This window comes from Mesobacillus sp. (assembly GCF_057785455.1).
Genome location: NZ_JBYNSB010000056.1, coordinates 1 through 57,012 on the forward strand (window position 1 = coordinate 1; position 57,012 = coordinate 57,012).

A 57,012-nucleotide genomic window follows, 5' to 3' on the forward strand; every position below is an offset into this window, starting at 1 on the left:
CTGTTTTAGAAACAGTTATGATGGGCCATAAACGTTTGTATGAGGTAATGAACGAAAAGAACGCCATTTATATGAAAGAAGATTTCTCTGATGAAGACGGCATGCGTGCAGCTGAACTCGAAGGTGAATTTGCTGATATGAATGGATGGGAAGCGGAATCTGAAGCGGCTATTCTCCTTCAAGGTTTGGGAATTGGCGAAGAATTTCACACGAAAAAAATGGCTGATTTAACTGGTTCTGAAAAAGTGAAAGTGCTTTTGGCACAAGCTCTATTCGGCAAACCAGACGTTCTTTTACTCGATGAGCCTACTAACCATCTGGACTTAAAAGCAATTCAATGGTTAGAAGAATTCCTGATTAACTTTGAAAACACAGTTATCGTTGTTTCCCATGACCGTCACTTCCTGAATAAGGTTTGTACACATATAGCTGACCTTGACTTCGGCAAAATCCAGCTGTATGTCGGGAACTATGACTTCTGGTATGAATCCAGCCAACTCGCATTGAAAATGCAACAGGATACCAATCGTAAAAAAGAAGAAAAAATCAAGGAATTGCAAGCGTTCATCGCGAGATTCAGTGCCAATGCTTCTAAATCAAAGCAGGCGACCTCCCGTAAAAAGCTCCTTGATAAAATTTCTTTAGACGATATTAGACCGTCTTCCCGTAAGTATCCATACGTTGGATTCACTCCGGAACGTGAAATCGGGAATGATCTATTAAGAGTAGACGGAATCTCCAAAACCATTGATGGTGTTAAAGTCCTTGATAATATCAGCTTTATCATGAATAAGGATGACAAAATCGCTCTTATTGGCAGGAATGAAATTGCCATCACTACCTTGTTCAAGATTCTCATGGGAGAAATCGAGCCGGACAGCGGTACATTCAAATGGGGTGTGACAACATCCCAGGCGTACTTCCCTAAGGATAACTCAGAGTTCTTTGAAGGCTCAGACCTTACTCTGGTTGATTGGCTACGCCAATTCTCCCCTAAGGATGACAGCGAGAGCTTCTTGCGCGGTTTCCTGGGCAGAATGCTGTTCTCAGGCGAAGAAGTTCTTAAGAAAGCGAGTGTACTTTCAGGAGGAGAAAAAGTCCGCTGCATGCTTTCGAAGATGATGCTTTCTGGAGCAAATGTCCTGTTGCTCGATGAACCTACGAACCACCTTGATCTCGAATCCATTACTGCCTTGAACAATGGAATGATCAATTTTAAAGGCTCAATGATCTTCTCTTCTCATGACCATCAATTCGTCCAGACTGTGGCAAACAGAATTCTTGAGATTACTCCAGCTGGCCTTGTTGACAAACAGATGACTTATGATGAGTATCTTGAAAACGAAGAGCTTCAAAAGCAAGTTGCACAAATGTACGCTTAAAAAAATTGTGACACAGCGGCCACGTAGACCACTGTGTCATTAATCAAAGCAATGTATTTTCTTGTATACGTAAAAAGACTGAAACCCCTTCTCTATATCATTGAAGGGGTTTTTCTTTATCCAATATCCTAATTAATTCGATTTCCAGCAGACAGCTAATCCTTTTTTTGCTTTTTGCGTGATGAGGATGCTGTCCTGCTTCCAGTTTCACTAACTGTCGTTCCCTGTCCTTCGACCTGGGATGAATTCAAGCCGATCGTTGACGGGTCCTTTTTGCGTTTTGACATAGTCTCCCCTCCATTCGGTTATTTGGTTCTTTCATATTGTCTTGCTTAGGGAATATTTTATTCTTTTTGCGGAAAACTTAAACTGGTAAGGAGGTGTGATGAATGGCTCGAATTGGTGTAGAACAGTCATTAACAAATGTTTCTGAAGCGCTGCGTGAAAGAGGCCACGAAGTAATTGAACTGCGACAGGAAGCGGATGCTCAAGGCTGCGATTATTGCATAGTAAGCGGTGTAGATTCCAATGTCATGGGAATGCAGGATGCAGCGATACAAGGATCTGTAATTGAGGCAAGCGGACTGTCTGCTGACGAGGTATGCAGACAAATCGATCAGAAGACAGGAAATATGCAATAATCTATCAAAACTGCCCTCCGGCAGTTTTTTTTTGTAATGATAATTCAGTCGTGAACAAAAAATCATTCCCAACCTTCCCACAGGCGATCCTCCTAGCAGTGAAGTCAAAAAGGCAGAGTAACATCACCTACATAGGTTTTACAATCAAATTCTTTCAATCCCTTAGAAGTACTATCCTCGAAAAAATTTTATTTTCACGAACTTGTGATATTTTATATGTGCCCAGCAATGCCAATTTCGCTATAATCAATTGTATACACCATTTTTCCAACATATTTAACTTGTATGCTCTCTGTTTGTGGGTAAATATGGACCACAACGAAAGGATGTCGCGTTTTTGAGGAATGTATCGTTAATTTTTTTCATCATAGTTGCTATTTTCCTTGCTGGCTGCGGGAGGCCTGGGCATGGCGATAGTAAAGAAATTACCGTTTCAGCCGCCGCAAGCCTCCAGGAAGCACTGGAAGAAGCGGGGAAAATATATATGAAGGATCATCCCGATGTAAGGCTTGTCTTTAACTTTGGCGGTTCTGGCTCACTGCAGCAGCAAATTGCCCAGGGTGCTCCTGTTGATGTGTTTATTTCAGCCTCTGAGGAACAATACCAGCAGTTGTTGGAGGAAAAAAAGATTGATATTGAACAGTCTGTACAGCTGTTGACCAATGAACTTGTCCTTATCGTACCAAAGAACAAGGAACCAATAAAGGGTCTGGAAGAATTGCGAAACGGAGCAATTAAAAGGATAGCCCTTGGTACGCCCGAAACTGTTCCAGCCGGCAAGTACGCAAAGCAGGCTTTACAATCCACAGGCATATGGGACAATATTGAAGCTAAACTTATTTACACAAAAGATGTGAGGCAAGTCCTCACCTATGCTGAAACGGGGAATGTTGATGCAGGCATTGTCTATAAAACAGATGCCTTGATTTCAGATAAGATTAAGGTCACTACACTTACTGAAGAAGCATCACACGACCCAATCATTTATCCTGCAGGAGTAATTGCTGCCTCTAAAAACCACGAGGCAGCAGTCAGCTTCTTTAAGTTCCTGACAGAGAGAGAAACAATGGAAATTTTTAAAAAATATGGCTTTGATGCAGCATTGGATTGATTGTTTATGAGTATGGATTTTTGGTCTCCGATAAAACTATCACTTGAAATAGCCTCAATATCAGTGATCGTGGTATTTTTTTTCGGAATTGCAGCAGCGAGAATCTTATCCAGACGAAATTTCTATGGAAAAACCGCGATAGAAACACTCTTGACCCTGCCGCTGGTTCTCCCTCCTACTGTAGTCGGCTTTTTGCTGGTTATTATTTTCGGGATAAACAGCCCTATTGGAAGAATGATTGAAGCTGTGTTTGGAGGCCCGATTATGTTTACCTGGTGGGCGGCAGTGATCGCTTCCTCTGTAGTCGCTTTTCCTTTAATGTATCAATCTGCAAAGACAGGCTTCCTTTCCATTGATCCGGGAGCTGAAGAAGCAGCTAGAGTGGACGGGGCAAACGAATGGAAAGTGTTTTTATTTGTAACTCTGCCGCTATCAGCTAGGACATTGGTGACCGGGTTCATCCTTAGCTTCGCAAGAGCTCTAGGGGAGTTTGGAGCAACGCTGATGTTTGCGGGAAATTTGCCCGGCAAGACACAGACTGCCCCGACTGCAATCTATGTTGCCATTGAATCGGGAAATATGGAAGCAGCGTGGCTCTGGGTGATTACACTTGCAGGGATTTCTTTCTTAATGCTATATTCCACAACCAGAATAAAACATTAAAAGCCCCGTGATTAACGGGGCTTTGTCCGGTTTAAAGCTTAACCATATTTGGCTGAACATAAGTGCCCCGCCATTTCCTAACCTTATTCAAACGGAATAGTCAATTTCACCGGAGCAGCTAATTTCTTCTTGTCCTTCCCTATCAAATCTCCAGAAATCATTTCTACTTTATTGATTGTATTCAGGTCCTCGACTATAAAACCGATATTTCCCTTTTTGGTTTGGCCTGGTGAGATTTCCCCATTCAAATCCTCCAGGTAGAAATCATCCTCCCATGTTTTCATGGTAGTATCATTGATCTTCATCATTGCTACAGGAGCAAAATGGTATTTTTCTTTTGTGTCATTTTTCACTTCAACTGATAATTTCACAAAATTAAACTCCTCATCATGGGTATATGGATGATAAAAATCAATTAGGCTATAGTCGGGCACATAGTGAAGGAATTTAATATTCTTGATTGTGTATTGCAATCCACCGACTGTCAATGTCTGGTTAACTTCTTTCATAGCTTTTAATGTGAGTTCACCTTTACGGTCGGCAACCGATTCTCCAACACCAGTTAAAGAGCTGTCGTCGGCAACCTGGGGGTTGGGGACATAAACATCAGGTTTATTTTGACTTCCGGCCTGCTCTTTTTGGTTGGCAGCTTTCAAATTTCCTTTAGGCTGGTCACCAAAGGAACACCCCGTTACCAATGACATGGCTAGAATGATTCCAAGATACTTTTTCATTTTGAAAACCCCTTTCCAAAAAAATTCCCACAGGCCAAGGATCCTGCGGGAGATTCAGTTTTTTACTTTTTCTTGCTTGTTTTTAAAATATCAAAGATGTTTTTTGCATTATCTGTATTGTCGATCTGTCCATAGAAGCGTTCTTTACCTGGTCCAAAAGCATATACCGGAACGTCTTCACCCGTATGTCCGCCAGTTGTCCAGCCAGTGTTTGAACGTGTATCGAAAATCTTTTCGATGGCTTTATCAATGTCGGATGCTTTTTTGCTCACACCCGCATCCTTTACTGATTGGATTTCTTCAGCTGTCAATTCAGGCTGGCCTTCAGATTTGAAGTCAATATACTTCTTTAAGGTCGCCTCAGTATCTGCTCCCCCTGCAATTTCTTCAGCCATGAAGTCAGGTGTACGTTTAGCAGCCCTGATCGGTGCACCAAACCAGTTATAGATGCCATTTGCTCCGATTGAATATCCACCCGTTGAATGGTCAGCAGTTGCGACAACTAAGGTGTGCTTGTCTTTCTTGGCAAATTCGATAGCAGCCTTGTAAGCTTTTTCGAAATCTTCCATTTCACTCATTGCCCCAACGATATCGTTGTCATGACCAGCCCAGTCTACCTGGCTGCCCTCTACCATCAAGAAGAAACCATCTTTGTCTTTATTCAGGCGCTTAATTGCTGAATCTGTCATCTCAGCAAGAGAAGGTGTGCTTTCCTCACGGTCAATCATCTTTGGTAAGCCGCCCTCTGCGAAAAGGCCAAGGACTTTATCGTTCTGATCCTTCAGCATTTGCTTCTTATCAGTGACATAACTGTAGCCAGCATCCTTGAATTCTTTAGTGAGATTTCGGTCAGGGCGGACAAAATTGCTTAATCCGCCGCCAAGCATGACATCCACTTTATGTTCACCGTTTATCATTTCATCAAAATAGTCATCTGCGATTGAATTCATATTCTTCCTTGATATATCATGAGCTCCAAAAGAAGCAGGAGTAGCATGCGTTACTTCAGATGTTGCTACGAGTCCAGTCGCCTTGCCGTTTTCCTTTGCCGCTTCAAGAACTGTTTTCACTTCAGTTTTATCATTATCTACTGCGATCGCAGCATTGTAAGTCTTGATGCCTGCTGACATAGCTGTTGCTGCTGCTGCTGAATCAGTAACGTTCTGTTCAGGATCTTCCGGATACGTCATTTGGTTACCAACAAGGTATTTATCAAACTCCGTTTTCTCCATTCCAGCTGTTTCAGGATTGTCTTGCAAGTAACGGTATGCTGATGTGTAAGAAACACCCATGCCGTCACCAATGAGAAAAATCACGTTTTTAATTTCTGGTTCATTCTGTCTTTTGTCACTTTTAGCTTCTGCGTTGAAAGTTCCTGCAAGGGTGCCGAACGCTACAGTAGAAAGTACAGCGATCGGGAGTATCTTCTTTTTAAAGTTTTTCTTAATCATTCCAAGACCTCCAGATAATTTATTTTAGCCACTTCCTACTTTAATCGAAAACTATTAATCTCTTATTAATAGAATGTAAAAGAGTTTTAAGAGAATGTTAAGTGATGTTTTGCAATGGGACAAAAAAAGAAGCAGGCTAATCACCTGCTCCTGAATTTCCTATTTCTCTTTTGTTTCTTGCCTAAAACCCATCCCGCCGCAGCCAGGAGAAATATCCCCCCTCCTAGTACTGAATTGGAGAGTAAACCGTTTTTCTCGGATTTTTGGGGAGTTTTTTTCACTTTTGGCTGCTCGGTTTTAATTTCTTCCAGCTCAACCCGCTGGATGGTAACGCCTTTTTCATTTTGGATTTTAAGAACTCCATTGGAACTGATAGTCCTTCCGCCTCCACTCACCGGTTCTGTTAAATATGAATCCTCATCCGCCTGGAACCTGTGATTAATGTTTGTGAATACCTCTCCTTTTTTTAATACAGAGGACTTAAAATGTGTAAATCCATAGTCAAATAGCTTTATAGTGTCATCGTATATTTTTCTTTTATATTCGGATTTCAACAGGATTGCTGTCAGCTTCATTTGTCCATTGTCAGCTGTGGTTGCAAGCGTTTGCTTGGATTGATCTACAAAGCCGGTTTTTCCTCCAGTAACACCCTGATAGGGGATTTCCCCTTTTAGCATTCGATGATGAGAAAGAATGGTTGTGTCCCATGATTCACCATCCCATTTCATTTGCCTGGTACCAAAAATCTCACGGAAAGCCTGATTTCTCATCGCATAATTTAATATACTGCCAAGATCCCTGGCAGTGGTGTAATGATTTTCATCAAATAATCCATGAGGATTTACAAAATGGGTAGATTTCGCTCCTGCCTGGGAAGCAAGATATTCATTAATATTTTGTGAGAAATCCTCCAAGTTGCCGTTTAAATGAATGGCAATCGCCAATGCAGCATCATTCCCAGAGTTGATCATCATTCCCTGTATCAATTTTTTTAAAGTTACCTGTTCTCCAGGATTTAAATAAACTCTAGTTCCATCTAAAGTCAATACCTCATCAGTGACGGTCACAATATCATCAAGATTTCCTGTTTCAATTGCGTAAATGGCAGTAGCAATTTTGGTGAGGCTCGCAGGATACATTTTAGCCTGTTCATTCTTCCCAAAAAGAATAGCTCCTGACTGTGTATCCATTAACACGGCAGCCTCAGAGGTCAATTCAGGGGAAGCATCCTCAGCTGCTGCTCCTGTAACAGCGGATAATAATAAAAGAAAGGTCAAGGAGAGAAGAAGAAATTTATTCATAATAACACATCCAATAATCTAGTCTACTTGCTTATTTTATCAAAAATAGATAGAAATTTCTGTAGAGTCATTGAATTTTAATTTTTATGGAAAATACTTGTATCACTATAATATGGTTCCTGAGCAGCCTATATTTGGCCATTGAATGATCAACGCTTGGCCAATTAGTCTGAAAGAAGAAAACCCACCATAATTCATATGATGGGTTTTTTGTGATGGAACACGATCGATTCCAGATAGTTAATATACACATCATCTCTTGCCAGCGCAGCTCCAAACTCTCTCTTTACATGTTTTTCGGCAGCTAGATAATCATGAAATGGCCCCAACTTTTCTCCCTTTTCCATCCCGATAAAAAACTCATTGCCATTAGAAAAGATGAAAAAGATATCTCGTTCTCGATTCTCATATAAAGTCCCGCTGCCTGATTCCTTCAAATTATATGTATTCCTCGCAGCATCCTGCCGAATGGGCTCAAGGGGGAAGGCCTCCTCAATATACCGACGGTAAGCCTCTGAATTCATGGAACATCCTGACGCCTTTGCATGTCCCCCGCCGCCAAATTCCCCTGCAATCGCTGAAACATCTACATGGTCATGTATAGTTCTGAAGCTGATTTTTTTACTGCCCAAATTCAGGATGGCGATATAGTCCAGATGGGAGAATTCTTTGCCTAATTCATTGCCCAATTCAGAATGATAGGATTCGGCGTGAACAATTCCTCCATATAAATCCTTTGTTTTGATCTGGATGATTTCACGCTTTTTTCTTCTTATGTATCTTTCGATTTTATCCTCTTCCATCTCCAGCAATTTATCTTCAAACTCGTCATACTCAAAATTCTCGCCAGCAACAAGTCTTGGCAGCATTCTTTCTTCAAATTCCTCTATCGATATCATAAAGAACAAATCATTTAGGTTCTTGGCTTTATAATTCTTAAGGATGTCCCAGTCCCACGTATCATACTGGCGGACAAGCTCGACAAATTCATCAAGGGCACCATTCCGGTTTAAATGGCCCTTCTGAACAAGATGCTCATAAACAAGAGATGCTGCGCACGTGAAGGTTCCTGACTCATCTTCTACTTTCACGTGCCCCCATGAAAAATCATTAAAACGCAGTGCTGTTTTATGGTGGTCAATCAGCTGCGCCTTGCCGCCTTCTATAACAAATTTATTCACTTTATCGGTCATCTCCTCATTAAGTGACAGATCAGTGATATATAAAACTCCCTCCTTTTTCATGCGTTCATTCAGCTTTTCAAGAAAACGGTCTACTTGCAGATTCAAACCAGAAACAGAGTTATACCGAATTTCTGCTTTTTCCCCGTATGCCAGCCTGAATAAAATTCCACAGGCTACACCATCCAGGTCATTATGTGTGAATAAATAATACATCTGATCCTCCTAGACAATTTGATAACCTATAGTTTTGTATTTACCTTTCGAAACTATGCAATCCATGCTCGATGATAAATTCTTTTAAAAAAAAGACAAGTTCCCTATATGGACATGCATAAATATTTACTAATAATAAAGGAGGTATTGATATGCATTTTTTCGTAGTAAAGAAAAGGGTTCTTTATATTCTCGGCCTTGCAGGTTTACTTGCCGTGATTGGCTCTCTATGGCTGTCACTCAAGCCAGATGCTGAACCTGCCATCGGCCAGCCAAGTGAATCAATCAGGGAAATTCATATGGTGACGGGTGAGTTCAAATCAACAACTGAAGACGGAAAGGAAATTGAAGCCTACCGCTGGGACCCTGGAACGATCTTTGTAGAAAAAGGGGAAAAGGTCCGCCAAATAATTCGGGGAATAAACGGTAAAGAGCATCCTTTTATCATTGAAGGTACTGATATTAAAGGAGTTGTAAAAAAAGGGGAAGATACAGTGGTACCTTTACAGTTCGAAAAAGAGGGAACTTACAGGCTGATTTGCTTAACTCATCCTACAGCTGAAAATAACGGACCGATGATTGCCTACATTGTCGTAGATTAATCATTCACTTGAACAGGACACTTAGTCCTGTTTTTTTTTTAATAACGACACAAAAAATACAAAACAACATACTCATCTTGTTAATATCTCCTGCTATCATATTATTTAACTACTTTTTTATATAACAGAATACAATTTTACTATTTTCTATATAATACAGTTTTTTGATATACGAACCAATAGAACGCCATAACCCCCACGTTCAATTATTGTTCAATATTTCACAAATCCGTCACACTCAAACTGTTATAGTCGTAGTATGATGAAAGTGTGATATCTGTTATATAAATTATTAACTTCTGAGGTGACTCGAAATGGAACAATGGAAAGGTTTTAAAACAGGTATATGGACAGAAGACATCAATGTCAGGGACTTTATTTTAAAGAACTACAAGGAATATATTGGTGGTTCAGACTTTCTAGAAGACGCAACTGAGGAAACTCACCTTCTTTGGCAGCAGGTGATGGAATTAACAAAGCAGGAACGCGATAATGGCGGTGTCCTTGATATGGACACTAAAGTAGTTTCTACCATTACTTCTCACGGACCAGGATATTTGGATAAGAATAAAGAAAAAATTGTTGGCTTCCAGACTGATCAGCCATTTAAACGTTCTATGCAGCCTTTTGGCGGAATACGCATGGCAAAAGCGGCCTGTGAAGCATACGGTTATGAATTGGATAAGGAAGTCGAGAAAATTTTCACGGATTTCAGGAAAACCCATAACCAGGGTGTCTTCGATGTTTATACCAAAGAAATGCTGCAGGCCCGCAAGGCAGGTATCATTACAGGTCTGCCTGATGCCTACGGCCGTGGCCGGATCATTGGTGACTACCGTCGAGTAGCCCTTTACGGGGTAGATTTCCTGATGGAGCAAAAGAAGAATGACCATGGTTCGACCAGCAATGTCATGACAGAGGACACAATGAGGTTAAGGGAAGAGATTTCAGAGCAATATCGTTCTCTGAATGAACTCAAAAAGCTTGCAGAGAGCTATGGCTATGATATTTCCAAACCAGCATCAAATGCTGCCGAAGCATTCCAATGGGTATACTTCGCTTATTTGGCTGCAATCAAAGAGCAAAACGGTGCTGCCATGAGCCTCGGACGTGTCGCTACATTCCTTGATATTTATATTGAACGTGACCTTCAGAATGGCTTAATCACCGAACAGGAAGCACAGGAGCTTGTCGATCATTTTGTCATGAAGCTCCGTCTTGTAAAGTTTGCCCGCACACCTGATTACAATGAATTATTCAGCGGCGACCCTACATGGGTAACAGAATCCATCGGAGGCATGGCCCACAGCGGACAATCATTGGTAACAAAGAACTCTTTCCGATTCCTGCACACACTTGATAATCTTGGCCCGGCTCCTGAACCTAACCTGACAGTGTTATGGTCTCCTGCCCTGCCGGAGAATTTCAAGAAGTATTGTGCGGAGATGTCCATCAAGACAAGCTCAATTCAATATGAAAACGATGACCTTATGCGCTGTGAATATGGCGATGATTATGGCATAGCCTGCTGTGTATCTGCGATGGAAATCGGCAAACAGATGCAATTCTTCGGAGCACGTGCAAACCTGGCAAAAGCATTGCTGTATGCAATAAACGGCGGTGTAGATGAAAAGCTAAAAATCCAGGTGGCTCCGGAGTTCAGCCCAATTACAAGTGAGATTCTCGATTACAAGGAAGTCATGGCTAAATTTGACACTGTCATGGAGTGGCTGGCAGGTCTATACATCAATACTTTGAACGTCATACATTATATGCATGATAAATACAGCTATGAAAGAATTGAAATGGCTTTGCATGACACCGAAGTATTGAGGACAATGGCAACTGGTATAGCAGGGCTAAGTGTCGTAGCTGATTCACTGAGCGCCATCAAGTACGCCAAGGTAAAAGTGATTCGTGACGAGAATGGTGTTGCCGTCGATTTTGAAACAGAGGGAGATTTCCCTAAATATGGGAATAATGACGATCGAGTTGACAGCATTGCAGTTGAATTAGTAAAGAGCTTTATGACAAAGCTTCGAAAGCATCCGACATATCGCAACTCTGTGCATACAATGTCGATCCTGACCATCACGTCAAACGTTGTATACGGCAAGAAAACCGGAAACACACCGGACGGAAGACGTGCAGGTGAACCATTCGCTCCCGGAGCAAATCCAATGCACGGACGCGATACTAAAGGAACGCTTGCTTCCCTGTCTTCTGTAGCGAAACTGCCATACAGCTATGCCTTGGACGGAATTTCAAATACCTTCTCCATCGTGCCTAAGGCACTAGGAAAAGATGAAGAAAGCCGCAAGAATAATCTGGTTTCCATTCTTGATGGATATGCAATCAAGGATGGGCATCACTTAAACGTTAACGTGTTCAATAGAGAAACATTATTGAATGCAATGGAACATCCTGAAGAATATCCTCAGCTGACAATCCGTGTGTCAGGTTACGCAGTCAACTTTATCAAACTTACACGGGAACAGCAGCTGGATGTAATCAATCGTACATTCCATGAATCTATGTAACTAATACTTTGCCAAACTTGCCGGAACGGTTTGCCCCTCTCTTTGGGGCTCCGTTACCCGAAAGGAGAACTCACCATGAACGGGAACATTCACTCTATTGAAACCTTTGGAACAGTTGACGGCCCGGGAATCCGCTATGTCGTCTTCACTCAGGGCTGCCTGCTGCGCTGCCAATTTTGCCATAATGCAGATACATGGGAGATCGGTACAGGCAAACAAATGACTGTTTCTGAAATCATGGCTGATTTGACCTCCTATCTTCCATTCATACAGGCTTCAGGGGGCGGGATTACTGTGAGCGGCGGGGAGCCGCTGCTGCAGATCCCTTTCCTTACAGAACTTTTTAAGGAATGCAAAAAGCTTGGGATCCATACAGCTATCGACTCCTCAGGAGGCTGCTACTCCAGCGCCCCGCTTTTTCAACAGCAGCTGTCCGAACTGTTGAAATACACTGACCTTGTATTATTGGATTTAAAGCATATAAACAGGAAGAAGCATATAAAGCTGACAGGGATGGCAAATGACCATATATTAGATTTCGCGCGCTATCTGTCTGATCATCTGGTACCAATTTGGGTCCGCCATGTGCTGGTTCCCGGTGTGACCAATGATCGGGAAGACCTCACCAAGCTGGGGGAATTTATTGGTACTCTTGACAATGTACAAAAAGTAGAGGTCCTGCCATATCATAAGCTTGGCGTCTATAAATGGGAAGCCCTTGGCCTCGAATACCCGCTTAAGGACACAGAGCCACCAGGAGAAAATGAAGTAGAAAATGCATATGAAATTTTGACTAGCCTACTTTAAGCGAAATGGAATGAAGCTTTGCAGCAGATTATTTTCTATCTGCTGCTTTTTGTGCATGGTTTTTTGATATTTTTTTTGTATTATGGGGTTAACCCGATAGCAATGGAGGTATTACATGTATCAATTTTTCAGTGAGATCAGCCAGATTTTAAGCAGCCCATTCTTTACCCTTGTAAATCAGGCAGTACATATGCCCTTATTGGCAAGCTTTCTACTCGGACTTGTCGGAGCCCTTGCTCCATGTCAGCTTTCCGGGAATCTTGGTGCCATAACCTTTTATGGAAATCGCAGTCTTCAAACTAAGAGCCAGTGGACTGATATCAGTTTCTTCATACTCGGAAAAATCACTGTATTCTCCTTGCTTGGATTCGCAGTTTGGAGTGTCGGCCAAAGTTTCCAGGAGGCTTTGCCTTCTTTTTTCTCCTCATTCCGGAAGTTGATGGGCCCTCTCTTCATCTTGATTGGGCTTACTCTTTTTGGAGTGGTAAAACTTAATTGGATCAATAGATTGGCAGCTTTCCTGCCTAAATTTGAAGGGACCGGAAAATGGGGATCATATTTAATGGGTATAAGCTTTTCTATTGCTTTTTGTCCCACTATGTTTTCCTTATACTTCTTTTCCTTAATGCCGATTGTCTTAAGCACTTCGTATGGAGCTATCCTTCCCCCTATATTTGCGATTGGCACCTCCATTCCTGTTTTGGTTTTCGCCGCGATAATTACTTTTGTCGGCCTGGATGGTTCATTGATGAAAAAAAGCCGCAATTTCGGCTTAATCGTCCAAAAAAGTGCAGGAATTATATTAATCCTTCTTGGCACTCTTGATACCCTTACCTATTGGTTAAGTTAGTTCACATGCTGACCAGCTTTGGGCAGCATGTTTTCTATTGACAAAAAACTCAGGAAATATTAAAGTCTGAATGTAAACTAAAATATATTTCAGTTAACAAAAAGGGGAGAAAAAAATGACCAAACAACAGGTCAAATTAAGAATGATGATCATCACAGCACTCTTTGCTGCCATCATTGGCGTTTTGGCTCAGTTAACCATCCCGCTGCCGCTTGTCCCGATTACTGGACAAACTTTGGCAATTGGACTGGCTGCGACCATTCTGGGCTCAAGATATGGCACCATCTCCGTTTTGCTTTATTTATTTATCGGAGCAGTGGGTGTACCAGTTTTCGCTGAATTTTCAGGGGGAATCTCAAAGCTTGTAGGTCCTACAGGAGGATACCTTGTCGGATTTTTACCTGCGGCATTTATCATGGGCTGGCTGCTCGAAAAGACATCCTTTACCTATTTAAATGCGATAATAGCCAACACAATCGGGATGGTCATCACGTTGTTCTTTGGAACAATATGGCTGAAGATTGCAATGGACATGACATGGACGGCAGCTTTTACAGGTGGCTTCCTTCCGTTTATCATAGTGGGAATCATCAAAGCTGCGCTCGCATCCTGGATGGGGATTCTTGTCCGCAAGAGGCTTGAAACCGCAAACCTTCTTGTCTCCTCTCACTCCAATTTATCTAAATCTGCATAAAAGAAGGCCATGGCATCCTATTCCATGGCTTTTCTTATTATGCAATATTCATGTTATCCTTATATCCAGGTTCGCAATTTATGCAGACATTCTCATCATAATCAGTCGTATTTACATCTTCTGCATTATATTCAATGCCGCACAATGAACATTCTACCATTTCATCACCGGCATCTTCGGCAGCTTCTGGAATTGAGTCATTCACTTTTAACTCACTTACCCAGATTCCGCTAATATTGGACATTTCTGTTTCGATATATGCCTTAGCAGCTTCCTCTGTTTCCCAAACACCATGGTCCCAGAGCATTTCATCCGCACTGCCCGAATTGATCATTAGACAATAAACAGTTTTCATCGTTACTACCCCTTTCGGCAGGATTGTCCTATTTAAATAGCCCCTTTTTCCCTATTTGAAACCAGCCTCTCTATTACAATGTTTGGAAGTGAAACTTTTTTCATAGATAAATCGTACAAATAATAAACTTCCATTGATAACTCCATGGAAAAGAAATATACTTAGTTAAGCTGAAAAGTCGAAGTGCTGCTAAAAAGAGGTGATCGCATGCTCCTGGAGATTTACGCACAGTCGCTGGATGGAACGGGAATTTACAGTATATATCTCGCCCTGCTGTTAAGCATGTCGATTTCAGCATACTTATATATAAGCGATGCTTCTTTAAACGACTCGTGCTTATTCGAAGTCAAGTTTAAACCTTCCGCGTCAGAAACGGCTTTTAAAAATAAAGCGGAACTAAATCCTAGCATGCAGCTGCAAATTATTAAACGTATTAAGATAAAAATCGATCCAGGCGATGATAAAACTCCATTTTCTCCTTTACTGATTGCATATTTATAAACAATCTATTGTTACGGAGGAGAAAAATGAAGAAGTTTTACACCGTTTTGATCATATTATTTGTCTCAGTTTTTTTAGGAGGCTGCCAGTCATTGACTAGTGACGGGTCATTATTCCAGTCTACTTTTGTCAACCCGTTCACCTGGCTTATACATGTTTTCGCCGGCCTAACTGGCGGCAGCTTTGGATTAGCAATCATTTTGATCACTGTGTTGATCAGATTAATATTGATGCCGCTAATGCTCAAACAATACAAGAACCAACAGCATATGAAAGAAAAAATGGAACTTCTTAAGCCTGAGATGGATCAGATTCAGAAAAAGCTGAAAGCATCAAAGGATCCTGCTGAACAAAAAAAATTACAGCAGGAAATGATGGGGCTATATCAAAAGCACGGTGTGAACCCTCTTTCTGTAGGCTGCCTGCCGATGCTGATACAAATGCCTATTTTAATGGGCCTCTATTATGCCATTAGAGGTTCAAGTGAAATTGCAGCCCATTCGTTCCTTTGGTTCAATCTTGGACATTCAGATATAATGATTACTGCTGCTGCTGGCCTGATCTATTACCTGCAATTCAAGGTTTCCATGTCCAATATGACAGCAGATCAAAGAAAACAAATGAAATTCATGGGACTCATGTCACCAATCATGATTGTCATGTTCTCCCTGAACGCCCCTTCTGCCCTGCCGCTGTACTGGACAGTCGGTGGATTATTCCTGATCACGCAGACATTGCTTGCCAGGAGGATTTATGGAGTAAAGGAAACTGAAGTTAAGGCTGAACAACAAGTATAATTAGCAGTCCGGGAATTAATTCCCGGACTTTATTATTGTCTTGTCAATGAAGAGATTGCTCCCCATTTGTAGACAGGAATATTTTGGTTGACATATAATTTCATTTACAGATATACTTTTAAGTAATGATTACAGAGGGGAATGGTAAAGAGCCGATGAAATACTAATCTTATTTTCAAGCCCGATTTTCAAATATGAAAAACGTGATGCCCGAAAATAGGATTAGTCTGCCCTTTTACCATTCTCATACGAACGAAACGCTTCAGAGCATACCGCTACATGGCTTTATGCTTCTTTTTGTGAGCTTTCAATCATATTTGAATGGGCTGCAGAACCTCCCGGGTCATCACCTGGGAGGTTTTTTTGATGGATTATAATCTCACCTTTAATTAGAAAAGCAAAAAGAAAGGTGGAGTTTTTATGACATTGATGAAGATAAGAGATATTCAGAAAAGCTTTAATAACCAGCCTATTCTTATTAAAGCCGAGTTTGACATAAAGAATGACAGCCGCATTGGTCTTGTCGGGAAAAATGGTGCAGGGAAAACCACTCTGGCAAATATCCTGTATGGAAAAATCCCCCCTGATGCAGGTTCTATAGAAACCTTCAATGGTTTAATAAATATAGGTTATCTAAAGCAATCGACAGAATATACAGTCTATGAGTCAGAGGATGGCTCCCCTTCCCTCACCGATCGCAGTGTGCTTATACATTCAAGCCAGCTTGGCATTAATAAGCTTCAGGAATGGAATGAAGAACGGCTGGAACATTTAAGCGGAGGGGAAAAACTGAAGCTGTCGCTAGCTAAAATATGGTCCGCTAGACCTGAAATGCTGATTCTTGATGAGCCAACTAACCACCTGGATCATCAGGGAATGGAATGGCTCATTAATGAACTGTCAGCCTACAAAGGGGCGGTCATCATCATCTCACATGACCGATATTTCCTTGATCAGACCGTACAGGAGATTATTGAAATCGAAGACGGGCTAACCCAGTGCTTTTCTGGTAACTATTCTGCGTACCGCAAGGAAAAGCAGAGGCTTCGTGAGGTTCAGAAACATCAATATGAAACACAGCAAAAATACAAACAGAAAATTGAGCAGCAGATGGATAATTTAAAAAACTGGAGCGATAAAGCACACCGGGATTCAACTAAACAGGGAACCAGTTCAGAAAGACGCCAAATAGGCTATAAGGAATATCACCGCGTCAAGGCAAAGAAGATGGATGTCCAGATAAAATCCAAAATGAAGCGCTTGAATCAGGAGCTTGCCAAAAACGAGATCAAACAGCTTAAAGAGGAAGCAAAAATCAGTTTTCAATTCCAAAGCGGCAAAAAAAGAGGCAAAAGGATACTGGAGGCACAAAATCTTGGAAAGTCATTTGGTGATCGAAGCTTATTTCATAACAGCCATTTCTATATGAATCATGGTGAAAGGATGGCCATTTTAGGTGCGAACGGGAGCGGCAAAACTACTCTTCTGAAAATGCTGCTAAGAGAGGAACACGCGTCAGAAGGCATTCTTTGGATAAGCGAATCGTTGAAAATAGGATACTTAAGCCAGGATGTATCCGACCTCCCCAACGGCAAAACTGCGATTGAATACACAGGGCTCACTGACAGAGAATCCCTTGGTAAAGCCAGGACGATTTTTGCAAATATCGGGTTGAATGAGGAAAAGCTGGGTGCTCCTATTGGAACTTTAAGCCTCGGTGAAAGAACACGCCTTAAACTCGTAATGATGCTCCTGTCTGACCTGGATTTGCTAATACTCGATGAGCCGACTAACCATCTTGATTTGGCCAGCAGGGAAAGTCTGGAAAGAACGATTATAGATTTTGAAGGCTCGATCCTGTTTGTCTCTCACGATGTTTACTTCCTGAATAAAGTGAGTGAAAAACTTCTGGTTATAGAGGACGGGGAAATTAGCCGCAAGGAAGCTGGATTTAAGGATTACAAAACTTTTAAGCCACGGCAATCCTCAGAAAATGAAAAGCTCGAGCAGCTGATGGTCATCCAAAATGAAATAACTGCATTGATCGGAAGACTATCCTTTCTGTCAAAGGAAGATTCTGAATATGAAATAATCGATCAGGAATTATCCAAGCTCTTGCAAAAGAAAAAATTCCTGGCTGAATGATAAAAACGAGTTTCAGGTTCAGTGTTGCGTCTGCTTAAACATATTTAAGAAAAATAACAACCTATTAAAAACGAGTTCAGATTCCTGTCAATCTTTATAAAGAATCACGTTATATTTGTTTTACATTTGTTCTGCAAAATGCAGAATATGACAAAACCCAATGGATAATGCATTTTATGGCCGATAAACTGTAAAAAACTGAATTTTATGCATTGTGTTTAAAAAATAACCGGAAAAATTCCGTTTAAATTGGGAAATACCTCTATTTCCTTAAGAATAAGCGGAGTTTTTCCGCTTATAGGATCGAGAACTTTAAATTTTGGATCTTTAGAGCAGTTAACCGGAATTCCTCCGCTTATTTCTGCATCTTAAGCTTCCTTTATATCCATTAGCCGGAATTATTCCGCCTATTAATTCTTATACATACGAAGGATGACAGAGTTACATAGCCAAATTTACAAATAAGAAAACACAGGAGTTTCCAGACAATTGCGAGGTAACAGAAATAACTGTAACCGTGCGTTTTTTATATTCAAATTGGAAGACAATTCTTATAACTAATGCGTTATATCGATAAAAAATGACCATCAAATTCACATATAAATTGATGGTCATCTTAATATACATTTTGGATTTTTGTGACAAGAAACAGAACCGTTACTACCAATGGTATTCTTTCATCTTAAAAATCCTTACCAGCTGCTGTACGTAAAATATTCTTTCAATCTCACTATATAGCTGAAAACAGCTACTCAATAAATGGGCTGACTATTATTCCACCAACTGCTGCGGAGGTTTTATTGGATCCTCAATTAAGACCTATTCATTTTATCCTGTAATAGTAACTTGATTTCAGACCATTCCTCCAAGATGATACTATAGATAACAGTATCCCTAACGTAACCATCTGCGATGATACGGTGCTTGCGAAGGATTCCTTCCTTCGTTGCACCTATTCTCTGTATCGCGTTCTGGGAGCGAATATTCCTGGCATCTGTGCAAAATTGTACACGGTTCATTTTCATTTCTTCGAAGGCATATCGGAGCAGTAAGAATTTTGTTTCTGTATTTACAGCAGATCTCCAATAATCAGGATGATACCATGTCCAGCCAATCTCAAGCGATTTATTCTTTTCAGAGATATCAAGAAAACGAGTACTGCCGATAATCTTGCCAGATTCCTTACAGGAAACAACGAATGGAATTTGATTGCCAAGTTCTCTCTCCATGATAGCTGTTTCGATTGTCAGCTTCATTTCATCCTTACTCCTGATCTTGGAAGAAGTGAACTCCCAAATTTGCTCAGGTTCGGCTGCACGCCATAATTCCTGTTTTTGTTCCAGTTCCATCGGCAGCAGTAAAACCGAATGTCCCTCCAGTTTGACTCTCTTCTCCACTTTCTTCCCCCCTTACCCCTTTTCTCTATATCTTATCATTACAGAAGCGAAATAAGAATTATATTAAAACAGAAGGCCGCCATGTTTAGTTGGCGGCCTTCTGAGCATTATTTAACTTCTTCAAAATATTCCTTGTAATAACCCCCGACTTTGCCGGAGTTATCAATAATGAAATAAAATTCCTCTGTTTCATTTTTAACATCATATTCTTTGCCTGTCGTGAGCTTGTTGTTAACAATATATTTTTTCGCATTGGTATGAACGCATTTAAGTTTTTTTGTTGTCTCGCGTTCGTGCCAGTTCAGATGGATCATTTACGGCCACTTCCTTTAATTCAGTCTCATAAACTATAGTATAAAGAATAGGAAGTCCATTTAGCAATAGTCAGCTTGCATTCGCTTCGCCAGCAATTCCAAATCCTCTTATTTCGGATTGATCAAAGGTTAGTGTTTCTCCCGTAATCACATTCTTTAAAGTTATATAACAAACGTCACAAATGACATCCTTGCGAATATATTGTAAAAATGAAAAGTGCTGATTTTTATAAATCAATTCGTAAAATCCGTTTTTAGTAAATCCATTCATGTTAATCCCTCTTTCCAGGATGTTTTCATCTTGGTGTTGGCTGTGTCATTCTATACCACCATCAACGCTTGGATTAAACATCCTGGAAAAAGAAACCTGCATCAAAGGCTGTTGATTGGCAAAATCAAATCCTTGCCTTCATTCTTTGCGGAATTTATCGCAGTTGATACTTCATATTTTTCCATATACTCAGCTTGATAAGGGATTAAAAGTTTTTTTAATTCTTCTGTATCATCAAATGAACGGTCAAGCCATATGTCAATTCGGTCTTCCGGCAGGATGACCGGCATCCTGTCATGCACATCTCTCGTCAATTCATTTGGTTTAGTTGTGATGATGGTGCATGAGGAAATATTCTTCCCATCCTTGCTCCAATTTTCCCACAGACCCGCAAAGGCAAACGGTTTGTTATTTTTCATGCCAAAACGGTAGGGCTGCTTTACATCAGCTTCTTTTTTCCACTCGTAAAAACCATCAGCAAGTACGACACAGCGCCTTTTTTTAAAAGCGGTCTTGAAGCTTGCCTTTTCATCGATAGTTTCGGCGCGGGCATTAATCATTTTGTAGCCAATTTTTTCATCCTCAGCCCAAAATGGAATCAACCCCCATCTCATTTTAACCCCCTCTTTGTTCTGCCCATTATTGAAAACTGTTAATATATCCTGCCCAGGGGCTATGTTGTAACGTGGTTCAAGGTCGTCAAAATATTCGAATTGAAATTGCTGCTGCAATGCATCTATTGTTTCAAACAATGAAAACCTCCCACACATTAAAACTTCCTCCTATTCATTATTTTTTGTATTATATTTCCCTTTCTGCTAAACGGGTAACATCAATGATGATAGAAAAATAAGCCCGGTTTCTTCCTCCACCGGGCTTATCTATATTTTTTCAGTATTTATATGGCTGCCAGATTGTCTTTTCATGGCGATATTAATGGCTACCAGAATTGGAATAATTGAGCTGACTGTAAATCCAAGTGCATAGCCAGATATACTTTCATTCAGGACTTTATCACTTATATTCATACCCAGGAAGCTAATACCAATACCCTCACCATCGACTTTGCCAATCACTGACCAAAGCTCGATCCCCTTCAGCAGGAATAGCAGCCCTATGACTGACAGCAATATTACGAACAGCCACCGCATTTAAGCATTCCCCCATCAATCCTGCAGCTAACGATTTTTAGCAGGTGTATACACTATATTATAGGGAGTAATAATGTTAAATAATATATAAGTCCAGCAGTTGTAACAAAATGTTCAAAATGATATTTTAATTTTCGTAATTAGTCGCTAATAATTTGCAAACTAAAAAGACAGCGTTTTTTGCTGTCTTCTTAAGCCTTGACTTTTAAGAATTCTTTAGTTCTTCGACTGCTTCCATGGCCTGTTCACGCAGCTTGAATTTTTGGATTTTCCCTGAAGCGGTCATTGGGTAGCTATCGGTAAACTCTATATATCTTGGTATCTTGTGTTTCGAAATTTTCCCTTTGCAATACTCTCTGATTTCAGAGGCATCTGCTTTTTCCCCATCCTTCAATATAATCCAGGCCATTACTTCCTCTCCATATACACTGTCTGGGATTCCAACTACCTGGACATCCAGCACCTTCGGATGTGTATAAAGAAATTCCTCGATCTCACGAGGATATATATTTTCTCCGCCGCGAATGATCATATCCTTCAATCTGCCTGTGATGCGGCAATAGCCATTCTCGTCCATAACCGCTAAATCGCCGGTGTGGAGCCATCCATCCTCATCGATTGCTTCCCGTGTTGCATCAGGATTTTTATAATACCCTTCCATTACATGATAGCCTCTGGTACACAGCTCACCCTGTACTCCTCGAGGCACCTCCTCTGTCGTACCCGGCTTCACAATTTTTGCTTCTGCATGCGGCAGTGCTTTCCCCACCGTTTCTACTCTTAGTTCTAAAGGGTCATTCGTTCTCGTCTGTGTGATAACAGGCGATGATTCAGTCTGGCCATATGCAATCGTAATCTCGGTTGCACCCATTTTTTCATTTACAGCTTTCATGACCTCAATCGGGCAATTTGAACCAGCCATGATCCCCGTTCTTAAGGAAGAAAGATCGTATTTTTCAAAATCCCTGTCATTTAATTCAGCGATAAACATGGTAGGAACGCCATGGAGTGCAGTACAGCGCTCTTTTTCTACTGTCTCCAGTACAGCCTTAGGACTGAATTCCTGGACAGGCACCATTGTCGCTCCTACAGTAACAGAAGCAAGTGTACCCATCACACAGCCAAAGCAATGGAAAAAAGGAACAGGGATGCACAGACGGTCTTTGTCAGTAAGCTTCATGGCCAGGGCCACATTGTAGGCATTGTTGACGATATTCCGATGCGTCAGCATGACCCCCTTTGGGAATCCCGTTGTCCCGGAAGTGTATTGCATATTTATAACATCACTTTGTTTAAGTTCTGCCAGACGGGAATCAAGCTGCTCCTCTGATACCCCCTCGGCCATATCAAGGATATCCTGCCAGCTGAAGGTCCCGGGAAACCGTTTGTCACCCATGACAATCACATTTTTCAGGTATGGCAGCCTGTTGCTTTCAAGCTTTCCTGGTTCACTTGTTTTCAGCTCAGGTGCTATTTCATAGAGCATCTCGATATAAGAGGCGTCTTTGTATTGTTCCATTAATATAATAGTGGTGGAGTCTGACTGTTTGAGCAAATATTCAAGCTCAGCCGTCCTATAATTCGTATTTACAGTTACGAGGACTGCTCCCATTTTTCCTGTAGCAAACTGGCTTACGACCCATTCAGGTGTGTTTGAGGACCACGCGGCCACATGCTCACCTTTTTGTATCCCAAGTTTCATCAACCCTCTTGCTGCTTTGCGGCAAAGCTGATTGAATTGCTGATAGGTCATCCTGAGATTTCGGTCAGAATAAACAACCGCATCATGGCCGCCATATGCTCTGGCTTGTACTTCCAATAATTCTCCCACGGTGTAAGGCAATAAATTTTCCAATATGTTACCTCCCTGATCAGTTAAAATATGTAAACGTTTACTTAAACCTACCACACTTATGTTTGAATATTCAATATTTTAAAAATATATTCCTTCCTTTTCCCTAAATATTTTTTATCAAGGCTCTTTTCTAATGCTTTGTTGCTATTCTATATGCTTTTCAAATCTCCTTCTAAATGGTTTTTTAAAGAAGGCTTTGCAATAAAAAGCTGTTGATTTACGTTCCAGGCACTTCGCTTTCCTCTGAAAAATTATGAAAAAGCCCAATTACCGGCTTTTTCTAGAGCAATTTTTTCTTGGGGCGTGCGGTGAGCCTCCTCGTCGCTTTGCTCCTGCGGGGTAAAATTGCCCCTTCATTCGGGCCATTTCTACCTAGGTCTCACCTGTCCCGCTTCATCCCGAAGGAGTCTGCGCGCCTGGAACGAAGAGCAACAGGATCTTAATTCAACAAAGGTGTAAGCAACAATCTTTGCGAAAACAGCCTTTATCAATTATTGAATTACTTAGCATTTAATACCTTTATTTCAATACAGTTGAATGGGAAAAAAGAAAAAAGCAGGAATAGATCCTGCTTTAAATTACTGATCATGCCACATATAGCTTTTTCCTGTTTCCCTTGATACAATTGCAATCCCTACACTTGCTCCATGGCCGGCTGCAATTACTGACTGGCTAGACAGTCCTGCCAGTAAACTCGTGATGAACAAGTTGGGAATGTGGGTTGATCCATCCTGTCCAACGCCTAAAACTCTTTTGATTTTCCCGCTTGGAACCTTTTCATTAACAGTTAGTTCAAAGCCCAATTCTTCAAGCAAAGCTGTTTGAAGGTTTGTTGCCATTATAAGGTATTTCGTTCTGTATTCCTTTCCATCAGCCATCATTACCCTAAAACCTTCATCTGTAATTTTAACTTGCTCAACTGTTCCATCGTGCCACACAGACCCTGCAGCCAGAGCCTGAGCTTTTATTGTTTCGATAAGAGATTGGCCAGAAATCTCCCGTATTCCAGGGTAATTATAAATAAAAGATACCTGTTTCACTTGAGATTTCCCTGAATCAGCAACAGCAGTCTTCAATCCGCCTTGTGCAGTATAGATGGCTGCAGAACCTCCTGCTATACCCCCCCCAATAACTAATACATCAAACATATTATGGCCTCCTGAAAATAAAATCCTATGTAGAAACCCCAATATGGGGCTTTCATTCAAAATAGTTTTGATATAAGATAAATGACTCCTGCCAGGAGCCAAACGTACGTAGCCGGTCATATAGGCGGAAAACCAGAAAACTTTCCGGATTCCTCTTTGCCAGTACGCTTTGGTCCAATTCCTCAAGAACCGCCACTGCAATTCTTATCTCTTGTTTCTTCGTCCAACGTGATCACCTCTCCTTAGCTGCAAAGATAGAAGGAAAAAGAGGAAAGCAGTGCAGTGCTCTCCTCCCTTCATAATAATCTTAGTGTGTATGATGGACTGCACATCGATTTGGCCCGATTTCAAGTTCCATGGCCTCATCCGCTGTTACTGCCTTCACACCTCGGTTGATAGCCACGATATCCTCAAAGTTTGGAGGAGTCTCACTTGATGCTGACTGAGCTACATGATCGACAAACTCCTCAACCGTCTTGCCTTCCATCATGTCGTTTTGTTCCCTGATCAATCCAAGTTGATTGCCAATGTAGCCCTTAGCATTTACTTCAACATCGAAGTTCGCATAATGACCTGGCAAAACAATTACATCGTCAGCTATTTTTGAAACCTTGCTGTATACCGTATCATAGAGGTCCTTCGCCCACTCAGCTGCTTTGCCTCCTAAATCCGGGCGCCCCAGGCCATTCACAAAGATAGTATCTCCTGAGAAAAGAAGCTTATTATTAACAAAGAAAGAAACACTTCCAGGGGTATGCCCAGGTGTCTTAACCGCCAATACTTCCAGGGTTACATGATCAAATACAATTTTATCATGCAGCTCCAGTGCTTCAAAGTCAAACACTGCGCCTTCACTCTTCATTAGATAATAATTTGCACCTGTGATGTCAGCCAGCTGTTTTCCGCCTGATAAATGGTCAGCATGCAAATGTGAATCTACAATATGAGTAATTCTAACATTTTCTTTTTCAGCCACTGAGGTATATTGTTCTGTGAAACGTGAAGGATCGACGACAAGTGCTTCATTCTCTGCTAAGACCATATAAGAAAGGCAGCCTTTACCTACGCGAATGAATTGCAGTACCTTGATTTCTTGGTCTTTATAAACTTCAACAGGGTATAGATATTCACTCCAGGATTTCATCCCTCCTGCCAGATAGGAAACGTCAAAGCCTGCATCGGAAAGCATCTCAGCCACCATCACTGACGAACCTTCCTTGGCACAAATAACCACGATTTCTTTATCCTTTGGCAGCTGATCCACCACTTCTTCCACGCCATCAATCAGTTCAAAGTAAGGGATATTCAAATAATGTATGTTTTCCCCTTCGACCTTCCAGTCCTCGAAGTCTTTTACGTTTCTAACATCAAAAATAAAAAATTCCTTTTTATTTACTACCCATTCATTCAATTTTTCAGCTGTAATTGCCTGCATTCCCACTTTTCTTCCTCCCAATTATTAAAAAATGTTTTAATTTTGCTGGGTATTCATCCCCCGATATAATACCCTTATGGGTATATAATAAATTGCTCTAAGTTAAAATGCAAGCTTTTTTTGATTACTAATGTGTATATAATGTTTTGGCTCTTTTCTAATACTTTGTTGCTTTGAAAGAAAACTCTTATTCTCTTAAAGATAACTGAATGTTTTTCTAAATAAGGCTTTTTAATAAAACACTGTTGATTTCCGTTCCAGGCGCTTCGCTTTCCTCGGGGCGTGCGGTGAGCCTCCTCGTCGCTGCGAGGAAAGCGGGGTCTCACCTGTCCCGCTTCATCCCGAAGGAGTCTTCGCGCCTGGAACGAAGAGCAACAGGATCTTCATTCAACATTTATAAAGGCAACAATCTTTGTGAAAATAGGTATATAAATAAATCTAAAGTTTCTCTCCAGAATGGCTTTCACACAAAGTGACCAAAATGTTTGAAATATGAAAAAATTACTAAAAAAAATTCTTCATAATGGGTTTTCAAAACCTTAATAAACCTTTACAATAAATGAAACTATAATTATAGTTTGAAAATTCAATCCATTCTCACCGAGGAGGAATGCAAATGAAAATTATGAGCAATGAACAATTGGTGGTCTCGTATCGTGATGCATTAAAGTCGGAAAGTGACAAAGAATGGGCACAGATTTTGAAAACTGAAATTTCCAAAAGAGGACTAAAGCCGTTTAAAACAGTAAAGTGATTTTTGAAACCGGTCATATAAAAAATGCACTGCCATCTCTGAGATGGCAGTGCATTTTTTATTATTAATTTTTATAATTCTTAGCCATAAAATTCGGCCATTATCCCTGAAGCAGTAAAGATTCTGGATCTTCCATCAATGCTTTAATCCGTTTAAGGAAGGTTACAGCTTCTTTGCCGTCTACAATTCTATGGTCATATGACAAAGCAATGTACATCATTGGCCTGTTTTCCATCCTGTCTTTATCAATAGCGACAGGGCGAAGCTGGATTGTATGCATACCAAGGATGCCGACCTGCGGTCCATTTAGGATCGGAGTTGAAAGAAGCGAACCAAACACGCCTCCGTTTGTGATCGTGAATGTACCTCCCTGTAAATCCTTAAGGGAAAGTTTATTGGAGCGCGCTTTTTCTGCCAATCCGTTAATATCACTTTCGATTTCAGCGAAGTTCTTTCGGTCAGCATCGCGGATGACAGGTACCACTAAACCTTCGTCTGCTGCTACAGCAACACCGATATCATAGAATTTCTTCAAGACGATTTCGTCACCCTGGATTTCAGCATTCAAATATGGTGATTTCTTCAATGCTGCTACAACAGCTTTTGTGAAAAATGACATAAAACCTAAGCGGACATCATTTTCTTCATAAAAACGATCTTTCCATTTTTTCCTTAACTCCATTACAGCAGTCATATCGACCTCGTTAAAGGTGGTAAGCATGGCGGCCGTCTGTTGCACTTCAACCAGCCTGTTAGCGATTGTCTGGCGGCGTCTAGACATCCTTACTCTTTCAATTTGCTTATCTTCCCCAGACAGTACTGGTGCTGGTTTTGCAGCTTCCTTGTTCGGAGCCTGTTGCGTTTGCTGAGCTTTTTGGTTAGGTTCAAAGGAATCGACATCTTGCTTCCTTACTCTTCCCAGCGGATCTGCTGAATTTACCTGTGCTAGGTCAATTCCTTTCTCACGTGCAAGCTTTCTTGCTGCAGGAGAAGCAATAACACGCTCATTGCTGCGCTCTTCTGCTTGTGTATCCCGAGGGACGGCAGGCTGAACGCTGGATGATCCTTCTGCTTTCTTGGATGTTTCATCAGGAGACTCCGCAGTACGTCCTGTTTCTGTTTCCGGAACACTTGACGTTTGCTGCACACCTGTCGCAGTTCCTTGTTCATTTACAACCGCAATTGTTTCCCCAACCTTGACTGTATCCCCTTCTTCAGCAAGAAGATCAGAAAGGATACCATCGTAATCCGAAATGATCTCTACATTAACCTTATCAGTTTCTAGTTCTACGATATATTCTCCCTTTTGGACCTGGTCACCCTTTTTCTTAAGCCACTGGGCAATGGTAGCTTCAGTAATTGATTCGGCTAATTCAGGAACTTTAATGTCAGCCATTTGCCATTCCTCCTCTATTATTTCTAGTTAACGCATCATTCACGATTCTGGACTGCTCAAGCTTATGGATGTTAGGGTCACCTTCTGCAGGACTTGACCGCCTTCTCCGTCCGATGTAAGACACCTGAATTCCTTTCGGTGCAGCTTCATTGATCCTTGGTTCTATAAATGTCCAGGCTCCCATATTTTTAGGCTCTTCCTGTACCCAGAGAATTTCTTCAAGATTAGGGTAACGCTGCAGCTTTTCCTTTAGGGAATCAAGCGGGAAAGGATATATTTCCTCAATTCTTAATACATGCAGCCAATTATGTGTTTCAGGGTCAACTTTTTCAGCGATGTCGATGCTTACTTTTCCTGTACACAGGACTACTCTGGTTACTGCATCATGCTGTTCTCCCAAACCAGGCTGTTCGTAAATCGGCATGAAACTTCCGCTCGTCAATTGATCAGGATTTGCTGCTACAACCGGATTCCTCAGCAGGCTTTTTGGCGTCATGAGCACTAACGGACGAACAGATTCCTGCTGAAGGATGGCAGCCTGCCTGCGCAATATGTGGAAGTATTGGGCTGCAGATGATAAGTTGGCTACTGTCCAGTTGTTTTCAGCAGCAAGAGTCAAGAACCTTTCTACCCTGCCACTTGAATGCTCAGGTCCCTGTCCTTCATAACCATGAGGCAGAAGCATAACAAGTCCTGATTTCTGTCCCCACTTTGCCCTTCCTGCGGCAACAAACTGATCAAATAATACCTGGGCTGCATTTGCAAAATCGCCATACTGTGCTTCCCAGAGGACAAGGGTTTCCGGAGAGAATACATTGTAGCCATATTCAAATCCCACTACCGCAGCTTCGGATAATGGGCTGTTATGGATCGAAAATGACGCTCTAGCCCCATCAAGATGATGAAGCGGCGTGAATTGTTCCCCATTTACACTATCGTGCAAAACAAGGTTTCGTTGTGCGAATGTACCTCGTTCAGAATCCTGCCCAGTAATCCTGATTGGTGTGCCGTCTTGCAAAATTGACGCAAATGCCAGTGTTTCTGCAAGTCCCCAATCAATTTTCCCACTTGATGATAAAGAATCTTTCCTTCGCTGAAGGATTTTTTCAAGTTTATTGAAAACGTTGAAGGATTCTGGCCATTTCAACAAATCCCGATTAATATTCGTTAACTTTTCGATCGGTACCCCGGTTTCAATCTGTGGGATCCCTAGTTCAATAACTTCTGGAATATCCGGTTCCGCCTCGACTTCCTTCTCTCGTTTCGGAACCTTATCATAGGCTGAAGAAAGCTTAGCCATTATATTTTGTTCGATTTCGGCTCTCTTTTCATCTGATAAGACACCGGTATTACCCAGTTTGTCTCCATATAGTGTTTTAACAGTTGGGTGGCTGTTCACCAGCTTATACATTTCCGGATTGGTAGTCATTGGTTCATCCATCTCATTATGGCCAAAACGGCGATAGCCGATCAGATCAATAAGGAAATCCTTGCCGAAAGTTCTCCTGTATTCAAATGCTAGATGTGCAGCCATCAGGCATGCTTCTGGATCATCAGCATTAACATGGACAATCGGGATTTCGTAACCTTTTGCCAGGTCGCTTGCATACCTTGTTGAGCGTGAATCCATTGACTCTGTTGTAAAACCAATAGTATTATTAGCGATTACATGGATAGTACCGCCAGTTTTGTAGCCATTCAAACGGCTAAGATTCAGCGTTTCTGCAACAATCCCCTGTCCAGGGAAAGCGGCATCCCCATGGATAAGTATAGCCATTGCCTTGCCTGGGTCATATTGCGCATACCCAGGGTTTGTCCGTTCATCCTGAGCCGCACGGGTAAAGCCTTCGACCACGGCACCGACGAATTCCAGATGGCTTGGATTGTTTGCCAATGTCAGCCTGGCGTTGGCTGTGCTTTCGAATTTGATTTTCCTGTCCAATCCGAGATGGTACTTAACATCACCGGTCCAGCCAAAGTTAATCCCAATTGAACCTTCCGATGGAACCAATTCCTTATTAGGTGCATGCTGGAATTCTGCAAAGATCATTTCATACGGTTTTCCCAGCACATGGGCAAGCACGTTCAGCCTTCCTCTGTGGGCCATCCCGATATTGATTGTTTCCACCCCAGTGTTCACTGCTTCCGCTACAACTTCATCAAGCAGGGGAACCATTGCATCAAGGCCTTCGATCGAGAATCTTTTTTGGCCGACAAAGGTTCTATGCAGATATTTTTCAAAGTTTTCCACTTCTGCTAACCTTTCGAATAAGCCAATCTTTCTCTCATTCTCCATTTTTGGGATCAGCATTCCGGATTCTACTTTTTCACGAAGCCATTCTTTTTCTGCAATCTCATTGACATGATGGAATTCATAGGCGATTGTGCTGGTATAAACCTTTTTAAGATATTCAAAGGCGTCTTTTCCATCTTTAATGCCAGCAGGTGCCTCGGCCAAAATGAGCCCTATTGGAATGTTCTTCAAATCCTCATCAGACAACCCCCATTTCCCAGGATTATCAAGCGCTGAATCGTCTGAAGTAAATTGCAAAGGATAAATATTTGCATTCAAATGTCCATAGGAGCGTATATAGTCAGCATACCTAAGCGCAGCTGATATCTTTTCCGGAGAAAACCCTTGAACTGCAGCAGTAAAATCTGTCTGCTGTTTGGATTGGCGATTGATTGCTCGCTCACCATTCAGTTGAAAATATTCTCTCATTTCTGGATCGACCGATTCGGGATCTTGAAGGTACATTTCGTATAATTCATCAACATATCCCTGGTTCGGTCCATAAAATCCGGGCCAGCAGGATTCGTTTCCATTGGTCGGTTTATTCATGAGAAACCCTCCTTACCATAGCGTGTGGTCATAATTATTTGTTACCCTATGTACGTCATTTTTAAAAGATGAATTCGGTGAATAATATTATAATTCAGATTTTAAAACGGTTACAATAATATATTAACATGATATTTGCTTTTAACCAAAGGTTTTGACTGTCAATATAGTGTAAACTTTCTAAAGAGATATTGTTATATTGGAAAACTAAAAATTTATTAATTTTACAAAATAAAAAAACCGGTTAAAAACCGGTTTTTGGTGATGTCAACTTCGAAGACTAGCTTATATTTATAAGCTCATTACAGCTACATACATATTTTTCGGCGCAAAGAGATTATTTCTTTTCTCAATCTGGGTCGCTTCAATTAAATCTCCTGAGTCTACAGGCAGTTCCATATGTCCGCAAGTTATGCACTTTTGAAATCTTGTGCCAGAAGTAAAGACATTTACACCGTCATTCAAAGTGAATCCTACATTCTCCTCATGCAAAGAAAAACGGTGGTGGCAAACCTTTGACTCGCTCATATTTCAGCCTCCTGTAAGAATATTTCCCTCTATTATATGTTTTTGGTTCAGAATTTTCTGTGATTAATATCATAAAAAAGGGAAGGCACAATCTCTGCCTTCCTAATCTATAGCCCATTTCATTTTGTTTTAAACCGCTTTATAGTCAGGAAACAGCGATTGAAATTCTTTTTCCAGTTCATTAATTATATCGGGATCGTCCCCATCCAATTCTATAAACGGCCCATTGTACTCCCCGAGCGCATGTTCATACCTTGGGTCATAATAATGAACTAAAAGAATTTCAATTAGTTCCTTATACTCTCTATTTGTTAAAGCCTCCTGCAGCAGTGTCACAATGTCTGGTTTTTTTATCCTTTTAAGTAGTCTTGTAACTTTCTCCCCAACTTCTTCAATAAACCATTCCTCATCTTTGTACGGAAGGACGTATTCATTATAAATCCTTTTTACCCTATTCGGGATGGAGCTTTTTACCAAGAAATTGATTCCGTTAAGTTTCTTTGCGACAAGCTCATCAGACTGTGCAGCCCGGCCAATCCTCTTGCTTTCTGCCTCTATAATGAAGTAGCTTGCACCTTTTATTTCATTAAGGCGATTAAACAAAAGAGAATCAAAAGTCTTTTGGTTATGGCCTTCTCCAATACCGATCATCCCAAAAATTGACCCACGGTGATTTGCCATTTGTTCAAGATCCAGAACAGGAAACCCTTTTTCATGGAGCTTTTTGAGAATCTCCGTCTTTCCTGTTCCTGTCATGCCATGGATGACCACGGCTCTCTCTGGCAGCAGTCCTGGTATTTGCTGCAGGATAAATTCCCGGTAAGCCTTGTAGCCGCCTTCAAGCCGGAAAGAAGATATGCCCGCATAATCCAGGAAGGATGCGACCGACTTGCTCCTCATTCCTCCCCTCCAGCAATGGATTACAGGTTCTGCTCCGGATTTTTTCAAATCTTTTATTTCACTGAGAAGTCCTGGCAGCTTAGGGGAGACAATTTCCATTGCTCTCCATTTTGCGGCTTCCTCTCCAGCCTGTTTATAAATTGTTCCTACTTCTTTCCTTTCGTCATCTGAAAACAACGGGATATTGACTGAGCCAGGTATGGCTGAATCTTTATGTTCAATCGGAGCCCGGACATCAACAGGTATATAGTTATTGGAGCTAATTAATTCTTGTACAGATATGTCTTTCATTTTTCCGCTTGACCTCCATGGTCGAAAAGTAAAAAACGCCATCCTGTCAGCTCATAGGGCGGCGGTCTTCACCAAGATTACTTATACTATTCTATATCCTATCATATTTTAGTACAGAAATAAAAAAGTCCGCAACCTAATTTCTTAACCCGTTAATGGGCCCCTACCCTATCAGCCAGGATTATTGTTTTGATTTTAAAACTTGACCGGGAAATTGCATTCCTATCAGGCTGCTAATTGCCTGTATGAACTCCTTCCAATTGATAGGATATTGATTTAACCCTCCGCATTCGTATTTACTCCCTTTTGTTGCCAGGCTGACAGACCAGCTGTTACCGTAGACGATGATGCCCTCCGATTGATAGTCCTCCTTCCAATCCCATATTTTCAATAAATAAAGCTCCTTTTTGAAATCATCAATTTTTCCCGGCAGGGTTATCTTTAGGGGTTTTGATGTATTTGAATCAAGGTGCCATTCAAAGTAGGTAAACGTCTTTCGTTTAAAATTCACATTCACTCTTAACTCAGGACCCGGATATGCATGGAAAACAGCCACAAGCATTTCCGGGTCTCTTTCAGGCCGGATTGATACAATACCATCCTCTAATGAGAAAATATCTGCCTTCCTTTGGATAAGAGCCTTGATAAATGACTGTGCAGGCTCTGGGGCCATCACTGAACTAATATTCGTCCTTATGCTAATTTCATGGCAAATTGAAGGTATTGTTGATGGCCCCTGCCTTCCGAGTATATCGAGAATCGTTTCATACATCTTCATCTCAACAACTTCCTTTTGCAAAAAAATTTTAATTTATTCCCTTGTCCAAATGTCTATTCTTTATAGATAACAAATCAAATTACCAACAATTAATTAAAGTATAAAATAGATGTTTTAGCGCCACTGTAACAAATAGCACGTTATTAACGAATTTTCTCACCAGTTTTTTGTCATTTGATGCTCCGGACCGCCTGCCTGCAATTTACGACATCTCTTGTACTTTCCTGTCTATTTCTGCGCTTTCCCGAGAAATAATTTATGCAAAAAAATCCCCCTTTCTAAAGGAGGATCAATTACCTATATTCTTAAATTCCTGCAAAGATAAATTCAGCTTTTCTAGTGGACATACCTTCCCTGGTCTGGAATCTCTGTCCGGGAAAATTTTGTCACAAGTTCATTTAAGGAAGACTTCAGCGCTTCACCACTTATTACTTTGCCATGTCCGGTCAATGCCCATTCAGGCTCAAGCGATTTGATAATCTCCACTGATTGTTTGGCAAGTCCCCAATCAGGTGTAAAATAAGCAGGAGGCCCATGGACTTCAAGTGATTGTGCCATAACTGCCATTGCTGATTCCTGTTTAACTGTGATGAAGGCATCCCCTGCTATCAAAGCAGCATCCTCTACTCGAAATAGGGATATATGGCCATCAGTATGGCCTGGCGTATGAATCCATCTCCAGCCAGGCATCTCAGGGATTTCCCCATTATCCGGCAATTTCTTTGCGTGTTCTCCAATATCAATCGCTTTTCGTGGATACAGTGGTGAAATGGCGGCCATCAATCCGCCGCCAACAGAAGGATCCGGCGGCAGGTAATCCTTTCGGCCTGTTATATATGGAAGCTCTCTTTCATGTGCATAAACAGGAACATTCCATTTTGATAAAAGGAATTTCAAACCGCCAACATGGTCAAAATGTCCATGGGTCAAGATGATTGCTTTAGGAGGTTTTCCTTCTCCATATTTCTTTAAAGCATTTTGATAAATGAATGCTCCAGAAAAAGGTATGCCCGCATCGACCAATACCCATCCACCGTCTTCAAACTCTTCGACATATGCTAAATTGGCTATCAGGGTCCTAACTGGTGTTATCCCTCTTCCTCTGTTCAGGTCAGTTTTCCCATTATCCATCTTAATACCTCCTTTCAAAAGAGTACATATAGTTTCCCCCGCGGCTGGAAAAAAACTATAGGCAACAAAAGGGTTTAATATACTGTTCAGAAGGAATAAAAGAAACAATGGAACAGGATTCTACTCCTTATATAAGCGCAGGATATTTGTTAATGAATCAGTTAATTCATGGGGAGTGAGCAAGAAATGGAAACAATGGCCAGGCAATTTGAAAAACCTAAAGGCCTTCTTGGAAAGCTAGCAGGGTTGATCATGTACTTTGAAAATCGCAAAATTAATAACTGGAGCATCAAAAAGCTGCAAATTCAAAAGCGGGACACTATACTGGAAATCGGGTATGGGCCGGGATACGGAATCAAAACTATGATGGAAAATTACCCATTAATAACGGTAGAAGGCGTGGATTTATCCAGTAAAATGCACGAAGAAGCTTCAAAAAGAAATCAAGAATGGATTAGAGCAGGAAGGCTTAAGCTTGCTTTTGGAGATGTAGTAAACATTAACCCAGTCAAACGGTTCACCAAGGTTATTTCAGTAAATAATTATCCGCTATGGGAATATCCCATTGAATCCCTTCAGCACCTTTACAGCTTGATGGATAGAGGCGGGAAAATTGTCCTGACCGTCCAGCCGCGAGAAGAAGGGGCAACGGATGAAACTGCAAAGCAGCTTGGGGAGATGATCAGACAGGATTTACTGAAGACCGGATTTAAAAATCCTGCTGTTTCTTTTAAAAAGGTGAGGCCAGTGTTGACTGTTTGTGTTACTGCAAAAAAAGAATAGCCACCAAAGCGGCTATTCTTTTTCGTCTTACAGGTTGACGGCTTCAGTAGTCTTAATTAATTGTTTTAATTCCTCTAAGCGGCCTTTTTCAAACAGCTCAATCACTTTGCTTCCAACAATGACTCCATCACAAAATTGGCAAACTTCTTCGATCTGGCTTGGAGTTGATACTCCAAATCCTGCTAAAACAGGAACATCGCTGATACTTTTCACTCCGCGCAAGAATTCGCCAAGACCTTTGCTAAATTCATTCCTGGTGCCTGTTATGCCTGTCACTGTAACTGCATAAATGAACGCTGTTGATCTGGATGCAATTTCTTTGATCCGTTCAACCGGTGTAGTCAAAGTCACCAGCCTGACTAAAGATAAATCATGTTCTTCGAGGGCTGGGAGAATCAGCTCTTCCTCTTCAATGGGAAGGTCGGGAACTATACAGCCAGAAATCCCTGCCTTTTCAGCATCCTTAGCAAATTGTTCGACACCATAGGACAAAATTGGATTCACATACGTCATGATAATAAGCGGAATCGAAATCGATTTAATGGTTTGAAGTTCGGTCAATACTTTTTTTAGCGTGACACCATTTTCCAATGCACGTATCCCGGCTCTTTGAATCGTCGGCCCGTCAGCTACTGGGTCTGAAAATGGAATACCTAATTCAATTGCGTCCGCACCATTTTCCTGTAAAAACAGAAGTTTCTTTTCAAGGCTATCAAGTCCACCATCCCCGGCCATTATATAAGGAATAAAAGCCTTCTTGTTATTAATAATCAGCGCTTCATGGATTTTATTCATGTGTATTCCCCTCCAAACGTTCACGAATTGTATAGACATCCTTGTCTCCCCTGCCAGATAAACAAATCACAATACTTTCATGTCCATCCATTTTTCCGGCAAGCTGAATTGCATAGGCGACTGCGTGTGCACTTTCAAGTGCCGGGATGATGCCTTCAAGTCGGGAAAGCAGCTTGAAAGCATCGAGAGCTTCTTCATCAGTAACTGCTTCATACTTAATTCTCTTGATGTCATGAAGATGGCTATGCTCTGGCCCGATCCCAGGGTAATCCAACCCTGCCGAAATGGAGTGGGCTTCCTGGATTTGGCCGTCTTCGTCCTGCAATAGATACATCATGGCCCCGTGCAGCACTCCAGGTCTTCCTTTTGCCAGTGAGGCAGCATGCTTTTCTGTATTTAAACCCAATCCCGCAGCTTCAACCCCAAAGATTCTTACTTCTTCATCCTCCAGGAACGGATAGAACATCCCAATTGAATTGCTGCCGCCGCCGATGCAGGCTACCAGTGCATCTGGAAGCCTTCCTTCCTTGTCAAAAAATTGCCTTCGTGTTTCTTTTCCGATTACACTTTGGAAATCGCGGACAATTCTTGGGAATGGATGAGGCCCCATGACAGAACCAAGAATATAGTGGGTATCACTTACATTTGCCACCCAATATCGAAGTGCTTCGTTAACAGCATCCTTCAGTGTACCGCTGCCGGCGTCGACACTTACAACCTTAGCACCGAGCAGCTCCATCCGGAAGACATTGAGCTGCTGCCTCTGTATATCTTCTTTTCCCATAAAAATGACACATTCCAAATTCATCAGCGCACAGACCGTAGCAGTAGCAACACCATGCTGGCCCGCTCCTGTTTCAGCAACAATCTTCTGTTTCCCCATCCTTCTTGCCAATAATGCCTGCCCAATCGTGTTATTGATCTTATGGGCACCTGTATGATTAAGGTCCTCCCGCTTCAAATAGATTTTTGCTCCACCTGCATACTTTGTCAGATTTTCTGCCAGATATAATGGCGTTTCCCTTCCGACATAATTCTTCAGCAACGACTCTAATTCAATTATAAAGCTTTCATCTTTAACCGCGCGTTCATATTCCTCTTCAAGCTCCTTGACTGCCTGCATCAATGTTTCTGGGACAAACCTTCCTCCATATTTTCCAAAGTGTCCTTTTTCATCTGGCAAATTATATGTTTTTGTCTGCATTCCTTTATGCCTCCCCTAGTCTTTTTGCGTTTGTGATGAATTTACGTATTTTTATAAAATCCTTCTCTCCCTTTGTTTCAACCCCACTGCTTACATCAACCATAAGTGGATCAACCATTTTTATTGCCCTAGATACATTTTCAGGGGTAAGCCCTCCTGCGAGGATAATCGGTTTATCCAGTTCCTTAACCCCCTCCGCTTGATTCCAGTCAAATGTTACTCCGTTTCCCCCCTGGTATTTTTCAGGGGGGCTGTCGAGCAGGAGGTAGTCTGCCTGCAACGAAGCGTGCTTTTTGATATCCTGTCTATCAGATACATGGATTGATTTCAGGATTGGCAGGTTAATGCCTGCAAAGTTTTCTGGCTGCTCTTGTCCGTGGAGCTGGAGATGGGTCAAACCTGCATACTCGGCAATGCGCTGTACCGTCTCAGCTTCCTCATTGACAAAGACTCCCACTTTCCAAATGTCTGATGGCAGAACCTCAATAATGCTGCGTGCCTCTTCAGGTGTGATTCTTCTTTTACTTTCCGCAAATACGAATCCCAATGCATCCGCTCCGCTTTCAGCTGAAAATAATGCTGCATCCCGACTTTTGATGCCACAGATTTTCACCTTCAAATGCTTCGCCCTCCTATCGGAATCATGAAATCTGTGAAAACCTTCTTTATATTTGAAGAGGTCATAAATGTTTCTCCGACAAGTATTCCATCGGCACCGGAATTAGCCGCCCTCCTGACATCTTCAGTTGTTTTCATCCCGCTTTCACTGATAAGCGAAGCACCCGTGCTTTTTACGAGAGGTCCCAGCATTTCAGTATTTTCTATGTTTACTTCGAATGTCTTCAGGTTGCGATTATTGATGCCAATCAAGGGGGCCTGGATTGATGCTGCTTTCTCCAAATCAGCTTCATCGTGGATTTCAACCAGGCATTCCATTCCCAGGGATTGTGCATAATTAAAAAGTTCTGCCAGAGATTGTTTATCCAGGGCAGCGGCAATGAGCAGTATGATATCTGCTCCTGAATTCCTGGCCAGGTCAATTTGAACACTGTCAATGATGAAATCCTTGCAGAGTATCGGGATATCAACGGCTTGACGAACTATCTCCAGGTCTGCGAACGTTCCTTTAAAGCCTGCTTCATCGGTTAAAACCGATATGGCCGATGCACCAGCTTCCATATACTTCCTGGCTTGCTCGTCAGGCTTAAGGTGAAGGTTGATGTCACCTTTGGAAGGTGATGCGCGTTTGAACTCTGAGATGATTGCTATTTCTTTTGCACCTCTTAACTTGCTGATTAGCGATCGAGTCTCAAATATTGGCTCTTTACTGTTGGTCCCCTTCCTTTTCCATGACTCAGCTTCTATTTTTTTTCGAGAAATGATTTGATCAAGAATTGTTCCTGTCATCCTGTCACCGCCTTTGAAGTTTTCATGCTGAACATTCTTAAATTTTCTAACTTTGCCAGGGCGCTGCCTGAATCGATGCTTTCGGCGGCTAACGAAATTCCTTCAGGGATCGTTGCCGCTCTTCCAGCAGTAAATATCCCTATTCCTGCATTTAATAAGACTGTATCCCGTTGGGGGCCTTTTTTCCCTTTCAATACCTGAAGCAGAATTTCCGCGTTTTCTCTGGCATCTCCTCCGCGGATTGAATTATTATCGTATACCGGAAGATTCACTTCTTCTGGGTGCAGGGTCATTTTTTTCAGGTTTCCGTCTGACAAAACAATCAGGTCGTTTTTGCCTGCCAAGGACGCTTCGTCCATCCCCCCCGCTCCGTTCAATACTACTGCCCGCTTTCTGCCAAGTGCTGAAAGCACCTTGGCGAATTTTTCAAGCATATCATTTCGATAAATGCCAAGCATCTGGAAATCAAGATCTACAGGATTGGTCAGAGGCCCTATCAAGTTGAAAATGGTAGGGATTTTAAGGTCTCTCCTTACTTTCATGATTTGCCTTAGTTTCGGGTGTACGTTAGGAGCGAAAAGAAAGGCAATGCCGTTTTCCTCGAGGATTTCTTCTGTTTTTTCCATCTGGAAGTCCAGGGTGATCCCCAGCTCTTCAAGAACATCGGCGCTCCCTGTCAAACTTGAGACACTCCTGTTTCCGTGCTTAGCTACTGTTATTCCTGCACCTGCAATGACAAACGCTGAAGTGGTGCTGATATTGAAGCTTTTAGCGCCGTCGCCTCCCGTCCCGCAATTATCCATTACACCAGGAATCCGCTTTGTAAATTTCTGCGAATGCTGTCTAATTGCTGTTACTAGGGCTGATACTTCCTCTGTTGTTTCTCCTTTTATTCTTAAACCCGTTAAAAACGCTGCAATTTCACTATCGCTTATTTCTTCAGTGAACAGCTGTGTGACGGCTCCGTTCATTTCTTCATCAGTTAGTGATGTCCGGCTTGTAAGCTTCTCAAGATACTGTTTCATTGACCTCTTTCCCCTCTCTTATATGACTTAAAAAATTGGATAATATTTGTTTGCCTGATTCTGTACCTATTGACTCGGGATGAAACTGCAATCCATAAACTGGATTCTTCCTATGTTTGATTGCCATTATTTCATTGTCCATTTCAGACTGTGCAACGATTTCAAGCTCATCTGGAAGTGTTGGTCTATCAATTACTAAAGAGTGATACCTCATGACACTGGTTAGCTGAGGAAGCCCTTGAAACAAATAGGTTCCAGAATGAAGAATCTTGGATTCCTTACCATGCATGATACTTTTTGCACCGATGATGCTGCCTCCATATGCATACCCTATCGCCTGGTGGCCCAGGCAAATGCCGAGTATAGGAATGGTGTCGCCAAGCCTTCTGACAACATCTGCACAAATGCCAGCATGTTCAGGTCTCCCAGGGCCTGGCGATAGAACGATTGCTTCGGGAGACATCTTTTCTATTTCTTCTATCGATATCTTGTCATTTCTTATGGTTACTACATCTGCACCGCACTCACCTAAATATTGATAAATGTTATACGTAAATGAATCATAATTATCGATTAGCAGAATCATTAGCTGCCTCCATCAAAGCTTTTAATTTATGCTGTGTTTCTTCAAATTCACGATCAGGATCTGAGTCATAGACGATACCAGCTCCTGCCTGGAGATATCCTTTTCCGTCTTTTACAATTAACGTCCTGATTCCCAGGGCGAAATCCATCGTACCGCTGGCTGATAAATAACCTATTGCTCCTGAGTAAGCGCCTCTTTTTTCTGTTTCCAGCTCGTTTATGATTTGCATTGCGCGTATTTTAGGAGCACCAGAAACTGTCCCTGCAGGCAGGCAGGCAGCTAATCCATCAAGCGGGTTGACTGTCTTTGACAATATTCCGGTAACTTCTGATACAAGATGCATCAAAAATTGATATCTTTCCACATTCAGGAATTTATTGACCTCTACACTGCCTATATCGCAAATTTTCCCCAGATCGTTTCTTGCAAGGTCCACCAGCATCCTGTGTTCTGCCAATTCCTTTTGATCCTGTTTCAATTCCTGTTCAAGCCGCTCATCGTCTTGTTTTGACTGCCCACGGGGCCTAGTGCCAGCTATTGGATTTGTCATGATTTTTCCATCCCGGTACTTAACAAGGCTTTCCGGTGATGATCCTGCAATTGCATAGTCATCAAAATCCAGATAATACATATATGGTGAGGGGTTATTAACCCTAAGCCTCCGATAAAAAGTGAATGGATCGCCTTCGGCTTTTGCTGTTAGCCTTCTCGAGAGTACCACCTGAAAAATTTCTCCGGCTTTAATGAGCTCCTTTGCGATTGACACTGATTTTTTGTATTCTTCTTCTCCTATCGAAGCAGTGAAATCACGAAGCGCGAAATGTTTATTTTCCTCACTGGAATTTGCAGCATGCAGTTCTGCTTTCCTTAAATTCATTTTAAGAAGCAGGTCTTCTTTTGACTGTTCGTTGCTCGGAATCCCTATGAGGTAAAGTTTTTGTTTTAGATGATCAAAAACCAATAGATCGTGATAGAACATCATATGGGCATCCGGCATTCCAACTGGATCATCCTTTAATTCACCAACATCTTCATAGTTGCGGATAAAATCATAGCCAATATAGCCGACTCCTCCACCAATAAAGGGTATCTCACTTGCAAGCTCTATTTTGGGCATTAGCAGCTCCATCGCTTCTGCAAAGCTTTCTTCCTTTTTGCATACTTGATCATCCTTTTTAAGCAGCGTTTCTCTGTTTATGCTAATTATTTCTGCAATTGGGTCGCTTCCAATAAAGGAAAAACGTCCGGATTCATTGTGCTTATCAGAGCTCTCAAGCAAAAATTTTCTTTTGCCCGATATCCTTTGATAAACAGCTATTGGAGTCAGACTGTCGCCCTCGATTTCCTCGATTACGATCTCATGTGTAGGAACTAACATAAAAAACCTCCTTAAAATAAAAAAGTCCCCTATACAAACACAGAATTGTGCTGTATAGAGGACGATTAGATTGGACCGCGGTGCCACCTCATATTGGAGCTAAGCAGCTCCCTCTTTTCAGGTACAGGAAAAAAGCATTTTTTTCGATATACCCTATCCTTTTAACGGTGGAATCCCGGGCAGCCCTACTGTATTCAAGCTGCCTCTCACAAGGCCATTCAACAGGGATCGTCGTACCGGTTCACACCATGCCCGGCTCTCTGCAACGAAAATCATCTGCCTACTCTTCTTGTTCATCGAGTTAACATATTCACTTGTATCAAGTTTTTTAAGAAAACAACAAAAAGGGTCCCTCCTCCTTATAAACATAAGGACGAGAGACCCGTGGTGCCACCTTAATTAGCCGCGTGAACGGCTCACTTTAAAGCATCATGTAATTTTCACATAATGCCTGCCTTTTGTAACGATAAGGCTGTTTCGCCAAAGCCTACTGCCTTGCGGGTTCGGTTTGGAAGCTCGGAAGTCCATTCGCTGTAACAGTTACACTGATTCCCACCATCCATCAGCTCTCTTAAGTACCTGTTTCAGTTACTACTCTTCGTCAACGCTAATCATTATATTGGTTTTATAATAAAATGATAAATCGAAATTGTCAAATAAAAAAATATTTATTTTTTTAACAATGGCAATAGGTTTTGTTTCCAGTCCTCCGCCAGCTCAGGAATTTCAAGGAGTTTTTGGATTGCTTGATAATCTTTTTTCCTGTGGAAAAAAATTTGATTTGCTTCTAATATGGTCATGCTATCCTGTTTGCGTTCAAGCAAAGTAATCTCAGCGTCGTCGTGAACAGTACCTTCTTCAAGCACCCTGAAAAAATATCCGGTGTACCCTGTTTGTACAACTCTTTTTAAAAGCGTGCCAATTTCATTATGTTTTGATATTTTCGAGCAAGGGATCCTTCCCTGAGAGATTTGTACGGTTGCATTTCCAAGTCTGTAAATATCCCCTATATAGACCTCTGACTCCTTCATTCCTGCGGCGGATATATTCTCGCCGAAAGCAGGCGCATAAATATCCCTGCCAAATTCTTTGGTCCATTGTTCATAATGCTCTTTCGGGTAAAAGCACACTGCCCTGTCTGGTCCCCCATGGAATTCAGTAGCAGCCACTCCATCTCCATCAAAAGCTTCTATTGTCAAAAATGCCTCTTGGACGCCTTTTTTAGCAATAGCTGACATTTCTTTATTCCCATTCCAATTCCTTTCTTCCGGCATTCCGATATGTAAGTATGAAACTTTTCCCAAAACTCCTCACCCCTCTAAATCTTTCCATTTATTTTATCCTTTTATCGACATTTATTCCAATTGTCTTTTCCCAAAAAAAAACATTAGTTTTTCTATCAAGTTTGCCTACACTAAAAGTAATTTGAAAAAAGGCAGGTTTCGATTATGAACTATATTGAAAACTTGTTTCCACCATCTGAAGGGATTCAAAGCACAAAAGCGAAGGAAAACCAAAAGGACGGCGCAAGTAATCAGAAGTGGGCAATCATTTCAATCGCATCGATTCCGCTTGTCATGACACTTGGAAATTCCATGTTGATTCCTGTTTTGCCTGTAATGGAAAAGAAAATGGGTATCACCGCTTTCCAATCAAGTTTAATCATAACGATTTATTCAATAGTGGCTATATTCCTTATTCCGATTGCTGGCTACCTATCAGATCATATCGGCAGGAAAAAAGTGATCATTCCTAGCTTGATCATAACAGGCATAGGAGGGATGATTTCCGGGTGGGCATCCTGGCAAATGAGTGATGGTTATTGGGTAGTTTTGATTGGAAGGGCACTACAGGGGGTAGGTGCAGCAGGTGCTTTCCCTATCGTTCTCCCGCTAGTTGGCGATATGTTTAAAAATGACGATGAAGTAAGTGGAGCGCTGGGTGAAATTGAAACTGCGAACACCCTGGGAAAGGTTTTAAGCCCTGTACTTGGTTCCTTTCTTGCCGGTTTTATCTGGTTCTTGCCATTTTGGTCGATCCCAGTGTTTTGCGCAATCTCCATCATCATGATGGCCTTTTTAGTAAAAAGCCCAAAAAAGAAAGATAAGCCATTACCTTTTAAAGATTTTATAAAAAAAATAAAATTGATATTCACTGAAAACGGTCGTTGGCTCTATGCCATCTTTTTTATTGGTGTCATTGTAATGTTTGTCTTGTTTGGCGTCTTGTTTTATCTGTCTGACATCCTTGAAAATAAATATGGGATCAAAGATTTGAAAAAAGGGCTCTTGCTGGCCCTGCCATTAGGTGCGCTGTGTTTATCGTCATTTATCACTGGAAAATTAATTAAGAAAAATATGGTATTGATGAAATGGATCACCTTGATAAGCCTGGTAGTCCTTGCAATTGCAATTGCATTGCTGAGTTTTTCAAGGGAGCTTTGGTTCCTGATCTCAATGTTCCTTATTGCGGGAATCGGGATCGGTGCAAGTCTTCCGCCATTGGATGCGATGATCACCGAGAGTATAGAGAAAGAAGAACGAGGCACTATAACTTCCATCTACAGTTCAATGAGATTCATTGGAGTTGCGGCAGGACCTCCTATTATCGCATTAATGATGAAAAATTCTGGAAAGCTGATGTTTATCCTGCTAACAGGGTTAAGTATATTAGCTGCATTGGCCACATTCCTGGCAATCAAACCAGATAAAAAAGGAGCCTAAAAAACGCATTGGAGAGGACCAATGCGTTTTTCTATTCAACACCTGTGACATAAAGGTCCAGGAATTTTGCTATCTCCTTGTTGAACTCAAGCCATTTTTTCACTGGGACCTGATGCGAAACCTTTTTGATAATCGCTGTCTGGAAATGTTTTACCCCTCTCTCGTAAGCCCTGTAGTGCTGGTTGATGAAATCACGTGCTCCATAAATCAGCAGCAGAGGCACTTGTAAGGTATCCAGGCGGTCAAGGCAGGAATAATTCAAGGATTGTTCATAAAATTGAAACCATGTCCTTTGTTCTGCTTTGAGCATATGGGTGATCAAGTCCTGCCGAAAATCTTTTTCGAAAGTATGAGCTGTGGCGATCACCTTTGCCAGTGTTTCTGGTGAATGCTTAACAAAGTACATCCCCAGAAGATGTTCGTACTTCAATGCGGGGGATTCTACCTTAGCAAAGCCCCCTGACAAAATTAACCCTGCTGTCCGGTCAGGATAGTTTAATGCGAATTCCTGCGCTATACTTCCTCCTGAGGAATATCCGCATAGGACTATTCGCTCTATGCCTAAATGATCGATCAGGTGGAGAACTTCCTGTGCATATCCCTGTATTGTAATCAGGTTCGCTCTGGCAGTTGAATCACCGTGGCCGCTTAAATCCGGAAAAATAATGCGGAATTTTTCACAGAGGGGCTTCTGGAAATGAAAGACCATTCGGCCCATTCCAGGAGGATGAAGAAAAATAACCGGGAAACCTGTTCCCCATTCTTCGTAGAACATGTCGCCATATTCCAATTTACATACAGGCAAGACCTTCATCTCCTTTAAAATACTCACCAAGCATTCTGTTGATTTGTTTAGTATTGCCAAATGGTAGTGCACTTTAATACCGTGACATAAGAGTGATGATATGATATCCTAATAATATCTATATGTACAAAAAAACTGCCAGTGTTGGCCCACCGGCAGTCTCGCAATAGCCTTTCCCATGGAGGATCGGCCAAGTAATAGCTGGACCTCTCCCTCAATTACAGGTCAAGGGAGGTCTATTTTTTTTGGCTAAACGTTAATATTGCAAGAATTAAACTGGCAAATGTGAACATAGCCATAAAGGTTTCGAACACCGTCAAAGGCCTCACCCCCTTTCTGCGGGGCTAGCCGACCACCCTTGAGATCTGACTATTGCCTTTTAAGTATAACATAACCTTGTCCATTACAAGAACGTTTGTTCTGTTTTTTGTCAAAATTAGGGCTAAGATACTAGATGGATTCCTTTTACCATCTAGTATCTGTTGACTCAGCTTTTTTCTACACGTCGTTTTCCAGGGTCACAACCAGGTGAACTTAATTCCGAAGCTTCGGCCACCTTCGTCAAATAATAGCACTCTTCCCTGAACATATGGTCTGCCATTAATGGGGCAAAGCTTCCCAATGCTTGCTCAGTAAGCTCCAATTCCTTCAATTCATCAAGAAACTTCATGAACAGCTGGATCTCCAAAGAAACATCCATATTCATTTTTTGGAGGGCTGGAAAAGAAGTTAAATTGGTCCTAAGATAACCAGTCATTTCTACAGCCTTCAAGTAAAAGTCTTCAAAATGCTTCATGTATTTTTCACTTTTAGCTTTTAGCCGTTTCTCCACCTGATCAAGATTGCTTTGGATTGCTCCTGCGTGCCCGGCTGCATCTAGCAGCCATACAGTATGGTGATGTAATTCATGGAAAACTGGAGGCACTTCGCCTTTTTTCAAATACTCAAGTACCCTGAGATATTCTTCCACCTCATTCACCATATGGTTGATAAAAGTTGGCCCTAAATGAATCTTTACCTTGCCAGTAAGCATTTTAGCGATCAGTTCCAGCTTAAACTCACGGATTTTATTTGCCTCTTCATCTGCCCTCATGCTCAAATGAATTAAATCAGTGGTTTCGACCCTCCCCAAAAGCCTGTCAAAGGTATTGATGAAATATATGGCCGTTTCAATTTCTTCCTTTTCCACCGGAGCAAGTGATTCATGCAAAAACCTTGCATGGTCACCCAGCACCTGAAGCCAGAATCTATGCTCAAACGCTGCAGCCTCTGTATAGCTCTGTACCAATGCACTTCCTCCCTTCGCAATCACTTTCATAAAATCTTATCTGCCAGCAGGTATAAATATGACTGCAACGGAACAAAAAGCGCAAGCGCCTCGTTCAGCCCTGAAAAGCACTGGCCGACTAATATCGCCACGTCCTGTGGCAACGTCGGCACTAGAACATCGTGTCCGTCGGAGGGCCTGACAGTGAAGTCGTTCTTTGACTTCATTGGCAGGACCGAAACAGAAAAGTATAGCCGACTGTTCAGAAACACAGAAACTGGAGACTCCGTCAAAGAAGCGCTTTTTGCTTCTGCGGGCGGAGTTGAAGTTTCGGAGTTTCTAGGAGGCGAAACTGGCCAAGTGTCTCGAAGGGCTAGGCGCTGGAGCTGGATTAATACAACTCATATAGCTATCCACAACAAAACCAATTTATAATTTTATAAAACAAAAAAAGCCGGCAGACTTAAGCCTGCCGGCATTGTAATTATTTTTCAACCGGTTTTTTAAGAATTCCAAGCAGTACAGCTGTTATCACAGCTCCAACAAGGATTGCTGCAAGATATAGAAGCCATCCGCCATCAACCAGCGGAACTACGAATAATCCGCCGTGTGGTGCCCTTAGCCCAATATCAAACATCATCGAAAGACCTCCGGCAACGGCAGAACCGGCCATTACGGATGGAATCACCCTTAATGGATCAGCAGCAGCAAATGGGATTGCACCTTCGGTAATAAAGGAAAGCCCCATGATGTAGCATGCTTTACCTGCATCCTGATCTTGTTTTGAGAACTTATTTTTAAAGAAAGTTGTTGCAATGGCAATACCAAGCGGAGGAACCATACCTGCTGCCATAATCGCAGCCATCGGTTCATACACTCCATTTGCAAGCAATCCTGTTCCGAATACATATGCGGCCTTATTTACAGGCCCGCCCATATCAAATGACATCATCAATCCAAGGACAACCCCAAGCAATACTGCATTTCCTGTTCCTAATCCGGAAAGCCAGTCTGTAATAGCCTGGTTCAGGGCCCCAACCGGTTTGTTAACCATGAATAGCATAATGAAGCCAGTTAATGCGATGCCAAACAGTGGATATAACAATATCGTTTTGATTCCTTCAAGAGATGCAGGCAGACCCGCGAAAACCTTTTTCAATCCCAACACCAGATATCCTGCCAGGAAACCGGCTACAAGGCCGCCAAGGAAGCCTGCGCCTCCAGTTGCAGCAAGCAAACCGCCCACCATACCAGGAGCGAAACCAGGACGGTCAGCAATGCTCAATGCAATGAATCCAGCAAGGACTGGCACAAGCAAACCGAATGCACCGCTTCCTCCGCCAATATCCATTAGTGCTTTGGCGATAGGGTGGTACGAAGGATCATCCGGATTGAAAGCATTGAATCCGAACATGAACGATAAAGCGATTAAAATACCGCCGCCAACGACGAATGGAAGCATGTTTGAAACACCGTTCATCAAATGCTTATAGACTCCGCCGCGACTTTCCTTTTTATCTGTTTCCACTTTGCCGCTTGATTTATAGAGTGCCGCATCTTTATTAACAGCCTTCTCGATTAATTCCTTAGGCTTCCGGATTCCATCAGCTACGGGAACCTGTATCACCGGCTTTCCTGCGAAGCGGTCCATTTCAACCTTTGTATCAGCAGCGACAATAACGGCTTCTGCATTTTCAATATCTGCCGCTGTCAGAACGTTCTTCGCCCCACCGGATCCGTTCGTTTCAACCTTGATGTCGACTCCCATTTCCGCTGCCTTTGCCTTGAGTGAATCCGCAGCCATATATGTGTGGGCGATACCAGTAGGACATGCAGTAACGGCTACTACGAATTTTTTATTCGTGCGTTCAACCTTTTCTTCCTCATCATCCTGGTCATAGCTATTGATAATTTCTAGTATTTCATCAGCATCTTTAGCACCTAGAAGATCTTTCCTTGCGGCATCCTTCATTAGAATGCCTGACAGCCGCGCAAGAGCCTCAAGATGAGTGTTATTAGCTCCCTCTGGCGCTGCAATCATAAAGAACAGATGAGCTGGCTGGCCGTCAAGCGACTCATAATCAACTCCTGAGTCCGATCTTCCAAAGACAATTGCCGGGGTTTTTACAACTTCGGTTTTTGCATGCGGAATCGCAATTCCATCACCAATTCCTGTTGTACTTTGTTCTTCGCGTTTTATAATTGCTGATTTGAATGCAGTTCGATCTGATATTTTTCCGGCCTTATCAAGGACTTCGACAAGCTCGTCGATCGCTTCTTGCTTTGCACGTGACTGCATGGATAAAAGAATCGTTTCTTTCGTTAGCAACTTTGTGATTTTCATTTCTCTTTCCCCCTTACTTGAACTCTTCTATTTCTACTTGTGGAAGAAGCTGCTCTACTTGTTCAGCGGTGCATAAACCAATTGAAAAAGCTGTAGCGCTTCCGGAGGCAACGCTATAGCGAAACGCTTCTTTCGGGTCTTTTGTCTTTATATAATTCGCCAGGAATCCGGCAACCATTGAATCTCCGGCACCAACAGAGCTTTTGACCTCACCCTTTGGCACGGATGCAACATATGCTGAAGCTTCGTTTATGAATACCGCCCCTTTATCCGCCAGAGACACGATTACATTTTTAACTCCTGCTTCAACCAGCTTTTTCCCATAGAAAATGGCATCCTCTTTTGTTGTAATTTCTTTATCGAAAAATTGGCCCAACTCATGGTGATTTGGCTTAATCAGGAATGGACGATAATCAAGTACCGTTTTCAGCAGTTCTCCTTCTGCATCTATCAGTACTTCTGCACCTGTACCCTTACAGATTTGAACAATCTCTTCATATATCGACTTGGGCATACTTGAGGGGATGCTGCCGGCAAGTACGAGGTAATCTCCACTCCCAAGCTGTTTGATCTGTTCCTTTAACAAGCCGACAGATAATGCCGAAACCTCTGGCCCGCGTGCATTGATTTCAGTCTCGGAATCCGCCTTCAATTTTATATTGATTCTTGTATCTCCCTCTACCTTGACAAAACCAGTATAAATCCCTTCCCGATTGAGAAATTCCTCAATATATCTCCCAGTAAAGCCGCCGAGAAAGCCAATCGCTTTACTTTCCACGCCCATGGAACGGAGAACGCGGGAAACATTGATCCCTTTCCCTCCTGGAAGTTTTGTTTCTTTCTTGCTTCTATTCAATTCTCCAAGGACGAACTCATCTGATTCAACAATATAATCAACAGATGGATTCAGTGTTAATGTGTAGATCATGAGGTCACAACCTTTATTGAAGTTTTGCTTGTATATTGGCCTTCCATTTCAACATCCAATGTATTGGTGATGATGGTGGCTTCGTGCAAATCGGCTATCTTGGCAAAAGCGATTTCCGAGAATTTGCTATCATCAGCCAGGACAAAGATTTCTCTTGAAAGAGAGATTGCCTTTTGCTTAATCATCGCTTCCTCCTGATCAGGTGTAGTGTAGCCCGATTGTGGATGGACTCCATTCACACCGAGGAAGCATTTGTCAAAGCGATACTGTTCAAGACTGGCTAACGCTCCTCTGCCGATCATCGCATTTGTTTTCGGCTTCGCATAGCCTCCTATTACATATGTTTCAATATTTCGTTCAAGCAGCAGCGGCAGATGCATAAGCCCATTTGTCACGACCACAATATCGTTTGCGGGCAAGTAAGGAATCATTTCCATGATTGTTGAACCCGCATCAAGATAAATGCTGTCACCCTCTTCTACAAGCCTTGCTGCATACTGTGCAATTTGTTTCTTTTCATGAAGGTTTTTGGCGGATTTTTCAACCATGCTCGGCTCTTGAAGCTTTCCCTTCAGCCTGGCTGCTCCTCCATGTACCCTTTTCAGGAACTTTCCTTCTTCAAGAACTGTCAAATCCCTGCGAATGGTCGATTCTGACGCATCTGTCAAATCAACCAGCTCCTGTATTTTCACTATAGGTTTTTCCTTGATAAGCTGTAATATCAGCTGGTGGCGCTCAGGTGTAAGCATGAGCCAAACCTCCTAATTGCTTCGTAGCTTTATATTAATGTAATCGATTACAGAAATCAATCATTTTCTATCATAAACAATCATTTTTAATCAAATTTGAATAATTCGTGACTGTTATTGATTGTTTTCAAACAATTCCCCCAATTAACGCATTAGCGCGCCGGGGGTCTGACCCCCGGCGCGCTAATGCGTTAATTGTTAAAATCGTTCCACCTTTGAGGAACGCTTTTTCCCTCGCTTATAAAAGGGCAATAATTCCTTGATAGCCAAAATAGCCTCCGAATCCTAGAAGAGATATGCCTGATATAATGGATATAGCTCTCAGACTGCTATAATTCAGGAATCTCCTGAAACCGGTCGTAATGGCAGCAACAAAGATGTCCCATAATGCCAGCCCCAGGAATATCATGCTGCTGTAAATAAGCAAATCCGTTCTACCATAATTGCTCGCGGTTTTGGCGAGAACGGAACCGTAAATCCCAAGCCAGAACAGGATTGATAACGGGCTGCTGATCGACATTAGAAAGCCTGTCAGAAAACATTTCAGCAGTGATTCCTTGCCTCTGCTGAAACCAAGCTCAATGGAATTTGCTTTCATGATCGATTCTGCACCCGAATAGATCAGGACAAACCCGCCAAATAGCCAAAGGAAAATCTGGATGGCGGGGATGTCCAAAAAATTCACAAGGCCAAAATAAATCAGCAGCATAAAAATAGCATCAGCAATCATTGAACCGGTTCCGACGACCCATGCATGCCAGAACCCATTTTTGATACCCTTGTCCAATCTTGCAGAATTGACAGGGCCTATTGGCGCCGCCAAGGTCAATCCCAAAAATATATAGCTGATTAATAGACTCACATTCAAGATCTCGTCCCCCAACACAAACTTTGTAAATTGTATGTCAGGAACAACAACCTTAACACTTCAGGCATTCAATGGATAATTATTTTTCTTTGCCATAAGATTCTAATTGAAAATTATTGTTATTATGCTATAATCTTTATATATTCATTCGCGGGTGTGGCGGAATCGGCAGACGCGCTAGATTCAGGTTCTAGTGGTGGCAACACCGTGGAGGTTCAAGTCCTCTCATCCGCATACAGAAAAGGTGCCTAAACAATAGGCACTTTTTTTGTTTTTCCATTTTAATATTATTTTTGCTCTTTAACAGCCATGGGTCCCGTCCCATTACTAACTCCAAGGCTCAATAAAACCAAAAAACCAGAATATCTCAGTACATAAAAAGAAACAGCCCGCGGATTCCCGCGGGCTGCTGTTTCTTTTAGCCGATTAAATTCTGGCTGTGGTTATTCACAACTTCTAACACCTTTGTTGTTTGTTCCATTTCACTTTTACAAATCGGGCAAGTGGGGACATTGCTGCTCTTAAAATTGTCACGGACCCAGCAATTGCAATCATCAGAAGTACATACCCATATTTTCGTCTCTGCTGTCACGATTTCTTCAGGCGGTTTTCTGCCAAATGCCATTTCCTCACGCTCCTATATTAGTGATAACCGATCCATTGATAAAAAAATTCATTTATTATAAAAAGCCAGAAAGTATAACTTTTTATAATAAATGAATTATTCGAAAGTTGATATCTATTTCATTTTATCATACTTTCTTATTTTTACCAAAGAAGAACCTTTTAGCGTTCTTAAGCGAACAACAGTTATCAGTATATGCAAACATGCATGATTTTATTTCTCCATAAGATAATTTTTAGCTGTTAACAGAAAATTAGGTTTTACCCTCCAATATTCTGAATAGAAATAGTACAAGCAATACGAATGCTAGGCAATTGGAGGTAAGACATGAGCGTTTTTTTAGGATACATATTTTTGGGGCTTTCCCTGGCAGCGCCAATCGGACCTGTTAATGCAGCGCAAATGGACAAAGGGATCAAAAGCGGGTTTTTGCAGGCTTGGCTCCTCGGCCTTGGCGCCTTGACAGCGGATATCGTCTACATGCTAACTGTATATCTTGGCGTAGTGAAATTCCTTGAAGCCCCTTTCATGCAGTCCTTTCTTTGGCTGTTTGGATTTTTTGTTCTTATGTACACCGGAATTGAAACTCTGATGAACTCAAATAAACTCCTCACGCAATCACGAAGTAGCGAGTCCGGTCTGAAATCCTTCGGTACAGGCTTCATCATGTCTATTTCCAATCCTCTGACCATCCTATTTTGGCTGGGGATTTATGGATCTGTGCTCGCGAAAACGGCCACAACCTACGGTACCGGGGAGCTTATTCTTTATAGCATGGGAATAATCCTTGGACTAATTCTTTGGGATATTATAATGGCAGCAATATCTAGCAGCTTTCGAAAACTGCTCACTGCCAGGCTTCTGATTTTCATTTCCATTTTATCCGGCTTATCCTTGATTGGATTTGGACTGTTTTTTGGGTACCAGGCTTTACAGCTCTTTATTTAAATGAAGGAATATGCATTATTGGACCAACTTTAAGTTTAAATAATCAAAGGTTTTGCTAAACAAGCAAGCTATTATAAAGAAAATTCAAGGATTCCTTCTGAAAAATCGCGTCCAAACTATTGGAGGCGTTTTTTGTTTTTGGCTAAATTCTTGATTGTTGTCCATCTTTTCGATATATAATAAAAAAGACAAACTTAAAAGGATGATATGTTAATGGAGATTATTGGACATTCTGTTGAACTGCTAGAAGACCCATTTGGCCTTCTTGAAGGAAACAGATATGAATTTTATTTAGACATTGAAGTCGAGGAAGACGATGAACTATATACAGACAAAGGCTTGCTTTTAAAAGTAATCTTCCTTGCTGAAGGAAATGAAGGCCGAATCCTGCAGAACTATTTTATAGAAGAGGAAACCGAAAAGGTACTGGATTTCGATTTGGAAGATGATGAGGCGGAAGCAGTAAAAGCATATTGCTTGCAGCACCTCCAGCCAGAAGAAAATTCAGATACAGAGGAATAAAAAAAGAGCAGAACTGCTCTTTTTTTTATTTTAGCTCTGTTAGGCTGTTGATTTTCGTTCCAGGCGCTTCGCTTTCCTCGGGGCGTGCGCTGAGACTCCTCGTCGCTTTGCTCCTGTGGGGTCTCACCTGCCCTCTTCATCCCGAAGGAGTCTTCGCGCCTGGAACGAAGAGAAACAGGGTTTAAAAATCAACATTCGGCATTAACAGAGTCTTTATTTTAAAATTACACTTCCACAGATTTACCTTCTTCAACGATATGAAGAAGCAGGTGGGCCAAATGCTGAACTGGTCCATATTCTTCCTCGCCCATTTCCTCACTGAACTCGAGATCATTCAGATACAAGGCTGCGAATTCATAAAAATCCTTTAATCCAAATCCATAACAATTTGATGGCTCTTCACTTTGCTCTTCGTACTGGAGGACTAAGTACGATTCTTTTCCGTCATTATCCTCTGCGTCAAAAAACACAAAAAAACCGATATTTGTATCGAGGTCAAACAAATGGCGCGTGCCGCCCTCAGTTGCTTTCTCATAATCTTCGGCGCTCAATTTCTGGACCGCCATCGTTTCAACCTGGTCTTCCGCATGGAACTTAACATTGAAAGTTTTCAAGACTCAACAACTCCTGGATTCTGATTCTTTACTTGCGAAAAAAACATGCTCCGCCTCTATTTTTTCTCCAATAGTCAGGATACCATACGAAAATTCTTTCTGTCTTCTTTTATCGGTCGGCGACCCTGGGTTGAATAGTACGAGCCCGTTTGTTTCCTTTTTTACTGGAATATGTGAGTGTCCATAAATAATACAATCCACATGTTCTGTCCGAAAAGCTTCCAGAGCACGCTTTTCAGTTGTTTTGCCGGTGCCATGGCCATGGACTATTCCTATTTTGAATTCCCCTGCTTTAATGATTTCTCTGGGGTTTAAAATTCTTTTTAATTCCGGACTATCCACATTGCCTGTTACCCCAGTCAATTTTCCATACTGCTTAAGCTCCTGATAAAGCTCTACAGTCTGCCAATCTCCGCAGTGGATTATTGTATCTGCTGTTTCCATTTCCTGAATGAGGATCTTTGGTAAGTTCTTTGACTTTCTGGGCATATGGGTGTCAGACAACACAACAATTTTCATATGATCTGTCATCTCACTCCATTCCTAAAGTATGATTTAGTCCATTTTATGATACCCAGGAAAGCTCTAGTTAACCATTTTCTGACCGCTTATATTCAGTTACATCAAAATAATCATTCGTTTTTTTATAGCCATTGAATTCAATATCCAGATCATGAAAATAACGATGCAGTTTCAATAGATTTTTTTCTCCTTGCTTCCTTCTTCCACATTGCCAGCAAAATTGGCTATTGCACTAAAGTCTGTTTGCAGGTCTGGATTCTCAGTATGTATAGTCGCCAGTACTCCAAGCACTTCAGCAGCAGCTTCCCTTTGTTCATCCCAATTAACCGATTCAATCCCACCCCAGCCAAGGGACTGGTTAAATTCCTCATGAAATTTAGATATGAAATTACCAACATTTTTATAATCTGTACCGGCATCCTGCTGAAAAACAGCCACTTCTTCACTGCCATCAGTTTGAGCGGCTGCAGCCTCCCTGATTTTCCTCAAGTCCTGATTTTCCGTCTCCCAGAAGGAGTACCCTGCATATAATCCAAAAGCCAAAATGAACATAGCTGCCGATACAATCAAGAACTTCATTTTCGTTTTCTTATCCATGCTGCGTTGCCCCCCTGAACAAAACTTGTTCTAATAATATTTGACAGTTGACTGGGAAATCCTTTAATTTTTCTTATTTTAAATAAGACCCTTAACTAAATGCTCGTTCAGACATAATGTATATACACCTGAGCCACATCTCAATAATGGTTCTTTCTTTACTGGCCTTAAAATACATTTATCGATGAAGGGAGTGGTAACCATCAGTAGTACACCCTGGAATAAAAGGCCTCGGTTGACAACAAGGAGTCTGGACCCTGAGAACCAGGAAACACCCATTCATTTTCTTAATCACAACCAGTCTGTTCCTACAGCTTTATTCTACAGGAGGAACCATTTTGATTATCCCTTTCTATCATCTGAAGACATCGGGATACAGCTTTCAGGATTGGTAGAGAAGCCAATGAAATTCAGCTATTTCGATATCGTGCATATGCCCTCTAATACGGTTGAAACCTTGATAGAATGCTCCGGGAATAAACGTGCTCTTTTTAAAGAAAAAGTGTTTGGAGAGCAATGGGAGAATGGCGCAATGAGCCAGGGGGTGTGGAAGGGTGTCACTTTATCCAATTTGCTGGAAAAGAGCGGAATCAAGTATCATGCCAGAGAGATTGCCTTTAAGGGGAAGGATTCTGGTATTAAGAAAAATAAACAAGTGCATTTTGAAAGGAGCTTGCCACTTTCAAAAGCATTGAACCCTGAGGTAATTATAGCCTATGAGTATAACGGAAAACCGATTACACCGAAACATGGGTTTCCATTCAGACTGATTGTACCTGGTTGGTATGGAATGGCATCAGTAAAATGGCTGACCGAAATTATCGTGATTCAGGATCATTTCACTGGTCCATTCCAGACAGAGGATTATGTTTACTATTATAAAGATGGCACTGCCGAGCCAGTAACCAATAATAAAGTAAACTCCACGATCCTCCAGCCAATGGATAAGCAATTCCTGGCTGTAGGCAACCATCTTATCAAGGGTATAGCCTGGACAGGAAATGGAGTAATCGATAAGGTGGAACTTAGTTTTGATCAAGGCAGAAGCTGGACACCTGCCAGACTGCTGGAAGAGCCAAAGGAATTTCAAACAGTTCAATGGCAGTTTCCAATCAGCATCAAATCAGGCAAGGAATATAGAATTACAGTAAGAGCTGCTGATCGTTCTGGAAATGAACAACCCAATGAAGCAGTATGGAACGAGAAAGGCTATGGCTATAACGCGCAGATGGAGATAACAGTAAGGGGCGAATAAAGAACCAGGTGCAAATTAGGCACCTGGTTCTTTATTACACATAAAATTTAATCAAGCTGTCAAGCAGCTGATCAAGGCTGGTAAATTCAAATCCCAACTCTTCAGCCTTTGAAGTATCGATGGACCAGGAACCAGGCAATGAATATGGGGATGGAAATTCCGCTTTCACGCTTGTATCAATTAGTGCTGATTTATTTGTCTGCCTTTCGATCTTTTCTACCAGCTCACGCAGGCTGACATCACCTTTTGAGCCAGGATTAATCGCGCCAGAAAATTCATGATTCCCTATTTTCATTAAAAAATCGGCTGCTTCCTCTGCATGGATGAAACTATAGCGGAAATCAGGATTATGTATACCTATTGATTCTTCAGCAATGATTTTATCAACATGAAACTTCAGTCTTTCAGAATAATCATCTTCTGACACGACAATGGGGAACCTGACGGAGACCGCATCAAAAGATCCCAGTTGATGAAAAACTGCCTCTGATGCGCGTTTAGCTTCTTTATAACCTTCATATCCAGGATATTCTTTCCGCGTTTTGTAATTGATTTCATAATCAGCGGCATTAAAATTCTCCTCTTTATGCAGTGTGCCGAAGTCATAAACTGCCTGGGTTGAAGTAAAGATATAGCGTCCTGTTTTTCCTTTTAATGCATCGGAGGTATCCTTTGCCTCTATAGGTGAAAAACAGGATTGGTCATAGACGATATCCCAAGATCTATCCTGGAATGCTTCCATCATCGATTCACGGTTTTCACGATCTATGACAAGCCTCTCTACCTGGTCACCAAAGGGATCAATTTTGGTTCCTCTTGTTGCGATTGTTACGATGTCGCCATTTTCAAGTAATTTTCGGACAAGTTTTTTTCCAAAATACTGCGTCCCGCCTAGTACTAAAACT

59 protein-coding genes, 1 tRNA gene and 2 other annotated features (1 of these 62 only partly in view) are annotated in these 57,012 nt (G+C 41.7%); of the genes, 20 read left to right on the forward strand and 40 right to left on the reverse strand.

Features of this window, described 5'->3' with window-relative positions; translation table 11 throughout:
* A partial coding sequence (locus AC3EBE_RS20685) for an ABC-F family ATP-binding cassette domain-containing protein (RefSeq protein WP_488596917.1) occupies positions 1-1,382 on the forward strand: 1,382 nt, incomplete at its 5' end.
* Positions 1,383-1,537: 155 nt separating this feature from the next.
* Here the strand turns inward: AC3EBE_RS20685 and AC3EBE_RS20690 are convergent.
* On the reverse strand, positions 1,538-1,669 hold the full coding sequence (locus AC3EBE_RS20690; protein WP_488596918.1) for a YuzL family protein: 132 nt from the start codon (positions 1,667-1,669) through the stop codon (positions 1,538-1,540).
* Between the two features lie 102 nt (positions 1,670-1,771).
* Between AC3EBE_RS20690 and AC3EBE_RS20695 the strand changes: the two genes are divergently transcribed.
* From AC3EBE_RS20695 to modB, 3 genes are all read left to right on the forward strand, one after another.
* Positions 1,772-2,023 carry a YkuS family protein gene (locus AC3EBE_RS20695; RefSeq protein ID WP_488596919.1) on the forward strand — a complete coding sequence of 84 codons (252 nt, stop codon included), beginning with the start codon at positions 1,772-1,774 and terminating at the stop codon, positions 2,021-2,023.
* Between the two features lie 337 nt (positions 2,024-2,360).
* The gene (gene modA / locus AC3EBE_RS20700) at positions 2,361-3,134 is read left to right on the forward strand and encodes a molybdate ABC transporter substrate-binding protein (RefSeq protein ID WP_488596920.1); all 774 of its coding nucleotides are present in this window, start codon (positions 2,361-2,363) and stop codon (positions 3,132-3,134) included.
* Between the two features lie 6 nt (positions 3,135-3,140).
* A complete protein-coding gene (modB, locus tag AC3EBE_RS20705; RefSeq protein ID WP_488596921.1) occupies positions 3,141-3,797 on the forward strand; it encodes a molybdate ABC transporter permease subunit in 657 nt (218 codons plus the stop codon).
* A gap of 83 nt (positions 3,798-3,880) precedes the next feature.
* Here the strand turns inward: modB and AC3EBE_RS20710 are convergent, their stop codons facing one another.
* From AC3EBE_RS20710 to AC3EBE_RS20725, 4 genes are all read right to left on the reverse strand, one after another.
* Entirely contained in the window at positions 3,881-4,531 is a 651-nt protein-coding gene (locus AC3EBE_RS20710; protein WP_488596922.1) for a DUF4352 domain-containing protein, read from the reverse strand.
* A 62-nt stretch (positions 4,532-4,593) separates the two neighbouring features.
* Positions 4,594-5,982, reverse strand: a complete 1,389-nt coding sequence (locus AC3EBE_RS20715; protein WP_488596923.1) for an alkaline phosphatase — start codon at positions 5,980-5,982, stop codon at positions 4,594-4,596.
* A 140-nt stretch (positions 5,983-6,122) separates the two neighbouring features.
* Entirely contained in the window at positions 6,123-7,283 is a 1,161-nt protein-coding gene (locus tag AC3EBE_RS20720; protein ID WP_488596924.1) for a D-alanyl-D-alanine carboxypeptidase family protein, read from the reverse strand.
* Positions 7,284-7,477: 194 nt separating this feature from the next.
* On the reverse strand, positions 7,478-8,680 hold the full coding sequence (locus AC3EBE_RS20725) for a DHH family phosphoesterase (RefSeq protein WP_488596925.1): 1,203 nt from the start codon (positions 8,678-8,680) through the stop codon (positions 7,478-7,480).
* 152 nt (positions 8,681-8,832) lie between these two features.
* Between AC3EBE_RS20725 and AC3EBE_RS20730 the strand changes: the two genes are divergently transcribed.
* From AC3EBE_RS20730 to AC3EBE_RS20750, 5 genes are all read left to right on the forward strand, one after another.
* Positions 8,833-9,282, forward strand: coding sequence for a cupredoxin domain-containing protein (locus AC3EBE_RS20730; RefSeq protein WP_488596926.1), 450 nt, complete (start codon positions 8,833-8,835; stop codon positions 9,280-9,282).
* 314 nt (positions 9,283-9,596) lie between these two features.
* On the forward strand, positions 9,597-11,822 hold the full coding sequence (pflB, locus tag AC3EBE_RS20735) for a formate C-acetyltransferase (protein WP_488596927.1): 2,226 nt from the start codon (positions 9,597-9,599) through the stop codon (positions 11,820-11,822).
* Between the two features lie 75 nt (positions 11,823-11,897).
* On the forward strand, positions 11,898-12,629 hold the full coding sequence (pflA, locus tag AC3EBE_RS20740; RefSeq protein WP_488596928.1) for a pyruvate formate-lyase-activating protein: 732 nt from the start codon (positions 11,898-11,900) through the stop codon (positions 12,627-12,629).
* A 115-nt stretch (positions 12,630-12,744) separates the two neighbouring features.
* Positions 12,745-13,479, forward strand: coding sequence for an urease accessory protein UreH domain-containing protein (locus tag AC3EBE_RS20745; protein ID WP_488596929.1), 735 nt, complete (start codon positions 12,745-12,747; stop codon positions 13,477-13,479).
* Between the two features lie 115 nt (positions 13,480-13,594).
* Positions 13,595-14,173 (forward strand): biotin transporter BioY, encoded by a 579-nt coding sequence (locus AC3EBE_RS20750; protein ID WP_488596930.1) that lies wholly within the window; start codon positions 13,595-13,597, stop codon positions 14,171-14,173.
* 37 nt (positions 14,174-14,210) lie between these two features.
* Here AC3EBE_RS20750 and AC3EBE_RS20755 read toward each other — a convergent pair whose 3' ends face one another.
* The gene (locus AC3EBE_RS20755) at positions 14,211-14,528 is read right to left on the reverse strand and encodes a hypothetical protein (RefSeq protein WP_488596931.1); all 318 of its coding nucleotides are present in this window, start codon (positions 14,526-14,528) and stop codon (positions 14,211-14,213) included.
* A 207-nt stretch (positions 14,529-14,735) separates the two neighbouring features.
* Here AC3EBE_RS20755 and AC3EBE_RS20760 point away from each other — a divergent pair, with 207 nt between their 5' ends.
* The 3 genes from AC3EBE_RS20760 to abc-f all read left to right on the forward strand — a co-directional run bounded on the left by AC3EBE_RS20760 (position 14,736) and on the right by abc-f (position 17,971).
* On the forward strand, positions 14,736-15,029 hold the full coding sequence (locus tag AC3EBE_RS20760; protein WP_488596932.1) for a hypothetical protein: 294 nt from the start codon (positions 14,736-14,738) through the stop codon (positions 15,027-15,029).
* Between the two features lie 26 nt (positions 15,030-15,055).
* Positions 15,056-15,826 (forward strand): membrane protein insertase YidC, encoded by a 771-nt coding sequence (gene yidC / locus AC3EBE_RS20765; RefSeq protein ID WP_488596933.1) that lies wholly within the window; start codon positions 15,056-15,058, stop codon positions 15,824-15,826.
* A 420-nt stretch (positions 15,827-16,246) separates the two neighbouring features.
* Positions 16,247-17,971: a ribosomal protection-like ABC-F family protein gene (abc-f, locus tag AC3EBE_RS20770; protein ID WP_488596934.1), complete on the forward strand. Its 1,725-nt coding sequence runs from the start codon at positions 16,247-16,249 to the stop codon at positions 17,969-17,971.
* 812 nt (positions 17,972-18,783) lie between these two features.
* Here abc-f and AC3EBE_RS20775 read toward each other — a convergent pair.
* The 8 genes from AC3EBE_RS20775 to AC3EBE_RS20810 all read right to left on the reverse strand — a co-directional run bounded on the left by AC3EBE_RS20775 (position 18,784) and on the right by AC3EBE_RS20810 (position 25,542).
* The gene (locus AC3EBE_RS20775) at positions 18,784-19,368 is read right to left on the reverse strand and encodes a GNAT family N-acetyltransferase (protein WP_488596935.1); all 585 of its coding nucleotides are present in this window, start codon (positions 19,366-19,368) and stop codon (positions 18,784-18,786) included.
* Between the two features lie 107 nt (positions 19,369-19,475).
* Positions 19,476-19,682, reverse strand: a complete 207-nt coding sequence (locus AC3EBE_RS20780; RefSeq protein ID WP_488596936.1) for a DUF6501 family protein — start codon at positions 19,680-19,682, stop codon at positions 19,476-19,478.
* A gap of 70 nt (positions 19,683-19,752) precedes the next feature.
* A complete protein-coding gene (locus AC3EBE_RS20785; RefSeq protein ID WP_488596937.1) occupies positions 19,753-19,953 on the reverse strand; it encodes a hypothetical protein in 201 nt (66 codons plus the stop codon).
* Positions 19,954-20,054: 101 nt separating this feature from the next.
* Positions 20,055-20,723, reverse strand: coding sequence for an SOS response-associated peptidase (locus AC3EBE_RS20790; RefSeq protein ID WP_488596938.1), 669 nt, complete (start codon positions 20,721-20,723; stop codon positions 20,055-20,057).
* A 111-nt stretch (positions 20,724-20,834) separates the two neighbouring features.
* Positions 20,835-21,104, reverse strand: a complete 270-nt coding sequence (locus AC3EBE_RS20795; RefSeq protein WP_488596939.1) for a hypothetical protein — start codon at positions 21,102-21,104, stop codon at positions 20,835-20,837.
* A gap of 205 nt (positions 21,105-21,309) precedes the next feature.
* The gene (locus AC3EBE_RS20800) at positions 21,310-22,962 is read right to left on the reverse strand and encodes an AMP-binding protein (protein WP_488596975.1); all 1,653 of its coding nucleotides are present in this window, start codon (positions 22,960-22,962) and stop codon (positions 21,310-21,312) included.
* A 575-nt stretch (positions 22,963-23,537) separates the two neighbouring features.
* Positions 23,538-24,107 carry an FAD-binding protein gene (locus AC3EBE_RS20805; RefSeq protein ID WP_488596940.1) on the reverse strand — a complete coding sequence of 190 codons (570 nt, stop codon included), beginning with the start codon at positions 24,105-24,107 and terminating at the stop codon, positions 23,538-23,540.
* Positions 24,108-24,414: 307 nt separating this feature from the next.
* Complete coding sequence (locus tag AC3EBE_RS20810) at positions 24,415-25,542, reverse strand: MBL fold metallo-hydrolase (RefSeq protein ID WP_488596976.1); 1,128 nt, start codon at positions 25,540-25,542, stop codon at positions 24,415-24,417.
* Positions 25,543-26,158: 616 nt separating this feature from the next.
* Here AC3EBE_RS20810 and sda point away from each other — a divergent pair.
* Positions 26,159-26,296, forward strand: coding sequence for a sporulation histidine kinase inhibitor Sda (gene sda, locus AC3EBE_RS20815; protein WP_488596941.1), 138 nt, complete (start codon positions 26,159-26,161; stop codon positions 26,294-26,296).
* Between the two features lie 100 nt (positions 26,297-26,396).
* On the opposite strand, the gene odhB is transcribed toward sda, so the two are convergent.
* The 6 genes from odhB to AC3EBE_RS20845 form a co-directional block, all read right to left on the reverse strand.
* Positions 26,397-27,692 carry a 2-oxoglutarate dehydrogenase complex dihydrolipoyllysine-residue succinyltransferase gene (odhB, locus tag AC3EBE_RS20820; protein WP_488596942.1) on the reverse strand — a complete coding sequence of 432 codons (1,296 nt, stop codon included), beginning with the start codon at positions 27,690-27,692 and terminating at the stop codon, positions 26,397-26,399.
* Positions 27,685-30,534 (reverse strand): 2-oxoglutarate dehydrogenase E1 component, encoded by a 2,850-nt coding sequence (gene sucA / locus AC3EBE_RS20825; protein WP_488596943.1) that lies wholly within the window; start codon positions 30,532-30,534, stop codon positions 27,685-27,687. The genes odhB and sucA overlap by 8 nt, the downstream gene beginning before the upstream one ends.
* A 291-nt stretch (positions 30,535-30,825) precedes the next feature.
* Complete coding sequence (locus tag AC3EBE_RS20830; protein WP_488596944.1) at positions 30,826-31,062, reverse strand: hypothetical protein; 237 nt, start codon at positions 31,060-31,062, stop codon at positions 30,826-30,828.
* Between the two features lie 129 nt (positions 31,063-31,191).
* The gene (gene mnmH, locus AC3EBE_RS20835) at positions 31,192-32,253 is read right to left on the reverse strand and encodes a tRNA 2-selenouridine(34) synthase MnmH (RefSeq protein WP_488596945.1); all 1,062 of its coding nucleotides are present in this window, start codon (positions 32,251-32,253) and stop codon (positions 31,192-31,194) included.
* Between the two features lie 181 nt (positions 32,254-32,434).
* Positions 32,435-33,031, reverse strand: coding sequence for a hypothetical protein (locus AC3EBE_RS20840; protein WP_488596946.1), 597 nt, complete (start codon positions 33,029-33,031; stop codon positions 32,435-32,437).
* Positions 33,032-33,367: 336 nt separating this feature from the next.
* On the reverse strand, positions 33,368-34,162 hold the full coding sequence (locus tag AC3EBE_RS20845; protein WP_488596947.1) for an MBL fold metallo-hydrolase: 795 nt from the start codon (positions 34,160-34,162) through the stop codon (positions 33,368-33,370).
* A gap of 186 nt (positions 34,163-34,348) precedes the next feature.
* Here AC3EBE_RS20845 and AC3EBE_RS20850 point away from each other — a divergent pair, with 186 nt between their 5' ends.
* A complete protein-coding gene (locus tag AC3EBE_RS20850; protein ID WP_488596948.1) occupies positions 34,349-34,945 on the forward strand; it encodes an SAM-dependent methyltransferase in 597 nt (198 codons plus the stop codon).
* A gap of 27 nt (positions 34,946-34,972) precedes the next feature.
* On the opposite strand, the gene trpA is transcribed toward AC3EBE_RS20850, so the two are convergent.
* The 8 genes from trpA to AC3EBE_RS20890 form a co-directional block, all read right to left on the reverse strand.
* On the reverse strand, positions 34,973-35,740 hold the full coding sequence (gene trpA / locus AC3EBE_RS20855) for a tryptophan synthase subunit alpha (protein WP_488596949.1): 768 nt from the start codon (positions 35,738-35,740) through the stop codon (positions 34,973-34,975).
* Entirely contained in the window at positions 35,733-36,944 is a 1,212-nt protein-coding gene (trpB, locus tag AC3EBE_RS20860; RefSeq protein ID WP_488596950.1) for a tryptophan synthase subunit beta, read from the reverse strand. The genes trpA and trpB overlap by 8 nt, the downstream gene beginning before the upstream one ends.
* Before the next feature lie 4 nt (positions 36,945-36,948).
* Positions 36,949-37,563 (reverse strand): phosphoribosylanthranilate isomerase, encoded by a 615-nt coding sequence (locus tag AC3EBE_RS20865; protein ID WP_488596951.1) that lies wholly within the window; start codon positions 37,561-37,563, stop codon positions 36,949-36,951.
* Positions 37,560-38,351, reverse strand: coding sequence for an indole-3-glycerol phosphate synthase TrpC (trpC, locus tag AC3EBE_RS20870; protein ID WP_488596952.1), 792 nt, complete (start codon positions 38,349-38,351; stop codon positions 37,560-37,562). The genes AC3EBE_RS20865 and trpC overlap by 4 nt, the downstream gene beginning before the upstream one ends.
* Positions 38,348-39,376 carry an anthranilate phosphoribosyltransferase gene (gene trpD / locus AC3EBE_RS20875; RefSeq protein ID WP_488596953.1) on the reverse strand — a complete coding sequence of 343 codons (1,029 nt, stop codon included), beginning with the start codon at positions 39,374-39,376 and terminating at the stop codon, positions 38,348-38,350. The genes trpC and trpD overlap by 4 nt, the downstream gene beginning before the upstream one ends.
* Complete coding sequence (locus AC3EBE_RS20880; protein WP_488596954.1) at positions 39,360-39,962, reverse strand: anthranilate synthase component II; 603 nt, start codon at positions 39,960-39,962, stop codon at positions 39,360-39,362. The genes trpD and AC3EBE_RS20880 overlap by 17 nt, the downstream gene beginning before the upstream one ends.
* Entirely contained in the window at positions 39,943-41,340 is a 1,398-nt protein-coding gene (trpE, locus tag AC3EBE_RS20885) for an anthranilate synthase component I (RefSeq protein ID WP_488596955.1), read from the reverse strand. The genes AC3EBE_RS20880 and trpE overlap by 20 nt, the downstream gene beginning before the upstream one ends.
* A gap of 54 nt (positions 41,341-41,394) precedes the next feature.
* Positions 41,395-41,646: a binding site (T-box leader), on the reverse strand.
* A 60-nt stretch (positions 41,647-41,706) separates the two neighbouring features.
* Positions 41,707-41,954: a binding site (T-box leader), on the reverse strand.
* A gap of 54 nt (positions 41,955-42,008) precedes the next feature.
* Positions 42,009-42,644, reverse strand: a complete 636-nt coding sequence (locus tag AC3EBE_RS20890; RefSeq protein WP_488596956.1) for an MOSC domain-containing protein — start codon at positions 42,642-42,644, stop codon at positions 42,009-42,011.
* 144 nt (positions 42,645-42,788) lie between these two features.
* On the opposite strand from AC3EBE_RS20890, the gene bcbE reads away from it, so the two are divergent.
* Complete coding sequence (bcbE, locus tag AC3EBE_RS20895; protein ID WP_488596957.1) at positions 42,789-44,063, forward strand: bacillibactin exporter BcbE; 1,275 nt, start codon at positions 42,789-42,791, stop codon at positions 44,061-44,063.
* Positions 44,064-44,094: 31 nt separating this feature from the next.
* On the opposite strand, the gene AC3EBE_RS20900 is transcribed toward bcbE, so the two are convergent.
* The 3 genes from AC3EBE_RS20900 to AC3EBE_RS20910 all read right to left on the reverse strand — a co-directional run bounded on the left by AC3EBE_RS20900 (position 44,095) and on the right by AC3EBE_RS20910 (position 46,156).
* On the reverse strand, positions 44,095-44,877 hold the full coding sequence (locus tag AC3EBE_RS20900) for an alpha/beta fold hydrolase (RefSeq protein ID WP_488596977.1): 783 nt from the start codon (positions 44,875-44,877) through the stop codon (positions 44,095-44,097).
* Between the two features lie 227 nt (positions 44,878-45,104).
* Positions 45,105-45,197 carry a putative holin-like toxin gene (locus AC3EBE_RS20905; RefSeq protein WP_488596958.1) on the reverse strand — a complete coding sequence of 31 codons (93 nt, stop codon included), beginning with the start codon at positions 45,195-45,197 and terminating at the stop codon, positions 45,105-45,107.
* 158 nt (positions 45,198-45,355) lie between these two features.
* Positions 45,356-46,156 carry a DUF2935 domain-containing protein gene (locus tag AC3EBE_RS20910; protein WP_488596959.1) on the reverse strand — a complete coding sequence of 267 codons (801 nt, stop codon included), beginning with the start codon at positions 46,154-46,156 and terminating at the stop codon, positions 45,356-45,358.
* A 183-nt stretch (positions 46,157-46,339) separates the two neighbouring features.
* Between AC3EBE_RS20910 and AC3EBE_RS20915 the strand changes: the two genes are divergently transcribed.
* A complete protein-coding gene (locus AC3EBE_RS20915; RefSeq protein ID WP_488596960.1) occupies positions 46,340-46,570 on the forward strand; it encodes a hypothetical protein in 231 nt (76 codons plus the stop codon).
* Positions 46,571-46,619: 49 nt separating this feature from the next.
* Here AC3EBE_RS20915 and AC3EBE_RS20920 read toward each other — a convergent pair whose 3' ends face one another.
* From AC3EBE_RS20920 to AC3EBE_RS20935, 4 genes are all read right to left on the reverse strand, one after another.
* The gene (locus tag AC3EBE_RS20920; RefSeq protein ID WP_488596961.1) at positions 46,620-48,479 is read right to left on the reverse strand and encodes a PTS fructose transporter subunit IIABC; all 1,860 of its coding nucleotides are present in this window, start codon (positions 48,477-48,479) and stop codon (positions 46,620-46,622) included.
* 13 nt (positions 48,480-48,492) lie between these two features.
* Entirely contained in the window at positions 48,493-49,407 is a 915-nt protein-coding gene (gene pfkB, locus AC3EBE_RS20925) for a 1-phosphofructokinase (protein ID WP_488596962.1), read from the reverse strand.
* Positions 49,404-50,156 carry a DeoR/GlpR family DNA-binding transcription regulator gene (locus AC3EBE_RS20930; RefSeq protein WP_488596963.1) on the reverse strand — a complete coding sequence of 251 codons (753 nt, stop codon included), beginning with the start codon at positions 50,154-50,156 and terminating at the stop codon, positions 49,404-49,406. Before AC3EBE_RS20930 ends, pfkB begins: the two co-directional genes overlap by 4 nt.
* 238 nt (positions 50,157-50,394) lie before the next feature.
* Positions 50,395-51,024: a LysE family transporter gene (locus AC3EBE_RS20935; protein WP_488596964.1), complete on the reverse strand. Its 630-nt coding sequence runs from the start codon at positions 51,022-51,024 to the stop codon at positions 50,395-50,397.
* Positions 51,025-51,174: 150 nt separating this feature from the next.
* Here AC3EBE_RS20935 and AC3EBE_RS20940 point away from each other — a divergent pair.
* Positions 51,175-51,258 (forward strand) — tRNA-Leu (locus AC3EBE_RS20940).
* A gap of 184 nt (positions 51,259-51,442) precedes the next feature.
* Here the strand turns inward: AC3EBE_RS20940 and AC3EBE_RS20945 are convergent.
* Positions 51,443-51,649 carry a cold-shock protein gene (locus tag AC3EBE_RS20945; RefSeq protein ID WP_488596965.1) on the reverse strand — a complete coding sequence of 69 codons (207 nt, stop codon included), beginning with the start codon at positions 51,647-51,649 and terminating at the stop codon, positions 51,443-51,445.
* A gap of 327 nt (positions 51,650-51,976) precedes the next feature.
* Between AC3EBE_RS20945 and AC3EBE_RS20950 the strand changes: the two genes are divergently transcribed.
* Positions 51,977-52,597 carry a LysE family transporter gene (locus AC3EBE_RS20950; RefSeq protein WP_488596966.1) on the forward strand — a complete coding sequence of 207 codons (621 nt, stop codon included), beginning with the start codon at positions 51,977-51,979 and terminating at the stop codon, positions 52,595-52,597.
* A gap of 213 nt (positions 52,598-52,810) precedes the next feature.
* Positions 52,811-53,119, forward strand: coding sequence for a DUF6509 family protein (locus tag AC3EBE_RS20955; protein WP_488596967.1), 309 nt, complete (start codon positions 52,811-52,813; stop codon positions 53,117-53,119).
* A gap of 224 nt (positions 53,120-53,343) precedes the next feature.
* On the opposite strand, the gene AC3EBE_RS20960 is transcribed toward AC3EBE_RS20955, so the two are convergent.
* The 3 genes from AC3EBE_RS20960 to AC3EBE_RS20970 all read right to left on the reverse strand — a co-directional run bounded on the left by AC3EBE_RS20960 (position 53,344) and on the right by AC3EBE_RS20970 (position 54,852).
* Positions 53,344-53,733, reverse strand: coding sequence for a cytosolic protein (locus AC3EBE_RS20960; RefSeq protein WP_488596968.1), 390 nt, complete (start codon positions 53,731-53,733; stop codon positions 53,344-53,346).
* Between the two features lie 3 nt (positions 53,734-53,736).
* Positions 53,737-54,264, reverse strand: a complete 528-nt coding sequence (locus AC3EBE_RS20965; RefSeq protein WP_488596969.1) for a metallophosphoesterase family protein — start codon at positions 54,262-54,264, stop codon at positions 53,737-53,739.
* Positions 54,265-54,426: 162 nt separating this feature from the next.
* A complete protein-coding gene (locus AC3EBE_RS20970) occupies positions 54,427-54,852 on the reverse strand; it encodes a hypothetical protein (protein ID WP_488596970.1) in 426 nt (141 codons plus the stop codon).
* Between the two features lie 235 nt (positions 54,853-55,087).
* Between AC3EBE_RS20970 and AC3EBE_RS20975 the strand changes: the two genes are divergently transcribed.
* On the forward strand, positions 55,088-56,107 hold the full coding sequence (locus AC3EBE_RS20975; protein ID WP_488596971.1) for a sulfite oxidase: 1,020 nt from the start codon (positions 55,088-55,090) through the stop codon (positions 56,105-56,107).
* Between the two features lie 34 nt (positions 56,108-56,141).
* Here AC3EBE_RS20975 and AC3EBE_RS20980 read toward each other — a convergent pair whose 3' ends face one another.
* Positions 56,142-57,012, reverse strand: the 3' portion of a protein-coding gene (locus tag AC3EBE_RS20980) for an NAD-dependent epimerase/dehydratase family protein (RefSeq protein WP_488596972.1). 8 nt of this gene lie beyond the right edge of the window; the window shows 871 of its 879 coding nt (coding positions 9-879); its start codon lies off the right edge, out of view; the stop codon is at positions 56,142-56,144.

Bases quoted from the DNA above. Each gene is read 5' to 3' on its own strand.
- AC3EBE_RS20750 (WP_488596930.1), top strand. From the start codon at position 13,595: ATGACCAAACAACAGGTCAAATTAAGAATGATGATCATCACAGCACTC.
- AC3EBE_RS20760 (WP_488596932.1), top strand. From the start codon at position 14,736: ATGCTCCTGGAGATTTACGCACAGTCGCTGGATGGAACGGGAATTTAC.
- AC3EBE_RS20805 (WP_488596940.1), bottom strand. From the start codon at position 24,107: ATGTTTGATGTATTAGTTATTGGGGGGGGTATAGCAGGAGGTTCTGCA.
- AC3EBE_RS20840 (WP_488596946.1), bottom strand. From the start codon at position 33,031: ATGAAGATGTATGAAACGATTCTCGATATACTCGGAAGGCAGGGGCCA.
- trpA (WP_488596949.1), bottom strand. From the start codon at position 35,740: ATGAATAAAATCCATGAAGCGCTGATTATTAATAACAAGAAGGCTTTT.
- AC3EBE_RS20780 (WP_488596936.1), bottom strand. From the start codon at position 19,682: ATGATCCATCTGAACTGGCACGAACGCGAGACAACAAAAAAACTTAAA.
- AC3EBE_RS20830 (WP_488596944.1), bottom strand. From the start codon at position 31,062: ATGAGCGAGTCAAAGGTTTGCCACCACCGTTTTTCTTTGCATGAGGAG.
- AC3EBE_RS20845 (WP_488596947.1), bottom strand. From the start codon at position 34,162: ATGGATAATGGGAAAACTGACCTGAACAGAGGAAGAGGGATAACACCA.
- odhB (WP_488596942.1), bottom strand. From the start codon at position 27,692: ATGGCTGACATTAAAGTTCCTGAATTAGCCGAATCAATTACTGAAGCT.
- AC3EBE_RS20715 (WP_488596923.1), bottom strand. From the start codon at position 5,982: ATGATTAAGAAAAACTTTAAAAAGAAGATACTCCCGATCGCTGTACTT.
- AC3EBE_RS20970 (WP_488596970.1), bottom strand. From the start codon at position 54,852: ATGGATAAGAAAACGAAAATGAAGTTCTTGATTGTATCGGCAGCTATG.
- AC3EBE_RS20690 (WP_488596918.1), bottom strand. From the start codon at position 1,669: ATGTCAAAACGCAAAAAGGACCCGTCAACGATCGGCTTGAATTCATCC.
- AC3EBE_RS20955 (WP_488596967.1), top strand. From the start codon at position 52,811: ATGGAGATTATTGGACATTCTGTTGAACTGCTAGAAGACCCATTTGGC.
- AC3EBE_RS20900 (WP_488596977.1), bottom strand. From the start codon at position 44,877: ATGAAGGTCTTGCCTGTATGTAAATTGGAATATGGCGACATGTTCTAC.
- trpC (WP_488596952.1), bottom strand. From the start codon at position 38,351: ATGACAGGAACAATTCTTGATCAAATCATTTCTCGAAAAAAAATAGAA.
- AC3EBE_RS20695 (WP_488596919.1), top strand. From the start codon at position 1,772: ATGGCTCGAATTGGTGTAGAACAGTCATTAACAAATGTTTCTGAAGCG.
- trpD (WP_488596953.1), bottom strand. From the start codon at position 39,376: ATGAAACAGTATCTTGAGAAGCTTACAAGCCGGACATCACTAACTGAT.
- trpB (WP_488596950.1), bottom strand. From the start codon at position 36,944: ATGCAGACAAAAACATATAATTTGCCAGATGAAAAAGGACACTTTGGA.
- pflB (WP_488596927.1), top strand. From the start codon at position 9,597: ATGGAACAATGGAAAGGTTTTAAAACAGGTATATGGACAGAAGACATC.
- sda (WP_488596941.1), top strand. From the start codon at position 26,159: ATGAAAATTATGAGCAATGAACAATTGGTGGTCTCGTATCGTGATGCA.
- AC3EBE_RS20850 (WP_488596948.1), top strand. From the start codon at position 34,349: ATGGAAACAATGGCCAGGCAATTTGAAAAACCTAAAGGCCTTCTTGGA.
- pfkB (WP_488596962.1), bottom strand. From the start codon at position 49,407: ATGATCTACACATTAACACTGAATCCATCTGTTGATTATATTGTTGAA.
- AC3EBE_RS20745 (WP_488596929.1), top strand. From the start codon at position 12,745: ATGTATCAATTTTTCAGTGAGATCAGCCAGATTTTAAGCAGCCCATTC.
- AC3EBE_RS20710 (WP_488596922.1), bottom strand. From the start codon at position 4,531: ATGAAAAAGTATCTTGGAATCATTCTAGCCATGTCATTGGTAACGGGG.
- AC3EBE_RS20945 (WP_488596965.1), bottom strand. From the start codon at position 51,649: ATGGCATTTGGCAGAAAACCGCCTGAAGAAATCGTGACAGCAGAGACG.
- AC3EBE_RS20880 (WP_488596954.1), bottom strand. From the start codon at position 39,962: ATGATTCTGCTAATCGATAATTATGATTCATTTACGTATAACATTTAT.
- AC3EBE_RS20785 (WP_488596937.1), bottom strand. From the start codon at position 19,953: ATGAATGGATTTACTAAAAACGGATTTTACGAATTGATTTATAAAAAT.
- AC3EBE_RS20930 (WP_488596963.1), bottom strand. From the start codon at position 50,156: ATGCTTACACCTGAGCGCCACCAGCTGATATTACAGCTTATCAAGGAA.
- bcbE (WP_488596957.1), top strand. From the start codon at position 42,789: ATGAACTATATTGAAAACTTGTTTCCACCATCTGAAGGGATTCAAAGC.
- AC3EBE_RS20725 (WP_488596925.1), bottom strand. From the start codon at position 8,680: ATGTATTATTTATTCACACATAATGACCTGGATGGTGTAGCCTGTGGA.
- sucA (WP_488596943.1), bottom strand. From the start codon at position 30,534: ATGAATAAACCGACCAATGGAAACGAATCCTGCTGGCCCGGATTTTAT.
- AC3EBE_RS20795 (WP_488596939.1), bottom strand. From the start codon at position 21,104: ATGCGGTGGCTGTTCGTAATATTGCTGTCAGTCATAGGGCTGCTATTC.
- AC3EBE_RS20790 (WP_488596938.1), bottom strand. From the start codon at position 20,723: ATGTGTGGGAGGTTTTCATTGTTTGAAACAATAGATGCATTGCAGCAG.
- AC3EBE_RS20720 (WP_488596924.1), bottom strand. From the start codon at position 7,283: ATGAATAAATTTCTTCTTCTCTCCTTGACCTTTCTTTTATTATTATCC.
- AC3EBE_RS20755 (WP_488596931.1), bottom strand. From the start codon at position 14,528: ATGAAAACTGTTTATTGTCTAATGATCAATTCGGGCAGTGCGGATGAA.
- AC3EBE_RS20730 (WP_488596926.1), top strand. From the start codon at position 8,833: ATGCATTTTTTCGTAGTAAAGAAAAGGGTTCTTTATATTCTCGGCCTT.
- AC3EBE_RS20920 (WP_488596961.1), bottom strand. From the start codon at position 48,479: ATGAAAATCACAAAGTTGCTAACGAAAGAAACGATTCTTTTATCCATG.
- pflA (WP_488596928.1), top strand. From the start codon at position 11,898: ATGAACGGGAACATTCACTCTATTGAAACCTTTGGAACAGTTGACGGC.
- trpE (WP_488596955.1), bottom strand. From the start codon at position 41,340: ATGTTAGTTCCTACACATGAGATCGTAATCGAGGAAATCGAGGGCGAC.
- AC3EBE_RS20810 (WP_488596976.1), bottom strand. From the start codon at position 25,542: ATGCAGGCAATTACAGCTGAAAAATTGAATGAATGGGTAGTAAATAAA.
- mnmH (WP_488596945.1), bottom strand. From the start codon at position 32,253: ATGAAAGACATATCTGTACAAGAATTAATTAGCTCCAATAACTATATA.
- abc-f (WP_488596934.1), top strand. From the start codon at position 16,247: ATGACATTGATGAAGATAAGAGATATTCAGAAAAGCTTTAATAACCAG.
- AC3EBE_RS20965 (WP_488596969.1), bottom strand. From the start codon at position 54,264: ATGACAGATCATATGAAAATTGTTGTGTTGTCTGACACCCATATGCCC.
- AC3EBE_RS20950 (WP_488596966.1), top strand. From the start codon at position 51,977: ATGAGCGTTTTTTTAGGATACATATTTTTGGGGCTTTCCCTGGCAGCG.
- yidC (WP_488596933.1), top strand. From the start codon at position 15,056: ATGAAGAAGTTTTACACCGTTTTGATCATATTATTTGTCTCAGTTTTT.
- modB (WP_488596921.1), top strand. From the start codon at position 3,141: ATGAGTATGGATTTTTGGTCTCCGATAAAACTATCACTTGAAATAGCC.